The organism is Cellulomonas sp. KRMCY2 (assembly GCF_000526515.1).
In the GTDB taxonomy this organism is placed as follows: domain Bacteria; phylum Actinomycetota; class Actinomycetes; order Actinomycetales; family Cellulomonadaceae; genus Actinotalea.
The window spans coordinates 335,719-393,389 of the sequence record NZ_JAGF01000001.1 but is presented as its reverse complement, the minus strand read 5'-3'; the positions used below and the strand labels follow the sequence as shown (position 1 = coordinate 393,389).

The window sequence follows — 57,671 nt, the reverse complement described above, 5'->3', positions numbered from 1 at the left end:
GCCTGCTGACGCTGCCGGCGCCGCGGACGTCACGCAGGGTCCGACGGCGGCCGAGGTGCACGCCGCACGCAAGGAGATGAACCGGATCGACCGACGGCTCTCCAAGATCGTCCAGCGTGAGGCGACGATCCACGAGCGGATGGCCGCGGTGGCGTCCGACCACACGGCGGTGATCGCGCTCGACGCGGAGCTCCACGAGCTGGCCGTGGAGCGCGAGGCCCTCGAAGAGGCGTGGCTGGCGGCTGCCGAGGTCACCGGCTGACGGTCGCCGTCAGGCGTCGAACGGCGCGACCACGATGCGGAGCAGGTCGGCGAGGCGGTTGCGGTCCTTCTCCGGCAGACCGGCGAGCAGCTCGCGCTCGACGTGCAGGAGGTCCTCGAGTGCGCCGTCCACCCGGACCCGCCCGTCCGGGGTGAGGCGGACCAGGACGCCGCGGCGGTCGCCGGGAGCCGGCAGCCGCTCGACGAGCCCGCGTCCGGCCAGGCGGTCGATCCGGTTGGTCATCGTCCCGCTGGTCACCAGCGTCTGGGTGACCAGGGTCCCGGGGGACAGCTGGTACGGCTCGCCGGCGCGTCGCAGCGCCGACAGGACGTCGAACTCCCACACCTCGAGGTCGTACCGGCTGAACGCGCCTCGACGTGCCAGGTCGAGGTGCCGGGCGAGCCGGCTCACGCGGGACAGCACGCTCAGCGGCGCGACGTCGAGGTCGGGTCGCTCGCGGTGCCATGCCTCGACGATCCGGTCGACCTCGTCCGTCATGGGGTGTGCCCGTCCCCGCCACGCAGCGTCGGCTTGGCCTGGAGCCCGGACAGCCCGTACCAGGCGAGGTTGACGAGGTGCGCCGCGACGTCGGCCTTCTTCGGGCTGCGCGAGTCCAGCCAGTGCTGCCCGGTCAGTGCCACCATGCCGACCAGCATCTGCGCGTAGATCGGCGCCGTGGCCGGGTCGAGCCCGCGACGGGTGAACTGGTGGGCGAGCAGGTGCTCGACCTGGGCCGCGACGTCCCCGATCAGGCTCGAGAACGTGCCGGTCGCCTGGGCGACGGGTGAGTCGCGCACGAGGATGCGGAAGCCGTCCGTCGACGCCTCGATGTAGTCGAGCAGGGCGAGGGCTGTGCGCTCGAGCAGGATCTGCGGGTGACCGCCGGCCTCGAGCGCCCCGGTCAGCGCACCGGTCAGGGCCTGGATCTCACGGTCGACGACGACCGCGTAGACCCCCTCCTTGCCGCCGAAGTGCTCGTAGACCACCGGCTTGGAGACATCGGCCCGTGCGGCGATCTCCTCGACGCTCGTGCCCTCGAAGCCCTTCTCGGCGAACAGCTGGCGGGAGACGTCGAGGAGCTGCTCCCGACGTTGCGTACCGGTCATCCGCGCACGGGGCGGACGCTTGCTGGTGGAGGCCACGCGCCCATCATGCCGTGCGGCCCTGGCAGACTGTGGAACCGTCCGTCGATCACGCGCAGCAGGTCACCTGGTGGCTGCAGCAGCGAGGCGGCCGGTCCGCCCTGGTGTAACGGCAGCACGCAGGCCTTTGGAGCCTTGCAGTCCAGGTTCGAATCCTGGGGGCGGAGCCGTGGTGCCGACCGCTACGTGCCCGGGTCCCGGCCCGGCGACGGTAGAGTGACCGAGCGCCAGACACACGCGTGGCCCGTACCGTCCCTCTCCTGCCGAGCGGCGAACCGGTCCAGCAGATCTCACGGGAGTCAAGTGACCAAGGCCCGTCCCGCCGCAGTGGTCGTCCTCGCCGCAGGCGAGGGAACCCGGATGCGATCGGCTACGCCGAAGGTGCTCCACACCCTGGCCGGGCGGACGATGCTCGGCCACGCGCTCGCCGCAGCGCGTTCGCTCGACCCGATCCGGGTCACCGTCGTGGTGCGCCACGGACGTGACCTCGTCGCAGCCCATGCGCTCGAGCTGGATCCGGCAGTCCTCGTCGCGGACCAGGACGACGTGCCGGGGACCGGCCGCGCCGTGCAGTGCGCGCTCGGGGTCCTCGACGCAGCAGCGCACGCCACGGCTGCCCACCAGGACGACGGGGCCGGCCAGGGCGACGAGGCCGTCAACGCGCAGGTCGAGGGTCCGGTCGTGGTCCTCGCCGGTGACATCCCGCTGCTCGACGGCGAGACGCTCGGACAGCTGCTCGCCGCGCACGTCGCGGACGGCAACGCCGTCACCGTGCTGACGACCGAGGTCGCCGACCCGACCGGGTACGGGCGGATCCTGCGCGACCCGGACACCGGCGAGGTCACCGGTGTCGTCGAGCACCGCGACGCCGACCCAGCCCAGCGGGCGATCGTCGAGATCAACTCGTCGGTCTACGTCTTCGACGCCGCCGTCCTGCGGTCGGCGCTCGGCCGCCTCGACCGTGACAACGCCCAGGGCGAGCTGTACCTGACCGACGTCCTGGCGTTCGCCCGGGCCGACGGCGGCGCGGTCCGGGCGCTGCGGGTCGACGACCCCTTCCTCGTCGAGGGGGTCAACGACCGCGCCCAGCTCGCCGTGCTGGCTGCCGAGCTCAACCGCCGGCTGCTCGACGGCTGGATGCTCGCCGGGGTGACGGTCGTCGACCCGGCGACGACCTGGGTCGACGTCGACGTCGAGCTCGAGCCGGACGTGACGCTCCTGCCCGGTGCGCAGCTCTTCGGTGCGACGACTGTGGCACGGGGCGCGACGGTGGGGCCGGACACGACGCTGACCGACGTCGTGGTCGGCGAGGGTGCCCAGGTGGTCCGCAGCCACGGCTCGTCGTCGCGGATCGGCGCCGGGGCGCTCGTCGGGCCGTTCGCCTACCTGCGGCCGGGGACGGTGCTCGGAGCTGCCGGCAAGATCGGTGCCTTCGTCGAGACGAAGAACGCGACGATCGGGGCCCACTCGAGGGTCCCGCACCTGTCCTACGTCGGGGACGCGACCATCGGGGAGCACAGCAACATCGGCGCGGGCACGATCTTCGTGAACTACGACGGCGTGCACAAGCACCAGACCACGATCGGCTCGCACGTCCGGGTGGGCTCGGACAACTCCCTCGTCGCGCCGGTCACGATCGGTGACGGCGCCTACACGGGCGCCGGATCGGTCATCCGTCGCGACGTCGGCCCGGGCGCGCTCGGCATCAACACAGCGCCGCAGCGCACCATCGACCGCTGGGTGCTCCGCCGCCGGCCGGGCACGCCGTCCGCGGACGCCGCAGCCGTGGCGCTCGGCGAGAGCCCCGACGTCTCGACCGACCTCTCCCCGCAAGCCATCGCCGAGCTGGCCCGCGGCTCGGCCGAGCCGGGTCCGACCTCGCATCCCACCACCGAAGGGCGCTGACCACGATGACCGGGATCACCTCGAACGACGGCGAGAAGCGCCTCGTCCTTGCATCGGGTCGTGCGCATCCGGAGCTGGCCGAGAGCGTGGCACGCGAGCTCGGGGTCGAGCTGGTCCCCACGACGGTCTACGACTTCGCCAACGGAGAGATCTACGTCCGGTTCGGAGAGAGCGTGCGCGGCTCGGACGCCTTCGTCCTGCAGAGCCATACCGTGCCGATCAACCAGTGGATCATGGAGCAGCTGATCATGGTGGACGCGCTCAAGCGGGCGTCCGTCAAGACGATCACCGTCGTCCAGCCCTTCTACGGCTACTCCCGGCAGGACAAGAAGCACCGTGGCCGCGAGCCGATCTCCGCACGGCTGATGGCCGACCTGTTCAAGACGGCAGGCGCCGACCGGCTGATGAGCGTCGACCTGCACGCCGCACAGACCCAGGGGTTCTTCGACGGCCCGGTCGACCACCTCTGGGCGATGCCTCTGCTGGTCGACTACGTGCGCACGCGGGTCGACCCGACGAACGTCGTCGTCGTCTCGCCCGACGCGGGACGCATCCGCGTGGCGGAGCAGTGGGCCGCGAAGTTCGGTGGCTGCCCACTGGCCTTCATCCACAAGACGCGCGACATCCACGCGCCCAACCGCTCGGTCGCCAACCGGGTCGTCGGTGACGTCGAGGGGCGTACGTGCATCCTGACCGACGACCTGATCGACACCGGCGGGACGATCTCCGAGGCGGTCCGGGTACTGCTGGCCGCGGGTGCCAAGGACGTCATCGTCGCGGCGACCCACGGGGTGCTGTCGGACCCGGCCGCCCAACGGCTCTCGGAGTGCGGTGCGCGCGAGATCGTCGTGACCGACACGCTGCCCATCCCTGAGGAGCGTCGGTTCGAGAAGCTCACCATCCTGTCGATCGCGCCGCTGATCGCCCGCGCCATCCGCGAGGTCTTCGACGACGGCTCGGTGACCTCGCTGTTCGACGGCGCGGTCTGAGCCGGCCGACGGGCGTCCGGGCTGCGTTTCCCGGGCGAGACCGGAGCGGGTAGACTCCTGGGGTTGCCTCGGCGAGGGACGTCGGACGGCCGGTGCGGCACATGCCCACCACCACGAGTCCGTGATCGACGCGGCGGTCGTGCGTGCGCGTCCGTCCTGTGTCCCGCGCCTAGGCCGCCGCTGCACCCTCTGCGCTCGACCAGGTCCGGCCCGGCTCGACCGGACGACCTGGACAGCCATCATCGCCCGGTTCCGTTCCCAGCTTCAGGAGTTCCACCGTGTCCGAGGTCAAGCTCGCCGCCGTCGCCCGCACCGAGTTCGGCAAGGGTGCCGCGCGCCGCATCCGCCGTGCCCACCAGATCCCCGCCGTCCTGTACGGGCACGGTGCGGCCCCGCTGCACATCGCCCTGCCGGGCCACGAGACGACGCTCGCGCTGAAGCACTCGAACGCGCTCTTCTCGATCGAGCTCGACGGGTCGAGCCAGCTGGCCATCGCCAAGGACATCCAGCGCGACGCCGTCAAGGACGTCATCGAGCACATCGACCTGCTGCTCGTCTCCTTGGGCGAGAAGATCACTGTCGACGTCAACGTGCACGTCGTGGGCGAGTCCGCTCCCGGCACGATCCACGTCGTCGAGGCACAGACGGTCACCCTCGAGGCGGAGGCGACGCGCCTGCCCGAGTCGATCGAGGTCTCGGTCGAAGGCCTCGAGGCCGGCGCGCGGGTCCGCGGCAGCGACCTGATCCTCCCGGAGGGCGCCGTCTTCACCGGCGACCCCGAGTCGGTCATCGTGACGATCTCGGCCCCGCAGTCGTCCGCCGAGGACGAGGCAGCAGTCGAGGAGCAGGCAGCCGTGCAGTCGGCCGCCTCCGCTGCCTCCGCTGCAGCGGCAGAGGCCGAGGAGGCCTGAGCTCCTGCTCGGTAGACTCGTAGGTGCGTTGCGACGCCCGGCCCTGTCGGGGCCGGGCGTCGCGCGCGTGGGGGACGGGACGGATGGGATGAGCACGCCCTGGCTCGTCGTCGGACTCGGGAACCCCGGGCCGACGTACGCCGGCAACCGGCACAACCTCGGTCACATGGTGGTCGACGAGCTGGCCCGTCGCACGGGCTCGACGCTCACGGCGCACCGCAGCCGCTGCCAGGTCGCTGAGGCCCGCCTGGGGGTGCTGCCGGGGGGTGCGCCGGGTCCCCGGGTCGTCCTCGCGCGGTCGGGCGGCTACATGAACGTGTCGGGTGGCCCCGTCGCCGCACTCGCCGGCTACCTCCAGGTCCCGCCGGACCGCCTCGTCGTCGTGCACGACGAGATCGACCTGCCGTTCGCGAGCATCCGGCTCAAGGTCGGCGGCGGCGAGGGCGGGCACAACGGTCTGCGGAGCATCAGCGCGTCGTTGGGCACACGGGAGTACCTGCGGGTGCGCATCGGTGTCGGTCGCCCACCCGGACGGATGGATGCCGCGGACCACGTGCTGAGGGACTTCTCGTCCGCCGAGCGCAAGGACCTGCCGTGGTTGATCGACGCCGCCGCCGACGCCGTCGAGATGATCGTGGGCCAGGGTCTGCTCGCCGCGCAGCAGAGGTTTCACGCTCCGTCGTGAGGGACGGGCGCCCGCGCTCGTGCCCCGCATCGACCGTCGCGAATATTACGGCCCGGTAACAGAACCTGGTACGAGCGGGTGAAAACGGACACTTCGTACTGATCCGGACAGACCACCGGGTATAGCCTCAAAGCCGACGCTTCGCGTGCTGGGCGCGTATGCAGACCGGGTCTGGGGGTGTGTCGTCGTGACGCTTGCTGCAGAACACGGCCTCGACTGGACCAGCCGTATCGACCGCCGTGGCACTGCCGCCGGCCCGCGCCGATCCTGGGCATCGACCCACCCCTTCGAGCCCCGCGCGACTCCCTTCAACGACTCCGTCGGTCTGCGCTGGGCGGACGTCGCGGCAAGCTACCAGCGGGTCGCCCTGTCCATAGACGCCGCTGTCGCGGTGGCCGTCGGCACGGCGATCATGGTCCCGCTGTACGGGAACGGGCCGCACACGGCGGCGTTCGCCGCGGCCGCTGCTGCCGGCTTCGTCCTCCTGGTGGCGATAGCCCACGGCTACGAGGCCAGGACGCTGGGGGACGGTCCGACCGAGTTCCAGGCGGTGCTGCGCGCCGGCCTCACCGGCGGGATGCTCCTGATGGGCGTGAGCTACACGCTGCAGGCCGACATCTCGCGCACCCTGATCTTCGGCGGGGTCCCGGCGCTCGTGCTCCTCTCGCTCGTCGGACGCTATGCCCACCGGCAGATGCTGCACCGGCACCGCGCCAAGGGCTACTCGATGATGCGCACGATCGTGGTGGGCGAACGGCAGGACGTCGAACGCGTGGTCGACGACCTGGCACGCGCGCCGTACCACGGCTACCACGTCTCCGGCATCTGCCTGCCGAGCATCGACCGGGCCGAGCCGCTGGACGGCATCCCGGTTGTCGGTGCGCTGGCCGACGTCCCGCAGGTGGTCGTGGACCGGGCAGTGGAGGTCGTCGTGGTCGCGGGCTCGCACCTGAGCGGCGAGGGGTTGCGGCGTCTGTCCTGGGCGCTCGACCGTGCCGGCGCGCAGCTGATCGTCGTCCCGGACATCATCGAGGTGGCCAGGCCGCGGCTGACCGTGCGGCCGACCGCCGGGCTCTCGTTGCTCCAGGTGGAGGTGGGGGCCCCGCGCCGTCGCATGATCGCCAAGGCAGCGCTCGACCGTTCGGTCGGCACCGCCCTGATGCTCGTCGCCGCGCCCGTCGTGGCGCTCGCAGCGATCGCCGTCCGGCTGACGTCCCCGGGCCCCGCGTTCTACCGCCAGACGCGGATCGGCGTGGACGGCCGGACCTTCACGATGTGGAAGCTGCGCAGCATGTACGTAGACGCGGACAGCAGGCTCGCCGGCCTGCGGCCGGAGAGCGACGGCGCGGGGGTGCTGTTCAAGATGCGCGACGACCCGCGGGTCACCCGGGTGGGCAAGGTCCTGCGCCGCTACTCGATCGACGAGCTCCCGCAGCTGCTCAATGTCGTGACCGGCGACATGTCGCTCGTCGGGCCGCGCCCGCCGCTCGCCGCGGAGGTGGCGGAGTACGACGACCCCGTCCACCGGCGCCTGCGGGTCAAGCCCGGCCTGACCGGCCTCTGGCAGGTGTCGGGTCGCTCGGACCTCACCTGGGACGAGTCGGTCCGCCTCGACCTGCGATACGTCGACAACTGGTCCGTCACGATGGATCTGGTCATCCTCTGGAAGACGATCCGCGCCGTGTTCCTGGGTTCAGGTGCTTACTGACGCCCGATGGGGAACGTCGGTCTCCGGGGATCGCCCGGAGACGACCGGGCCCCGACCGGTCTTTCGGTCGGGGCCCGGCGGTGCGTCGGTCTGCTGCGGTCAGTAGCTGCGGGAGGTGGTGGCCACTGAGCCGTCGGTGAAGGTGTTGCCGGTGATGGTGGCTGCGGCCTTGGTGGTGTCCGACATCAGGATCGCGCATCGTGCGTGGACCTGGCCGGTGCCGAAGACGCTGTTGGTGATCGAGAGCCCCGGCGGTGGTCCGTAGATCTTCTCCGCGACGTTGATCGTGCACGCGCCGTTGTCGGCGGAGTTGCCCCGGAAGGTGAAGCCCACCACCGACCCGCGGTCTTGGGTGATCATCACCGCGGCGTTGGTCGACCCGGACAGGGTGCTGTTGACGACCTGGATGTTCGACCCGATGGCGACCTGGACGTTGTCGTCGTGGGACTCGATGTTCGTCCCGTCGGCCGGGTAGAACAGGTTCCCGTGCAGGTAGGCGCCGTCCACGGTGACGTTGTCGCCGATGATCTTGACCTGGTCGATCACGGTGTGGATGTCGACCCGGCGCAGGGTGAAGCCCATGCCCACGATCCCGTCGACGAACCGCGAGGGCGCCTGGGCGTAGATCTCGCTGTCCTCGATCAGCAGGTTGGTGCCCGGACCGGCATCGGACTGCACCAGTGACATCGGGGCGGTCAGGGGTGTGGCCGGGCCGCGGATGATCGAGTTGCGGATCACCACGTTCGCGGCCTTGACCCGCACGAACCCACGAATGTCCAGACCGTCGATCACCGTACCCGGCGTCGTGATCGTCAGGTTGCCGTCATGGACCGTCAACGCCCTGCCCGCCGGCACCCCGGTGTTCGCCTCGCTCGGCGGGCCAGCCGGCGCCGGCACTGCGGGGGCGGGCGCCGGCACTGCTGGGGCGGGCGGTGTGGCCTGCGTCCCTGTCGCGCCAACGTTGCGTACGACGTACTCGTCGCTGGCGACGATGCCACCGATGATCTCCTCGACGCGGTGACCGTTCTGGATGGCACTGACCCAGCCGGCGGCGCCTGACGCGTCGATCCCACGGCCGAGCAGGTGCCGGTAGTGGCCGTCGACGACCGCCGTCAGGTGCTCGGTGGAGACCAGGAAGCCCATCGCCACGGCGTAGCGGGTTGTGCCGCCCTGGAGAGCTGAGGCCCATCCGCGCACCTCGGAGTCGCCAGCGGAACGGCCCAGCACGTGGGCATAGAGCCGCCGGACCCACTCGGCAGCCGAGCCGCCCGCCTTGGAGTAGTACTCGTCGGAGGCGAGGAAGCCGGCCTCCATCTCCTGGAAGGTCGTGCCGTAGCGCATCGAGTCGACCCAGCCCCGGAGACCGCCCGCGTCCGCGCCGCGCCCGAGGTAGGTCTGGTAGGACTCCTCGATCAGGCGGCCGCGGTACTCGTCGCTGTAGGTGATCGAGTTCGCCACCGCCCCGCGGGGGGTCCCGTTCGACAGGGCGGTGGTCCAGTTCGCCAGGCCGGCGGCGTCGACCCCACGCTCGAAGAGGTCTCGGTAGACCGCGGTGACGAACGTCGCGGTGGCCGCGGCGGTCATCGTCGGCACGCGGGTGGCCGCTGCGACGGTCACCGGCGTCCACGCGGGCCGTACCTGCGCCTGTGCGGGTGACACGGCCATCGTCGATGCCATGGCCGTGGTCAGCGCGGTCGCCACCAGGATCGAGGTCCACCGGCGGTGCCGTCGGGTGCCGCCCTGGGGCGGTGCCGGTGGTGTCCGGTCGATGGTGGCGGGGCGTGCAGAGGGTGTCGTCTGGCTGAAGTCCACGAGAGCTCCGTATTTCGGTGGCCTGGCTGACCTGTCTGGTCCCTTGGCTTTGCGTCCCCGCCTCTCGACGGGTTTGCCCTTGTCGTCTACGTGCGTGTGCCTGTGGTGCGTGTCGCCCGGCGCGCGTCGCTTACACGCTCGCTCCTTCAGTCATCGGCAGAATCTTCGTCGACCTGAAGTGCATCTCGACCGGTTTGTCTGATCATGAGTAGGCGAATTCGTGCCTTACCCGGTCCGGCCCGTTTCAAATGTACGTCAACCCGGCGCGACCATTTGGGACTATTGGTCTGATGATCTGTGACTCGAGTCACAAAATAGTCGGACATTGCGTGCACAAACCGACCAAAGGGGTCTGGAGCGCCGTGGCCGCGAGGGCGGAGAGCGGACTCGTCGGACGGGGCCGGCCGGCCCGGAGCGGGCTGCCGCGTCCGGGCCGCCGGTCCCGACGACGGCCCCGTCAGGGCACGAGCACCGGGTGAAATCGGGCACAGGGTGCAATTCCGGACATTTGACCGGGATACGATCATGCCCGTCGGGAACTCGTGGGTGACCAGCAGGTGACGCCACTGGGACGGCCGGTCGACCGGCTCGGTCGGGCTGACCTCGGGGTGTCCCCGGGGGACCTGGCTCGACGATGCGCGCACCAGTGAAGAGGGGTGGCATGGGGAGGGTCGGCTCGCACACGGGCGCACGCGTCGTGTCGATCGCGATGGTCGGGACGCGCGGGGTGCCCGCGCGCTACGGCGGGTTCGAGACGGCCGTCGAGGAGGTCGGCCGCCGTCTCGCCGCACGCGGTCACGACGTCACGGTCTACTGCCGCGCGGGGAACGGCGAACCGATGACGACCCACCTGGGCATGCGTCTGGTCACGCTTCCGGCCTTGCGCCGGCGTTCCCTCGAGACCCTCAGCCACAGTGGCCTCTCGGTGATGCACCTGCTGCGTCATCGCACCGACGTCGCCCTCGTGTTCAACGCGGCCAACGCCCCCTGGCTGCCGCTCCTGCGGATGGCACGCGTCCCGGTGGCGACGCATGTCGACGGCCTCGAGTGGAAGCGTGCGAAGTGGGGCCGTGCTGGGAAGTCCTACTACCGCTGGGCGGAGTCGGCATCCGTCCGCTGGTCGGATGCCCTGATCGCCGACGCCGTCGGCATCCAGGAGTACTACGCGCGCTCGTTCGGAGTCCCGACCACGCTCCTGAGCTACGGGGCGCCGTGCATCGACCCTTCCCGGAGGGAGCGACTGGCCGAGCTGGGCCTCGAGGCCGGTGGCTACCACCTGGTGGTCGCCCGTTTCGAGCCGGAGAACCACGTGGACCTCATCGTCGACGGGTTCGTGCGGAGTGCGGCGCGCCGCCTGCTGGTCGTCGTCGGGTCCGCGCCGTACGCCGACCAGTACACGGCCCGGATCAGGGCGCGCGCGGGGGGCGATCCGCGGGTCAGGCTCGCCGGCGGCGTGTGGGACCAGGAGCTGCTCGACCAGCTGTACGCCGGGGCGCGAACCTACCTCCACGGGCACTCCGTGGGCGGGACGAACCCGTCGTTGCTGCGCGCGATCGGTGCCGGGACGGCGACGATCGCCTACGACGTCTCCTTCAACCGTGAGGTGCTGCGGACGGATGGGACGTACTTCTCCTCCGCCGACGACGTGGCGCGCCAGGTCGAGGCGTCCGAGTCGGACGACGCCGCCGTGGGTGCGCGCGGAGATGCCCTGCGGGTGCGTGCCCGTGACTACGACTGGGACGATGTGACCGATGGGTACGAACGGCTGGTGCGAGACCTCGCAGCGCATGCCGTGCCTAGGGTCCAGCCGCACCGACGCGTCCCGGCGGAGGTGACCCCGTGACCAGGAAGCCAGCGCCCGAGAGCTACCGTGAGACCGTCAGGCGGCTGGCGGGGGCGCAGAAGGGAGCGGCGCGCAGCGCACCCGCATACTCCCGGTTCGTCAACCGCCGGATCGGTCGGCTCCTGGCCGCGTGGGCCTACCGCACCGGGCTGTCCCCGAATGCCGTGACCGGTATCAGCGCGCTGTTCACCTTCACCGGGATCGCGTTGCTGGTCCTGCGGCCCCCGTCCTGGGGCCTTGGTGCAACGGTCAGCGCGTGCCTCGTCCTGGGCTACGGCTTCGACTCGGCCGACGGTCAGGTCGCCCGACTCACCGGGACCGGGAGCCCGGCGGGCGAGTGGCTCGACCACATGGTCGACGCGACGAAAGTCTCGGCTCTGCCGCTCGCGCTCACGGTCGGTCTTCACCGCTTCGACGTGGTCGACGACGTCTGGCTCCTTGTGCCGCTGGTCGGGGCCGTGGTCGGCGCGGTCCTCTTCTTCGGGATGATCCTGACCGAGCAGCTTCGCCGGGCGCGAGGCGTCGCATCCGTGGCGTCCACCGAGGGCAGGGCGCCGTGGCTCCGGTCGATCCTGGTCATCCCGACCGACTACGGGCTGCTCTGCCTGAGCTTCCTGCTGCTCGGTGCACCGACGGTCTTCTTCGGTGTCTACACGGTCATCACCGCGGCAACCGCTGGCTTCCTCGCACTGGCCGCGCTCAAGTGGTACCGCGAGATCCGAGGGTTGTCGTCGGTGCATGATCGCCGACCGGTGATCCCGCCAACCGGGTGAAAGTCGGTCGAACACGCACATTGCGGCGGTCCGTTCGGCCTCCCCGCCTGTCGGTCGCCAGGCGTCTGTCCCATAATCGAGTGCACGTGACAACGTGCGAGAGTCCGCGTCGGCGCCGTCCGTCGCCGAGAGAGGTGGCACGGAGTGGAGCTCAGCGAATACATCAGGATCGTGCGCAAGCACTGGATCGTGATCATGCTGATCGGGCTCCTCGGTCTGGGTGGCGCGTACGCGTACGCGAAGTCGTTGCCGGCCACCTACAGTGCGACGGCGAGCATCATCGTCTCCTCCATCGGTGGCGAGTCGGTGGGGGAGCGTGTTCAGGGTGCGACCTATACCGACAACCGGATCGAGTCCTACGCCCAGCTCGCGACCTCGCCGTTCGTCCTCGAGCCGGTCATCGAGGAGCTGGACCTGTCGATGACCCCGCGGACGCTCGCGCGCATGGTGACCGTGACCAGGCCGGTGAACACGTACTTCCTGGAGTTCCGGGTCACCGACGGGAACCCGCAACGGGCGGCGGAGATCGCGAACGCGGTGAGCCGCGAGCTGGCCCTGTCCGTCGCGGAGCTCGAGGGCGACGTGGCCAGCGGCCAGTCGACGGTGCAGCTCACGGTGGTGGCAACGGCGATCCCGCCGGTATTCCCGTCGGGTCCGAACACGAAGCTGTACTCGGCCACCGGGCTCGTCGCCGGTCTCGCGCTCGGGGTGCTCGTCGCGCTTACCCGGACGGTCGTCGACACCCGGATCCGAAGCGTCAAGGATCTGCGCCGAGTCACGGATGCTGCCGTCCTGACCAGTGTCCGGCACGACCGCAGGACGGCGAAGGACCCGCTCGTCATGCGCAACGACCCCCTTGGCGACCAGGCCGAGGCCTATCGGCGGCTGCGGACGAACCTGCGGTTCCTCAAGCTTGCCGGGCCCAGCCGGTCGATCATGGTCACGTCCGCCATCCCCACCGAGGGGAAGAGCACGACCGTCATCAACCTCGCGATCGCGATGGCCGAGGGGTCGTCGCGCATCCTGCTGATCGACGCCGACCTGCGCAAGCCGTCGCTCGCACGCAACCTCGGGCTGGAAGGTGCGGTCGGCCTCACGACCGTGCTGATCGGTGAGGCGGTCGTCGAGGACGTCATCCAGTCGTGGGGCGGTTCCATCGACGTGCTGCCCGCCGGTCAGATCCCGCCCAACCCCAGCGAGCTCCTCGACTCCGAGGCGATGGCGGATCTGCTCCGACGACTCGCAGCGCACTACGACACCATCCTGCTCGACGCGGCGCCGCTCCTGCCGGTCACCGACTCGGCGGCCCTCTCGCGCTTCGTCGACGGAGCGCTCCTCGTCGTGGGCTGCCAGGCCGTGCACCGGCACCAGCTCGCCGAGGCGCTCGGCCTGCTGGCGGCCGTGGACGCACGGGTCCTGGGAATCGTGCTGAACAAGGTGCCTCACAAGGAGGCCGGAACGACCTACGCCTATGGTTCGACCCCGCGTGCGACCGCGCGGGAGTGGGCTCAGGCGCGACTGCGTCGGCCGACCGGAACCGACCCGGACGAGGGCAGGTCGGCACCCGGCCCGGTCACCCCGGTGGGGACGGTCGACACGCTGTTCACCGTGTTCGACCCGGTGTCCGTCGACGTCGACGAGGTGCCGGTCGGGGTCGACCCGGCGCCTGCCGAGGCCACCCCGGCGGCGACGGCCGACCCGGTGTCCTTCGAGGTCGACACCGTGCCCATCGAGCTCGACCCGACGGTCCCTGCCGCCGGCCCTGGACCGCTCACCCCCCCGACGGAGCCCCCTACCTACCCGGAGCGGTGGGAGCTGCCCTTTCCCGCCGGGCGATGACGGACACCTCGTGGGCCCGGGGCAACCCGCGCCTCCTGATCCGACTGAGGGCGACGCCCAGCACCGTCGGTGACTCCGCGATGTGCCCATCGTGACGGCGGCCGGGCACCCCGATCGGCTCGTCGTCCTCGAGTCCTTCCCGGAACCTCGTTCGACGACGAACCCGTACCTCGTCCAGCTCATGCGCTCGCTGCCTGCGGACGTCCAGGTCATGACCTTCACCTGGCGACGTGCGCTCACCGCGTCGTACGACGTGTTCCACGTCCACTGGCCCGAGATCCTCCCGCGCGGAACGACGCGGGCGCGGACGGCGGCGCGCCGGCTGCTCACGGCGGCGCTGCTGCTCCGACTGACCGTCCGTCAGACGCCGATGGTGCGAACCCTGCACAACACCGGGCCGCACGAGCCGGGTGGCAGGCTCGAGCGCGCGCTGCTGCGCTGGTGCGACCGTCGCACGACGCTGTGGATCCGCCTCACTCCGTCGACGGTCGCCCCGTCGGACGGCCCCGTCGTGACGATCCCGCACGGTCACTACCGCGACTGGTTCGCAGACCTGCCCCTGGCGCCGGCCGAGCCCGGCCGGATCCTCTTCTTCGGCCTCGTGCGTCCCTACAAGGGGGTCGAGGACCTGCTGGACGCCTTCGCCGAGGTCCCTGACGGCATCTCCAGGCTCCGGCTCGTCGGTCGGACGACGGACGACTCCGTACGCGAGCGCGTGGAGCGCGCCGTTCTCGCCGACCCGCGGATCGGCGCGCGGCTCGAGTACGTCGGGGACGCAGAGCTCGCGGACGAGATCAGCCGCGCCGCCCTGGTGGTCCTGCCCTATCGCCGGCTGCACAACTCGGGCGCCGCGATCCTCGCCTTGTCGCTCGGTCGCCCCGTGCTCCTGCCGAGCGGGTCCACGGCCGAGGAGCTCGCCGCGGAGGTCGGACCTGGATGGGTCGAGACCTTCACGCCGCCGCTCACGGGTGCCACCCTCACCTCGGCGCTCGCGCACTCGGCAGGGCCGGACCGGGCTGCCGCTCCTGACTTGTCCGGGCGCGAGTGGCCGGCCGGCGGGTCGGCGCACGCTGCCGCCTTCCGGACTGCCGCCGCCCTCGCACGTCGCGGTGGCCGCCGATGAGCCGCCCTGACGCCCACGTCGAGGTCGTGTTCCGGGCCGATCGCGACGTGGAGTCGTGGGCGGCCCGGCACGCGCGTGGCGAGGTCCCCGGCCGGTGGCCCTACGGTCTGGACCTGCTCGCCGGCAGGTCGACGTCGTTGACCGTCCGGGGCCTCCCTGAGCCCTCCCGCGCCGCGGTCGCGGCAGGTCGACTGCGACGAGCGCTCGACCCCTCGTCGACGGCTCGACCCGCCGAGGTCGGCGTCCGCGACATCGGCGTCGCCTGGGACGAGAACCTCGCACGCCGGATGCTGTACCAGGCGCCCCGCAGGGAGATGTACTCGGGCGCCATCTGGCTCACCGATGCCCTCGCGCGCGGCGACGACCCGCGAAGGCTCCGGTCGGTGCTGGGCGTCCTACGCAGCATGCGCGGGGTGTTCGTGAACAGCGCGGCGCAGGTCCAGCCCCTCCGCGACGCCTTCGGGCCGGGCGGGCCCGACGTCTCCTACTTCACCTTCGGCGTCGACGACGTCTTCTTCCGGCCCCGTCCCTATCCCGAGCGGCCGCTGGTCATGAGCGTCGGCGTCGACCGTGACCGCGATCCGGGGACGCTGTTCGCGGCACTCGAGACCGTCCACCGCAACCGACCCGACGTCGAGATCCTCGTCCAGACCCGGTCGGACGTCGAACCTCCACCGGGCGTCACCAGGGTGCCGACGATGTCGCACGTCGAGCTGCGCGACCTGTACGAGCGGGCTGGCGCCGTCGTCATCGCCACCCGGCCCAACCTCCACATCTCCGGCCTGACGGCGAGTCTCGAGTCGATGGCCATGGCGCGGCCGGTGGTCCTCACCCGCACTCCCGGCGCCGAGGACTACATCGACGACGGCCGGACGGGGTTGTTCGCCTCCGTCGGCGATCCCGGGTCGGTCGCCGGTCGCATCCTGGATCTCCTTGCGGCACCGGACGAGGCCAGGGGCATGGGGGAGAGCGCGCGCGCAGTGGTCGAGGCGCGCCTCACCTCGGCCCACATGGTCCGCGGTCTGTCCCGTGCGCTCGGGCTCAGCGACTGACGCGTCGCGGCAGCACCCGGCGCACCAGCGCAGCTCGTAGTCGGCGCGCGTAGCGACGCAGGATCGCGAGGTCGCTCCGGCGCAGGCCCCAGAACTCGCGGACCGGGACCCCGAAGTGGCGGCGCATCAAGAGCTGCTTGAGGAGCGTCATCGTGCTGAGGCTGATGAGGGTCGCCCAGGCTGCGCCCATGGCCCCCCACCGGGGCAGGAGCAGCACGAGCAGCGCGATGTTCAGGACGCACACGATGACGAGCACGACCGAGCGCCAGCCAGGCTTCCCGCGTGCGCTCAGCCCGGCCCCTGCGATCGATCCCGGCGTGCTGATGACGACGGCCAGCAGCAGGATCGCCGCGACCGGCAGCGACGCCGAGAACTCCTCGCCGAAGAGCAGTGGCAACCACCAGAGCATCGAGGTTCCCAGGGCCACCGCGGCGATTGCAGATACGAGGGTGGAGATGCGCGCAGCTGCGGTGAGGCGGGTGTCTTCACTGCGGTTGGCGTCGGTCACGAAGGTGACGTCCCGGACCGCCCGGTGGATGACGAGCGGGAGCTCACTGAGGTTGACGGCCACGACGTAGAGGCCGAGCTGTTCGGCATTGCTCAACGGGGTCATCAGGGTCTGGTCCGCCCGGGCGATGAGCACCGTGGCGATGGTGCCGATCCACAGCCGCGAGCCGTAGCGCACGATGCTCCGGCCGGAGACCAGACCCTGCTCGTCCTGCTCGCGCGGTGGGAGCTTGCGCGGCAGGGTGATGTAGGCGAGTGCCCCCATCGCCGGCATGACGGCGAGCACGACCGTGGCCGTGAACGGCGTCAGGTGGTCGGTGAGCCAGAGCGGGATCAGCACGAGGAGCCGCAGCACGGAGGCCAGCACCTTCTCGCGTGCGACCTGGCGCCATCGCTGCATCCCCGAGGCGATCCCGCGCAGCACGCCGAGGAGCACGGTCGGCAGGACGGCGAAGGCGGAAACCACCATGAGCCCCTGGATGCCGAGGTCACCGCCGCTGAGCAGCGGGCGGGCGGCCAGCAGCGCGCCGGTGGCGAGCAGCCCGGCGAGCACGATGAGCCCGAATCCGTTGCGTGCGGCCGCGCGCACGAGTCGAGGGTGTTGGGCGACGGCATAGGTGACCGCCTCCGGGATGCCGAAGGTCGTCAGGGCGATCGCGAGGCCCAGGGGTGCCATGGCCGCGGCGACCTCGCCGCGGCCACCCACGCCGAGCGCCTGGGCGAGGACCGGCCCGCTGAGGAGCGCTGCCAGCGGCGGCACGACGTTGCCGGCGAGAACGATCGTCATGCCGCGGGAGACGGTGCCCTCGGCGCGACCTGGCGTGGCGGAGTGCGCCGAGGGGGCGGCGGGGTCAGCCCGTTGCTCCTCGGCGCTCGACGTCACACGGGCTCCTCATGGTGTGGTGATTCGCGCAGGATACGGCAGGCTCGACGGGGTCGACATGATCCGTTCGTGTGGGGCTTCGGGCCACGGCTAGACGGTACTCGGCCATGACGTTGGTGACAGGCGGGTGTTCGGGGATGCGCCCGGTCTTCTTGACGTCCACGTGCACCAGGTCACCGGGGTGGGCGTGCTCGTAGCGGCGGGCGGTGACCTTCGAGGCGCGGATGACGTCCCCGGTCAACGGGTCGCACTGCCACCGATAGGGAACCTGGGTCAGGCGCAGCAGCCCGGAGATCGTGCGGGCTGGGACCCTGGTGACCCGCGCCAGCTCATCAGGTCCGCACCGGGCCCTGGCTCGTTCGGCCAGGGCCACCGCCACCTGTTGGGGGCTGCGCGCGATGCCGCTGGACCAGCGACCACCGGCCATGGACCGTCAGGCGAGCATCAGCGTGAGACACGAGGACCTCCGGTCAGCAGAGACGTCAGACACCTCCACTACGCCGGAGGTTCTGCCCTCGCGCCAACAACCGTCAACAACCTCATGAACCACAACATCCGACCGACATTCAGTTCGGCCGCTCGACGGACTTCTGGCCCTGGTCAGACCCGGACGCCGCAGCGGGCCGCGACCAGAACGCCATGAACGTCGGGCTCCATGGGCGCCCCGCGACGACCGCGTCGTCAGGTACGAGGGCGCGGAACTCCCGCAGGCTCAGCAACCGAGTGAACTCACGTCGACCGGCGCGCCACCGGGGCGACCAGTGCTTGAACAGCACGGACGTGTGCGACTCCACCGGGAACCACCGGTTGGGCGTGGTAATGACGAACGAGCGCCCGACCCGGCACGCCTCCTCGACCATCCTGCGCTGGTCGGGCTCCTTGCCAACGTGCTCGATGACGGCGTTGGCGAGGACGAAGTCGACGTAGGAGTCGGGGAACGGCAGTTCGCGCGCGTCGCCGAGGACGAACGGCCACGGTACGTCCACCTCATGGACGTCGAGCGCGGCCACGACCTCGGTCAGGTCGGCGACTGCCCTCTCGACGATTGCCTCGTTGGGGTTGGTTCCGGCGCTGCACCCCACGAAGACGGACGTCTGCACGCCCTGATCGCGGAGGAACGTGGCGATCTTGGCCGCCTTGCGGTGGCGGTTGCGGATGCTGAAGGCTAGGACGACCCTGCGCATCATGCTCGCCACCATCCCCCTCGGGCACGACTCCGACGTCCGGGCCTGCTTCGCCGTCGCGAAACTCCCGATCGAGCGATCGTGTGAGAGCGTCACGCTGGTCGGTCGTTGCCTCGGGCGGGAGTGATCGAAGCCGCCCCAGCCGGGGCGGCTTTCGAAGGCTAGCAGGGCACGCAGCGCGACGTGTTGACCGGCCGCCGCGACGGGTTGAGCCGCGTCCGGCGGTTGTGAGTCCGAGCCCCGGGGGCTCACCGTCGCGCCGGTCCACCGGCCTCCGTCGGGGATGCCTCCGACCTCAGGGTCGGGAGAAGGCGACGACCTCGTCGAGCGGTCCCTGCCAGTCGTCGGTTCGCACGAAGCCCGCCGACGTGAGAAGCGCGTCGTCGGCCAGCCGCGCAGACTCGGGGTAGTCGTGCCGGCGCACCACCCAGACCCGATCCACGAGCTCGATCCGGTGCGCCGCGGAGGACAGGGGCCAGGAGCGGCCCGTGAGGTCACCGGACTCGGCGGGCGTCCGCTCGATGGTCAGGTCGACGAGTTCACGGAACGGGGCCGGGTAGGCCACGGCGATCCCACGTGTCGTCAGCCGCTCCTCACCGTTTCCGCTCGGGTGGCGCGGTGCGAAGTAGATGCCGTCGCCGGGCGCCGCCTGGTCGTCGATGTAGCGTGCGACCTGGCGCCAGTCCGCTCCGCTCTTGGCGTTCTCCGTCCGCTGCGACACCACGACGGGCATGGCCAGCACCACGAGCAGGACCGCGGTCGTCGTCCGTACCCAGGTGCGGCGAAGGAACAGGAGTGCAGCGGCCACGACGATCGCGACCGCGGGTGACGCGAAAGCGAGGTAGCGGGGGCTGTAGGTGCTCGAGATGAGCGCGTAGGCCGTCAGGACGACTGTGGGGATCACGATCCACGGGCACGCCCACCGCAGCAGCTCGAGGGCCGGCGCTGGGCGTGGGCGACGGCGCAACGCGCGGTAGCCCACGTAACCCACCAGTGCCAGTGTCACCGCGGCCAGCGCAACCGCGGCGGGCCGCCACGCCGAGCCCCAGGACAGCGCGGGTTGGGCGATGACGAGCGTCCGCGAGAAGATCGTCGGTGTCTCGCCGAGGAACCACTGGTTGACGACGACGTTCCGGGCGAGCCCGACGAACCCCGGAGAGTTCTCCCCGATCTGTCCCCGCTGCCCCAGCGCGACCAGGATCATGGGTGCTGTCACGGCGAGGCCTGCTCCCGCGGACACCGCCCACGAGACAAGGACGCGAGTTCGCTGCGGCCTCGACAGCCACACGGTCACCGCATGGGCAAGGACCAGCAGGGCCAGGTAGAGGTTGAGCAGGACAGCCGTGGCGACGAGTGCCGCGTACGCCGTCCACCAGGGCGTCCTGCGCCGCTCGAGCGCGATGCTCAGGACGACTGTCGCCCACACACCAGCGGCCGTTGCCAGTGCGAACGGCCTCGCCTCGATGCCCATCCAGGTGACCCGCGGCAGCAGCAGGAAGACCGCGGCGGCCCACAGGCCAAGGCGGGTCGAGACCAGTCGCGTCGCGAGAACGTACGTCCCGGCGGCGGCGACGCCGATCGCGATCGCACTGATCGACCTGAGCGCGAGCTCGCTCGTGCCGAAGGCCGCCGTCCAGGCGTGCATCACCAGGTAGTACGTGGTGTGCACCGCGTCGATGGTGCCGGCCATCCGCCAGAGGTCGCCGAGGCTGCGGGTCGAGGCCGAGATCGTGGCGGCCTCGTCGGTCCACAGCGAGGGGCCCGACGTGCCCAGTGCGACGAGCACCGCACCGACGAGGCCGACGAGCGTCGCTTTCCGCGCGAGGTGCGTCCGAGGGCTGTCGCCGGGCGTGGCCGGGGGCACGGAGGGGGACGTGTGCACCGCCTGGAGCCCCTCCCTGCCGCCGGTAGGTCGTCAGCGACAGCGTAGGGCCCGCCCCGGGAGTCATGGGTGCGTGCCCGGTCTGCGGGACTTCGGCATGGCTCGTCCGGTCTCGTCCGTCACCCGTTTGGGCTATGCTCTGCGCCCATGGCATCTCGCCCCCGACATGCACACCGCGACGCGCCGGCGTCGATCGTCCGCTTCCGCCGCCTCTGGCGAGGCGTTCGGGCGGCGGGTCCACGCTCCCTGGGCGCGCTCGGGGTGATTGCCGCGGTCGGCATCCTGCCGTCCGCGGCCGCGATCACCGCGCGGGCTCAGGGCCAAGGGTGGGATGACCAGGCGGCGAAATCCGAGGCCGTCGCGGCGTGGCTGTCGGAGCGTGGAGCCTTGGGGGACGTCCCGTCGCGCACGTTCGACCGTGCGACGCGTCCCCACCTCCCCGGACCCGTCAAGCGGGCACCCGCCCCTGACCCGGTCGTCCCGCCGACGAACCAGGTCCCGGAGCCTGCGCCGACGGCCGCCCCCTCGGTCCAGGAGACGCCGAAGCCGGCTGCCTCGTCGGCCCCGGAACCGAGCGTCCCCGCGCCGTCCGCGCCGAGTCCGGCGCCCGCCCCCGCGCCGCCCGCGCCGAGTCCGGCGCCCGCACCGCCCGCACCGCCCGCACCGCCCGCGCCGCCCGCGACCGGGTCGGTGGGCGCGGGGGCGGTGGGTGTGCCTGCCGGGAGGGCGTTGACGGTCCATGACGGCGACCTGACGATCACGACGCCGGGTACGGTGATCGACGGTCTGGACATTCGTGGGTTCGTGCGGGTCAAGGCCGCGAACGTGGTGATCCGCAACTCGATCATCCGCGGCCCGGCCACACCCCTGACCGCCCCGATGTCACTGGTGCAGTCCGATGCCGGTCCGGGCACCAACCTGCTGATCGAGGACAGCGAGATCTACGCCCAGGCGCCCTCGCGGTTCGTCGACGGGATCGTGGGCATGGGCTTCACCCTGCGCCGGGTCGACATCCACACCGTGATCGACCAGGTCAAGATCATCGGCGACAACGTCACCGTGGACGGCTCCTACCTGCACGGGAACCTGTTCTACCCGGCCGACGGGACGAACATCGAGTCCCACGACGACAACGTCCAGGTCGCCATCGGGTCGAACATCCAGGTCGTCAACAGCACCCTGTCCGGGTCGACCAACGCCGCGGTGATGATCACCCAAGACCGCGGGTCGGTGGTGGGCTTCACCTTCCGGGGCAACTCCGCCGACAACGGCGCGTGCACGATCAACGTCGCGGAGAAGATCTACGGACCACCGCCGGGGCTCTCGATCACCAACAGCGTCTTCGGCACCGGCCAGGTCCACGCACGATGCGCGATCCTGATGTCGGACACCACCAAGGCCGCAGCCACCATCACCGGCAACACCTTCACCGACGGCTCAGTGGCCACCGCCTCCCGCAGCTACTGACCGCACGGGTTCTCTGGCGGTGAGCGGGGTGAGGTCCCTGCGTTCTCGGCTGATCCATGGCCGGGGACGCAGGGCGAGGCCGACGCCGAGCGCGACCAACGTCAGGGAGCTGTACAGGGGGCCGAACAGCAGGTCCCAGACGAGGCGGACCACGAGCACGGCCATGAGCACGCTCAGGTTGCGTGCGGCCAGCCCGGTCCCCGCACGGCGAAGCATCGCCCAGGCGATGAACGTCGAGAGGGCGAGGCCGGGGATGCCGAACAGCGCCCAGGTGTCACCGATGATCGAGTGGAGCTCGACGAGCTCACCGAACATGTACCTCTCGACGTACCCGTTGTTGGGGTCGTAGCCCAGCTGGGTCATGCCCGCCTTGGCAACGAGGAGCTCCTCGGTCGTCGCGCTCGTGCCGACCCCGAGGCCCCACGGCCGGTGCGTCATGAGGGCAACGGTCGCGCCGATCTCGGGCCGGCCACCGAGGAGGATGTTGCCGGCCGCCTCGACCTGCGCCTCGCTGCGGATCTGGGTCTCCTCGCCGAGGTAGCCCTCGAGGAGAAGCGCTTGGCCCAGGCTGTAGACCGCCCACCCCAGGCCTGCGAGGATGACCACGGCCCGCCAGGCGGAGCCCTTGCGCCGACTGCCGGTGAACCACATCTGCCAGACGGCCAGCGCCGTCGCCAACAGCAGCATGGCGAAGTGCGATCGGCTGTCGTTGACCGCCGAGAACCCCGCGAGCAGCAGGGCGAGGACCACCGCGAGCCACCGCCTACGGACCATCCAGGCGAAGCCGAGCAGCAGGACGGTCAGCGGCATCGCGAGAGCCGACTTCCACGGGTTCGCCATGCCGAGACCGGTCTGTGAGATGCCGGCGACCATGCCGATCCCGAAGAGCATGGCGACGGTGCCGTCCGCGAACACCGTTCGCGCCCAGAGGATCACGCCGACCGCTGTGACGAGACCGACCGTGAGGGCCGTCCAGAACACCACGTACCGGTCGGTGATCGTGTGGTCGGTCGAGGCGAGTGCGGTGAGCCAGATGCCTGAGGCGAGGCACACCGCGGCGATGGCAGCGAACTGGCGTCCACCGGCGAACGCCCGCAGGTGGGGTAACCACACCGGCGCGAACGCAAGGCCGACCGCGGTGCCGAGAGAGACGCCGGAGAAGACCTCGATCCGCATGGCGACCAGGACGAGCAGCCCGGCGATGACGGCCCGCGTGCCGGGCCCGACCATCGGGTCCGGCACGCGGGCCGGCAGCGGAAGCGGCGGTGGGGCGGTCGGGGCGGCCCCCGTCGGTTCGACGAGCATGGTGCGCCCTCCTGACCGCCAGTCGCCTGGTTCGAGGCGGTGCGCAGGCATCAGCCGAGTGGTCCTGCCCACAGGTTGTCGTAGGAGAAGACCACGGCTGGGTTGGCTGTGACGCCGCCGGTGTAGGACTGCAACCCTAGGCCGCCGGCGGTTTGCAGCGCGGCGATGGTGTTGTCGGTCATCGTCGCGTTCCAGGTGGCCGGTTCGGTGGTGCCGACCTTCCAGACCTTGGCCCGCACCGTGGTCGGTGAGGTGCCCTCGACCTGCAGGCGGACCTGGAGCTGGTCACCGGCCGCGAACGTCAGCCCGGTGACCACGCCACCGGCGACCGGGGTGCCGTTGCCGCGGGTCACGTGCAGCTGGACGCTGCTGTCGGCGGCCAGCCGCAGCCGAGCGGCATAGGCATCGGTGCCGACCCGGCGACCCTGGACCGTCAGGAACGTGGTGGCCGACGGCACCCGGTCGGCGCTGACGGTGACCTGGACCTCGGTGTCCGTGGCGGACACCCCGGTCAGGAACGACCCTGCTGTCGCCCCGGCGTTCAGGGTGTGCCGCCCCGCGCCGCCGGTGACCGCGAACAGGCTCGCCGCCCCGGACGTCGTCCAGGGCCCACCGACGTCGGCGGTGCCCCAGCCGTTGGCGACCGTCCGGGCGAAGTCGTCCTGGGCCAGCACCCCGGCCGGCGGGTCGACGGTGACGACCTGGCCGGTGGTGGTGCCGGTGGCGCCGTCGTCGTCGGTGACCGTCAGGCTCACCGTGTAGGTGCCGGCCGTGGCGTAGGTGTGCGTGGCGGTCTGACCGGTGCCGGTGGCCCCGTCACCGAAGTCCCACGCATAGGACGCGATCGTGCCGTCCGGGTCGCTCGACGCGGAGCCGTCCACCGAGACCGCCAGACTCGCGACGCTCGACGTGAACGCCGCCACCGGAACCTGGTTGACCGGCGGGTCGACGGGACCTCCTGGGCTGCCGCCGAGTGGTCCTGCCCACAGGTTGTCGTAGGAGAAGACCACGGCTGGGTTGGCTGTGACGCCGCCGGTGTAGGACTGCAACCCTAGGCCGCCGGCGGTTTGCAGCGCGGCGATGGTGTTGTCGGTCATCGTCGCGTTCCAGGTGGCCGGTTCGGTGGTGCCGACCTTCCAGACCTTGGCCCGCACCGTGGTCGGTGAGGTGCCCTCGACCTGCAGGCGGACCTGGAGCTGGTCACCGGCCGCGAACGTCAGCCCGGTGACCACGCCACCGGCGACCGGGGTGCCGTTGCCGCGGGTCACGTGCAGCTGGACGCTGCTGTCGGCGGCCAGCCGCAGCCGAGCGGCATAGGCATCGGTGCCGACCCGGCGACCCTGGACCGTCAGGAACGTGGTGGCCGACGGCACCCGGTCGGCGCTGACGGTGACCTGGACCTCGGTGTCCGTGGCGGACACCCCGGTCAGGAACGACCCTGCTGTCGCCCCGGCGTTCAGGGTGTGCCGCCCCGCGCCGCCGGTGACCGCGAACAGGCTCGCCGCCCCGGACGTCGTCCAGGGCCCACCGACGTCGGCGGTGCCCCAGCCGTTGGCGACCGTCCGGGCGAAGTCGTCCTGGGCCAGCACCCCGGCCGGCGGGTCGACGGTGACGACCTGGCCGGTGGTGGTGCCGGTGGCGCCGTCGTCGTCGGTGACCGTCAGGCTCACCGTGTAGGTGCCGGCCGTGGCGTAGGTGTGCGTGGCGGTCTGACCGGTGCCGGTGGCCCCGTCACCGAAGTCCCACGCATAGGACGCGATCGTGCCGTCCGGGTCGCTCGACGCGGAGCCGTCCACCGAGACCGCCAGACTCGCGACGCTCGACGTGAACGCCGCCACCGGAACCTGGTTGACCGGCGGGTCGACGGTGACGACCTGGCCGGTGGTGGTGCCGGTGGCGCCGTCGTCGTCGGTGACCGTCAGGCTCACCGTGTAGGTGCCGGCCGTGGCGTAGGTGTGCGTGGCGGTCTGACCGGTGCCGGTGGCCCCGTCACCGAAGTCCCACGCATAGGACGCGATCGTGCCGTCCGGGTCGCTCGACGCGGAGCCGTCCACCGATGCGTCGAGGTAGGTGGTGGCCGCGGTGAACGATGCCGTCGGCACCAGGTTCGGCGCCGTGCCGGTCGTCGCCAGCGCGTAGTGCGCCGCGATCGTCTCGGGGGTCAGCACGGTCGGGTAGACCGCGATCTCGTCGAGCGAGCCGTTGAACGCGGTGTTCGTCGACACGTTCGGGTAGATGCTGATGCTGTCGCCGAGGCGCCAGTAGCCGGCGAAGTTCCGCGCGGTCGTCGTGTCCGTGCGCGAGTCGACCAGGACGCCATCGACGTACAGCTTCATGCCGTCCGCGCCGAGCGTGGCGACCGTGTGGTGCCACTGGCCGTTGTTGTAGGCCAGGGGCGAGCGGACCGTGCGGGCCACACCCACCCACACGCCGAACTGGATGCGCCCCGCGCTGTCCATGTACAGGACACGGTCACGCGCGGTGCTGGTCTGGGTCGAGGCCGCCCGGTTGCCGAAGTTGAGGATCGGCCCGTTCCCTCCGGTGCCCGATGCCTTGAACCAGGCCTCGATCGAGAAGGTGATGCGACCTTGCTCGAGGGTCGACGCGGCCATCCGGGACTGCGAGCTGTTCGTGGTCCGGTAGGCGGTGTCGGGGTCGCCGAGGATCGCGCCCTGGACTCCCTTGGTGATGCTCGTGCCGGTCACGGCGTCGTTCGCTGCGGCCGTGTCGCGCACCGAGGTGCCGGCGGCGTCACCCAGACGCCAGTAGTAGCTGGCGCCCGAGGCCATGACCGCGTTCGCGTAGTCGCTCTGCGTCCCGGTCCCGTCCGCCACGACCTGGACGGTCGAGGAGTTCGCATAGTTCCCATACGGGTCGAGCGCGCGGACCTGGTAGGTGTAGGTCTGGCCCGGGGTCAGCCCGGTGTCGGTGAAGCCCATCCAGGCCCGGTCCCAGTCCTCGTTCCGGAAGGACCCGGTCCACACCGGGTTGGTCGTGTCGCCGTTCCGGAACACCCGGTAGGTGAGGTCGGCGTTGTCGAAGTCGGCGTTCGAGCGCCACGACACCCGCACCGCGCCGGTGCCGGCCGCCCGTGCGGACACCGGGAAGCTCGCACCGGAGTACCGCGGACCCTCGTCGTTCGGCGCGAGCGCGCTGACGGCAAACCGGACGAGGCCCTGCTGGGCGACGTTGTTGACGGTCGGGAACTCGCCCCCCATGACGATGTAGCGCTCGTCACCGGTCACCGACCACGGCCCCTGGGTCTGCCCGGTGAACGTGCCGACGTCCAGGCGCGGGCGCCAGTTGAGGACGGACGGTCCGGGCTGGCCAGCGAAGTTGGTGTAGCCGAGGTGCTCGCGCTGCACGGTCTGGGTGACGGCCTTGGTGACGGCGTTGGCCCGGTAGAAGGTCCAGTCCGGCTCGGTCTGCGCGTGGGAGCGCACGTTTCCGCAGTAGTGGTGGTGGCTGGCCGAGTAGATGACGTCGCCCTGAGGGAACACGTCGTAGGTGTCGCCGTGGCAGTCGAGCACCCACGCGATCTCGCCGGTGTCCCAGTCGGCCGCGAAGATGCCCTCGAGCGTGCCGGCTGTTCGGCCGAAGGTGTACCCGGTGCCGTACATGTAGTCCTCGTCGCCCGAGAGGGCGAGGAGAGCGCCGTTGTCCCCACCGGCGTACCAGATGATCGCGTTGGCCGGGAACGGGAGCTTGGCACCGGTCGTGGCGTCGAGCCGGGCCATGCCTCGGGAGCTGTCCGTGGTGCCGTTCACCGACGTGAAGTTGCCGCCGGCGATCACGGTGGCCCCGTCGGGCGACACGGCGAGCGCATTCACCCGACCGTCGTCCACCGTCGGCGCCCACGGCAGCAGTGCGCCGGTGGCGGCGTCGAACGCCGCGAGCTCTGCGCGTGGCTGGTTCCCCGCACTCGAGAAGATGCCGCCGACGTAGACCGTGGTGTCGGTCGCGGCGATCGCGCGCACCTGGGAGTTCGTGCCCGCGTTGAACGAGGTGATGAGCGCTCCGGTGGCTGTGTCGTAGGCCGCGATGCGGTTCCTCGTCACCCCGGAGATCGACGTGAAGCTGCCGCCGACGTACACGCGCGAGCCGTCGGGCGACGCCGTCACGGCGAGCACCTGACCGTTGGGGTTCGGCGCCCAGCCCGAGTTGAGGACGCCGGTCGTCACATCGAAGGACAGCAGGTTGTTCCGGGTCACCGTGTTGACACCTGCGGGCGATCCCGCGGGCCGAGCACTGGCGAACTGGCCACCGGCGTAGACGGTGTTGCCGACCAGCGCCTCATTCCACACCACGCCGTCGATCTGGACCGTCGGCAGGGGGTCGGCGCTCACGGTCGCCGGGACGCCTGCGATCGGGAGCGTGTCCGCCACAGCGGGGGCCGGTGGCTCGACGGCCATCAGCCCCGTGGCGAGCAGGAGGCCGGCGACGGCGAGGGTGGCCGTGCGGGACAAGCGCGCGGACGCGAACGACATGGCTCCACCTGGGGGCTCGGTGTACGGATGGGCAGACACCCTCCGGTGTCGACGCTAAGCCGTGTCCGCCGTCCATACCAGTGCCTAACGGGTGAAAATGGCCCGAAACTGCCGAATGTGCCAAAAGCGGACAGTCACGTCCCGCGCCGCCGCGCCGCGATCAGACCGCTGTCGGGCGGCGCCGCAGCTCGCCCAGTCCGTCCAGCGTCCCGCGCGCTGCGGCGAGCACGGGCGCGGGAGACCGAAGCAGCTGTCGACGACCGCCACGCAGGACCACCTCCCACGCCGCGCCGGCCGCGGTCAGCGCCCAGCGCCGGCGACCGGCTCGATCCAGGTGCTTGGCCGCGAAGAGCAGACGGCCCCGGCAGACGTACCGGTAGTAGACCAGCGACTTGGTGCGGGGGTCGGTGCTCTCCTGGGTGCCGCCGACGTCGTGCGTCGCGACCAGGTCGTCGCGCACGACGAACCGGGCGCCGGCCGCACGCAGCCGCCAGGACAGGTCGACGTCCTCCCAGTACAGGAAGTAGTCCTCGTCGAAGCAGCCCGCCCGCTCGAAGAGCGCGGCATCGAGCGCCAGGCAAGCGGTGGAGATCCACGGCACCGTGCCGCGGACCTCGCCCGTCGGGCGGGCGCGTCCGGTGGCCAGGTCGAGGGAGCCGCCGCGGAACCAGACGCGCCCGTCCGGCCGCAGGATGACGGGCGAAACGACGACGGTCGGGTCGGCCCGGACGGAGGCCACGAGCTCCGCCACCGTCGCGGTCTCGACCGTCTGGTCGGGCTGGAGCAGCACGACCACGTCGCAGCCGAGGGTCCGGGCTCGGCGGACGCCCGCATTGACCCCGGCGCCGAACCCTCCGTTGCGCTCGGGCAGCACGAGCTGCCAGCCGTGGGTAGCCGCCAGCTCGGACACGGCCTCCCGTTCGGCGGTTGTCGACGGGTTGTCCACCACGACGACCGTCGCGTCGGTGCCGGCGGCAGTGGCGACCAGGTGGTCGCCGAGCATGTCGTGGGAACCGTAGTTCACGACGACCAGGGCCGTCCGTGCGTCCATCGGTCACCTCCGATCGTCGTTGGCGTGGCTCGTAGGATACCGATCGGTCCGCGGGGCCCGGCCGGAACGCGGGGCCCCGCGGCCGATAGCATCCGGGCAGGACGTCGTCGGACGGGAGGGGCACCGGTGGGCGAGCAGGGCGAGAGACCGACCGTGAGGCGCCCGGTCGCGCTCGTGGCGCACCCGTTCGCCGACCGCTACGGTTCCGACCGGATGGTTCTCGAGAGCATCCGGGCGCTCGTCGATGCCGGGTGGCGGGTGGCGGTGACCGTGCCGGAGGGCGGGCCACTGGTGGCGATGGTCGAGGAGATCGGTGCGCGGGTCGTGCTGTGTCCGACGCCACGGCTCAGCAAGGCGCTCCTGACCCCCCGGGGTCTCGTCGAGCTCGTCGGCCAGACGCTCCGAGGCACCCGCGACGGGTGGGCCCTGCTGCGGTCGCTGCATCCCGATGTGGTCTACGTGAACACCCTCACGATCCCGTGGTGGATCGTGCTGGCCCGCCTGCGTCGGGTGCCGGTGCTCTGCCATGTGCACGAGGCCGAGCGTTCGGCGCCCTGGTTGGTGCGGACCGCGCTCACGCTTCCGTTGCTGCTGGCGACGGTCGCCGTGGCCAACAGCAGGTTTGCCGTCGGAGTCGTTGCCGAGTCGTTCCCGCGGACGGCCCGGCGCATCCGCATCGTCGACAACGGCGTGGTCGGCCCGCCCGGACGGACACGCGCCCGATCGGCCCTGACGGCTCCGGTCACGCTCCTGTACGTCGGGCGGCTGTCCGCGCGGAAGGGGGTCGACGTCGCCGTCACCGCTGTCGGGCTGCTCCGTGACCGGGGCGTCGACGTCGAGCTCGACGTCGTCGGCGCCGTCTTCCCGGGGTACGAGTGGTATCAGGATGAGCTCGAGCGTCTCGTGGTCCGGCTCGACCTCGGCGACCACGTGCGCATGCACGGCTTCCAGGACCCGGCGTGGCCGTTCTTCGACTCCGCGGACGTGGTCCTCGTGCCCTCCCGCACGGATGAGCCGTTCGGGAACACCGCGGTCGAGGCCGTGCTCAGCGCCCGTCCCGTCGTGGCCAGCGGGTCGGGCGGGCTGGTCGAGGCCACCTCCGGGTATCGGTCCGCCAGGATCGTGCCACCCGGTGACGCGGGTGCGCTCGCCGCGGCTGTCGACGAGGTCGTCGCGTCGTGGGCGACGGTGCGTGCCGAGGCGTGGGAAGACGCGGGACGCGCCGAGGCACGGCACGCACCGGAGCTGTACCGCGCGCGGATCATCGAGATCGTCACCGGCGTCGCCGGTGTCCGGGGGAGGTAGTCGATGCCCGTGTCATCCATCCGCGTGGCCCACACGGCACCCAGCGGCGGCTGCCCGTGACCGCCGGGCCGCCGTCCGCGCGGCGGGTGGTCGTCGCGATGCTGACCTACCGGCGCCCGGACGACCTGCGGCGCGCCGTCCCGGCCTTCCTGGCCCAGGTCGAGGCGGTCGACGGGAACGCCGGCATGCTCGTCGTGGACAACGACCCGGACGGCTCGGCCGCGGAGATCGTCACCGGGTTCGGCAGTGACCTGGTCCGCTACGCCCACGAGCCTGTCCCCGGGATCGCGGCGGCCCGCAACCGTGCCCTCGACGAGTCGTCGGACGTCGACCTGCTCGTCTTCGTCGACGACGACGAGCACCCCACGGCGGGGTGGCTCGAGGCGATGCTCGCCACCTACGAGCGCCACCGGGCGGCATGCGTCGCGGGTCCTGTCGTGTCCGAGTTCGCCGCGGACCCGGAGCCGTGGATCACGGCGGGTCGGTTCTTCGAGCGCCGCCGCATGCCCACCGGCACCGAGATCACTGTCGCGGCCACGAACAACCTGCTCATCGACATGGCTCAGCTCCGGCGGCACGGCGTGCGGTTCGACGAGGTGTTCGGGCTGAGCGGTGGGTCCGACACGTTGCTCACCCGGGCGCTGGTGCGCCGTGGGGCACATCTGGTCTGGTGCGACGAAGCCATCGTCTACGACCGCGTCCCGACGTCCCGGCTGACCCGTCAGTGGGTGCTGCATCGCGCGCGCCGCAGCGGGAACAGCGCGAGCCGGGTGGCGCTGGTGCTCGCAGGATCGATCCCGGCCCGCGCAGGGGTGAGGGTCAGCTACGTCGCCCGGGGGATGGCGCGCATCGCCGCAGGCTCGGTACGGCGATGCGTCGGGCTGGTCACACGATCGGCGACACAGGACGCGCGGGGCCGACGCAGCACCGAGCGGGGGATCGGCATGATGACCGGCGCACTGGGTCATGTGGTCTACGAGTACAAGCGGGACTGAGCTCGGTTGCTGTGCCGTAGGGTCTGAGCGCGTGCGACCGGGTATGCCCTGTGCCGTCCGGCGGAACGCACGTCTGTCGTCCGAGCAGGAGGTTGGGCATGCGTGAAGGTCGCCGTCGGTGGCTGCTCTGGGCCGCCGTGCTGCTCGGAGCCGTCGTCGCTGTGGGTGCAGCGATCTGGGCGTCGACCCCTGACGCGTCGCCGGGAGCAGCGGCGCCGACTGACTCTGCGTCGGGGCGGACAGCCTCATCCGATCCCTCGCCCTCGCCGTCGCCCTCGCCATCGCCGTCGCAGACGCCCGTCCTGCCGCCGTCGAGCACCGACGCCCCGACGGAGCCGGTGCCCGAGACGACGATGCCTCCGGTCGCGCTCGACGAGACGGCGTCGTTCGGCACCGGCGTGACCGCCCGGCTGACGGCCGTCGAATCCGTCGACGGCGAGGCCGACGGACCGGGGGAGGTGGCCGGCCCGGCCGTCCGCATCACGGTCGAGATCACCAACGACACGGCTGAGGCACTGGACCTCCACAAGGTCGTCGTCGACGTCGCCGCGGGCGCGGACCTCGCTCCCGGCGAGCCGTTGAGCGGTCCCGGCGTCCGGTGGCTCGACGGCACGCTCGAGCCGGGTGGCGTCGCGACGGGCGTGTACGTCTTCGCCGTCCCCGCCGATCGGCGCGATCTGGTGCACGTCAAGGTCAGCTACGACCCGGTCCAGCCGACTGTCCTGTTCGAGGGACCGGCGACGCCGGCCTGAGCACGGCTCTGCGGCCGAGATGCACCGCGAACGGGTGAAAACTGTCCGAACCGGACAAATCCTCCCGGGATCCGGATACAGTCGTGCTCACGATCCGCTGGCGGAGCGTCCCGTGACCCGTTGTCGCGCGAGCCCGGCGAGCGCCGCCGTGAGAGGGGTTGACCGTGGACGCTGTGTGGCGTGGGAGTGGTCCCGGCCGGACGCCCGAGGTCAGCATCATCGTGCCGACCTTCAACGAGGCTCCGAACGTCCCCGAGCTCGTCCGCCAGATCGGCGACGCGGTGGCCGGGCTCGACGCCGAGGTGGTCTTCGTCGACGACTCGACCGATGACACGGCCGACGTGGTGCGCGCTGTGGCCGGGTCGTCGGTGGTCCCGGTCCGGCTGATCCATCGCGAGCACCCCGTGGGCGGGCTCAGCGGCGCGGTGCAGGAAGGGTTCCGGTCGAGTGTGGCGACCTGGTGCCTCGTCATGGACGGTGACCTCCAGCACCCGCCGGAGATGATCCCCGTGCTGCTCGGCAGGGCCAAGGACTCCGGCGCCGACGTCGTGGTGGCGTCCCGATACATGGGCGAGGGGAGCAGCAGCGGGCTGGCGAACGCTGCTCGGCGCGCGGTCTCCAGTGCGTCGACCGCGCTGACCCGGGCGATGTTCCCGATCCGACTGGCCGACTGCTCGGACCCGATGACCGGGTTCTTCGTGGTTCGTCGGGAGGCGGTCGACCTGACCCTCCTGCAGCCGCGCGGCTTCAAGATCCTGCTGGAGATCCTCGCCCGTCACCGCCTCACGGTCAGCGAGGTGCCCTTCGTCTTCGGACGCCGGTTCGCCGGCGAGTCGAAGGCATCGGTCCTCCAGGGTCTGCACTTCATGCGGCAGCTGGCGGCCCTGCGGTTCGGGCGGATGTCCCGGTTCGCCATCATCGGTGGGTTCGGCGCACTGGTGAACCTCGGCATCGTCGCGGCGCTGACGGGTCTCGGGATGGGGTACCTGGTAGCGGCGGCGATCGCAGCCGAGGCCACCATCCTGATGAACTTCTTCCTGCAGGAGCGGTTCGTGTTCGGCGACCTGCGTCACGAGGGCCGCGGACCGCTGGTGCGGTTCGCCCAGTCCTTCGGCTTCAACAACATCGAGGCCGTGGTGCGCCTGCCGGTCCTGGCGCTCCTGGTCTCCAGTGCGCACATCGCCGCCGTCCCGGCGACCGCGGTGACCCTCCTCGCGGCCTTCCTCCTGCGGTTCGTCTTCCACGCCCGCGTGGTCTACCGTCCGCGGCGCTCCACCCGGCGGCAGCGGACGACGATCGGTTCCGAGCCGGTGCTCAAGGAGTTCAGCTGACGCGACCCGGCGACGTCTGACCGGGTGAACTCCGGCACAACATCTGGCAAATCGGACAACAGGCCCATATCGTTCGAATACGGCAGCGGTGACCGCGAGTCGGCGGGGCCACCCACCGTGCGGACACTGCGCGAACTCGGACGGGGGTAGTTCACGTGACACGACGGATCGGTTACGCGCCGGGGGTGTACGACCTGTTCCATGTCGGCCATCTGAACATCTTGCGTCACGCCAGGAGCCAGTGCGACTTCCTGATCGCCGGTGTCGTGTCCGACGAGATGGCCGAGCGCGTCAAGGGACGCCGACCGGTGATCCCGTTGTCCGAGCGTCTTGAGATCGTGCGGTCGATCAGCTTCGTCGACGAGGCCCGGGCCGAGGTCCTGCCGGAGAAGCTCGCCACCTGGCAGCAGGTCCAGTTCGACATCATCTTCAAGGGCGACGACTGGCGGGGCACACCCAAGGGCGACAAGCTCGAGCGGGACTTCGCCGCCGTCGGGGTCGAGGTCGTCTACCTCCCGTACACCGTGCACACCTCGAGCACGATCCTGCGCCGGGTCCTCGAGCGCATCGACGAGGACGGCGCACCGGCGATCGGCTCCGGCCCGGTGGCGGCTGCCGCAGCTCGTTCCTGACGCGGACGCGGCCCTCAGCAGCACTGCCGTCGTAGGCTGAGCGCTGCACCGGGCTCCCGCGGGTTCTCGGCGCACAGCGCTGTCCAGCGCGCCTCGTCGCTGCTGTGAACCTGGAGCCAATGAACCTCGCCGGCCTGCTGCCCGTCCTGCTGACCGACTCTGCCGCGGCGCAGGTCGTCGAGCTCGCACACGCCGCTGCAACCCCTGCACGGGAGGCGACCCTCGACGTCGTCGCCCCCGCCGGCATCCGCCCGCCGCTCGTCGCCGGAGTCGTCCAGGCGCTCGACCGGGCACGTCGCGAGGCACAGCTCGCGCGCGGGCCGGCGGACCAGGCCTGCGTGGTGGTGGTCACGGCGACCGGACGTGACGCCGACGAGCTGGCGGCGGCCCTGCGCTGCTACCTGCCCGCCGACGACGTCGCCGTCCTGCCGTCCTGGGAGACGCTGCCGCACGAGCGGCTCTCGCCCCGCAGCGACACGGTGGCCCGGCGCCTGGCGGTGTTCCGCCGACTCGCGCACCCCTCGACCGAGGCCGGTCAGGCCGGTCCGGTGCGCGCTCTGGTCGTCCCCGTGCGTGCCCTGCTCCAGCCGGTCGTCGAGGGCCTCGGCGAGCTCGTGCCGGTGGCCCTGCAGACCGGTGACCAGGTCGACCTGGACGACATCGCCGAACGGCTCGTCGCCGCGGCGTACTCGCGCGTCGACATGGTCGAGCGCCGCGGTGAGTTCGCTGTCCGCGGCGGCATCCTCGACGTGTTCCCGCCCATCGACGACCACCCGCTGCGGATCGAGCTGTGGGGCGACACGGTCGAGGAGATCCGCTGGTTCGCGGTGGCCGACCAGCGCAGCCTCGAGGTCGCGGTCGAGGGCCTGTGGGCGCCGCCGTGCCGCGAGATCCTCCTGACGGACGCGGTGCGCGCGCGGGCCGCGGGGCTGGTCGAGCAGCTGCCCGGTGCCGCCGAGATGCTCGAGCGGCTCGCCGCCGGCATCGCCGTCGAGGGCATGGAGTCGCTCGCACCGGCGCTGGTCGACCGCATGGTGCCGATGCTCGACCTCGTCCCGGCCGGTGCGCTCGTCATGGTCGCCGACCCCGAGCGGGTCCGCCGCCGTGCGCACGACCTCGCCGCGACGACCCAGGAGTTCCTCGACGCGGCCTGGACCGCGGCCGCCGCAGGTGGCAGCACACCGATCGACCTGCGCTCCGCCTCCTTCGCGAGCTACTCCGAGACGCGCGAGCTCGCGGTGTCCCGCGGCCTCGGCTGGTGGACCCTGAGCGGCTTCGCCCTCGACCCCGCAGCCGCAGCCGACCCCGGCGTGCCGGACCCAGGACCCCGCGGAGCCGGCGACGGGCCCGACAGCTCCGAGGTGGCGGGCGGCGCGGGGGCGAGCCTCGTGGTCGCGGCGCGGGACGTCCGGGGGTACCGCGGGGACGTCCCGAAGGCCGTGTCCGACCTGCGTGACCTGCAGCGTGCGGGCTGGCGCCTGGTCCTGACGACCGAGGGCCACGGACCCGCACAGCGGATGGTCGAGCAGCTCGCGGGGTTCGACGTCCCGGCGAGATTGGTCGCCGAGATCGCCGAGGTGCCCGACGCCGGCGTGGTGCACGTGGTCCCGGCGGCTGCCGGCCCGGGCTTCGTCGCGACCGACCTCCAGCTCGCGGTGTTCAGCGAGGCGGACCTGACCGGCCGCGCGGGGACCTCGACCAAGGACATGCGTTCGATGCCGTCGCGGCGGCGCAACTCCGTCGACCCGCTGCAGCTGCGTGCCGGTGACTTCGTGGTGCACGAGCAGCACGGCGTCGGGCGGTTCGCCGAGCTCGTGCGGCGCACCATCGGCAGCGGTGCGTCGTCCGGCACCCGGGAGTACCTCGTCATCGAGTACGCCCCGTCCAAGCGCGGTCAGCCCGGCGACCGCCTGTACGTGCCGACCGACCAGCTGGACCAGGTCACGAAGTACACCGGCGGGGAGTCGCCGAGCCTGAACCGGATGGGTGGCTCCGACTGGGCCAAGATGAAGGGTCGGGCCCGCAAGGCGATCCGGGAGATCGCGGGCGAGCTCATCCGGCTGTACTCCGCGCGGATGGCGACCCAGGGTCACGCCTTCGCACCGGACACCCCGTGGCAGGCGGAGCTCGAGGACGCCTTCGCCTACGTCGAGACGCCGGACCAGCTCGCCACGATCGACGAGGTCAAGGCCGACATGGAGAAGTCCGTGCCGATGGACCGGCTGGTCTGCGGCGACGTCGGCTACGGCAAGACCGAGATCGCCGTGCGGGCCGCGTTCAAGGCCGTGCAGGACGGCAAGCAGGTCGCGGTGCTCGTCCCCACGACCCTCCTGGTCCAGCAGCACCTCGACACGTTCGCCGAGCGGTATGCGCCGTACCCGGTGACGGTCAAGGGCCTGTCCCGGTTCCAGAGCCCGGCCGAGTCGCGGGAGGTCGTCGACGGGCTGCGTGACGGCAGCGTCGACGTCGTGATCGGCACCCACCGGCTGATCACCGGGCAGGTGCACTTCAAGGACCTCGGGCTGGTCGTCATCGACGAGGAGCAGCGCTTCGGCGTCGAGCACAAGGAGACGCTCAAGCAGCTCCGCACGAACGTCGACGTGCTGGCGATGAGCGCGACGCCGATCCCGCGAACCCTCGAGATGGCCGTGACCGGGATCCGCGAGATGTCGACCCTCGCCACGCCGCCGGAGGAGCGGCACCCGGTCCTGACGTTCGTGGGGCCCTACGACGAGAAGCAGGTGACCGCCGCGATCCGGCGCGAGCTGCTCCGCGAGGGTCAGGTCTTCTACGTGCACAACAAGGTCGACTCGATCGAGCGGGCGGCGTCGCGGCTCGCCGAGCTCGTCCCGGAGGCCCGCATCGCCACGGCCCACGGCAAGATGGGTGAGCACCTGCTCGAGCGCGTGATCGTCGACTTCTGGGAGAAGCGGTTCGACGTGCTGGTCTGCACGACGATCGTCGAGACCGGGCTGGACATCTCCAACGCGAACACCCTGATCCTCGAGCGCGCGGACCTGCTCGGCCTCTCGCAGCTGCACCAGCTGCGCGGTCGGGTCGGCCGCGGACGCGAGCGCGCCTACTCGTACTTCATGTACCCGCCGGACCGGCCGCTGACCGAGACCGCGCACGACCGGCTGACGACCATGGCAGCCAACACCGACCTGGGCTCCGGCATGCAGATCGCGCTCAAGGACCTGGAGATCCGCGGCGCGGGCAACCTCCTGGGTGGTGAGCAGTCCGGTCACATCGCCGGTGTCGGCTTCGACCTGTACATCCGGATGGTCGGCGAGGCCGTCGCCGCCTTCCGTGGCGAGCCGGACGAACGGCCGGCCGACGTCACGCTCGAGCTCCCGGTCGACGCGCACGTCCCGCACGAGTACATCGAGCACGAGCGGCTGCGTCTCGAGGCGTACCGCAAGATCGCCGACGCGACGACGCCCGGGGCGCTGACCGAGGTGCACGCCGAGCTCGTCGACCGGTACGGCGCGGTGCCCGAGCAGGTCGAGTGCCTGTTCGAGGTGGCCGGCCTGCGCAACCTCGCCCGCGAGGTGGGGCTGACCGACGTCACCGCCCAGGGCCGGTTCGTGCGCTTCGCGCCGGTCGACCTGGCGGAGTCCGCCCAGCTGCGGCTGACCCGGCTGTACCCGGGCACCGTGCTCAAGCCGGCGATCCGGACCGTCCTGGTCCCGTACCCGACGACGGCCCGGGTCGGTGGCCGCCCGCTCGCCGGCCGGGAGGTCCTGGCGTGGGTGCGCGAGCTCATCGCGGCCGTCCTGACCGGAAGCATCGCGGCGGCCGCGGGCGCCGCCGCGGCCCGTGACGGTGCGTGACGGCCGTCGCCTACGATGGGCCGCGCGGGCGCCGCGGGCGCCACGGACGGTCGGGGAGGTCGAGCCGGTGAGGTCGAAGGTGCGCACGTCAGTCGTGGTCGCCGCGGTGGTGGCCGGCGCCACCCTGCTCGGGGGCTGCTCGCCGAACCCTGGCGCCGCAGCGGTCGTCGGTGACCGGACGATCACCCGCTCGGCGATCGAGCAGACCGTCGCGGACCTCGCCGTCCTCGACCCGGCCGTCGAGGCACGCGCCGTCCTGGTCCGGGCCATCCTCGCGCCCTACCTGATCGATGCCGCGGCCGAGAACGGCGTCGGCGTCTCGCCGGACGAGATCCGGGTCGCGCTGGACGACGTCGCCGCGACCAACGGTGTGACGCAGGTCCCGGACTGGAGCGAGGGGACGATCGACGACGTCCGCTCCCGCACGGCGCTGACCGACCTGCAGGCCCTGCCGGACGCCGACGAGATCCTCAACGGTGTGGCGGAGGAGATCCTGGCGACGGACATCGACATCAACCCGCGCTACGGCGAGCTGACCGCCGGGACGCTCCAGGTCGCCGACGCCGTGCTGCCGTGGATCGTCCCCGCCGCACCGCCTGCGGGATGACGTCGGGCGAGCGGGGAGCGGCGGCCCTCGCGGACCTGGTCGCGGTGATGGACCGCCTGCGCTCGCCCGGTGGGTGCCCGTGGGATGCCGAGCAGACCCACGCGACCCTCGTCCCGTACGCGATCGAGGAGGTCTTCGAGCTCGCGGAGGCCGTCGAGTCGGGTGACCTCGAGGCGTTGCGCGAGGAGCTCGGGGACGTGCTGCTGCAGGTGGTCTTCCATGCCCGGGTGGCCGCCGAGCACCCGACCGAGCCGTTCGACATCGGCGACGTCGCCGCAGGCATCGCGGCCAAGCTGCGCCGTCGCCACCCGCACGTGTTCGCCGACGCCCAGGTCCGCGACGCCGCGCACGTCTCCCGGCGGTGGGACGAGATCAAGCAGGACGAGAAGCAGCGGGACTCGGTGCTGGACGGCATCCCGCTCGCCCTGCCGGCGCTGGCGCGTGCGCAGAAGGTGCTGAGCCGGGCGGGGCGCGCAGCCGAGCCGGTCGCGGTGCCGCAGGGCGGTGACGTCGGCGCCCGACTGCTCGCGCTGGTGGCCGAGGCGCAGACGAACGGCGTCGACGCCGAGGGCGCCCTGCGGACGGCCGTCCGTGAGTACGAGCAGCGGGTGCGCGACGCCGAGGCAGGACCGCACGGACGGCGTCCTGAGTCGAACGTCCCGAGGACGAGCCGCCGGGACGGCTACCTTCAATGAGTCGCAGCGTCATTTCGCGCCGGCAGACGAGGAGAGCTCGATGAGGATCGGCGTCCCCCGGGAGTCCCGGCCCGGCGAGCGGCTGGTCGCGGCGACGCCCAAGACCGTCGCCCAGCTGTACAAGCTCGGGTATGAGGTGGTCATCGAGGCCGGTGCCGGCGTGGCAGCGAGCTTCCCCGACGTGGCGTACGCGGAGGCCGGCGCGACGGTCGTCGACGCGCAGCAGGTCTGGGAGAGCGACGTCGTCACGACTGTCAACCCGCCTGCCGATGCCCAGATCGCCGCGCTGCGGCCCGGCTCGATGCTCGTGTCGATGCTGGCCCCTGCGACCCACCCGGAGCTGCTGGCGACGCTTGCGGAGCGCTCGGTCAGCGCCCTGGCGCTCGACGCCGTCCCACGCATCTCCCGCGCCCAGTCCATCGACGTGCTCAGCACCCTGTCGAACGTGGCCGGCTACCGCGCCGTGATCGAGGCGGCCGAGGCGTACGGCGGGATGTTCACCGGCCAGGTGACCGCCGCGGGCAAGACGACGCCCGCGAACGTGTTCGTGATCGGTGCCGGTGTCGCAGGGCTTGCCGCGATCGGCGCCGGGGTGAGCCTCGGGGCACAGGTGCGCGCGTTCGATGTGCGGCCGGAGGTCGGCGAGCAGATCGAGTCGATGGGCGCCCAGTTCGTCGTGGCCGCCGCCGCCCAGCAGGAGGTCAGCGCCGACGGCTACGCCAGCGCGCTGACGGCCGAGCAGGAGCGTCTGACCGCCCGGATGTACGCCGAGGAGACCGCCAAGGCCGACGTCGTGGTCACCACCGCGCTCGTGCGTGGTCAGGCACCGACGACCGTGACCGCGGCGATGGTCGCGGCCATGAAGCCGGGCAGTGTGATCGTCGACCTCGCCGCCTCGGGTGGCGGCAACTGCGAGCTCACCGTCCCGGGCGAGAAGGTCGTGACCGACAACGGCGTCGTCATCATCGGCTACACCGACCTGACCAGCCGGATGCCGCGGCACACGTCGCAGCTGTTCGGCACGAACATCGTCCACCTGATGGAGCTGCTCACGCCGGAGCGCAACGGCGAGCTCGTCCTCGACCTGGACGACCCGGTCCAGCGTGGCATGACGATCACGTCAGCGGGTGACGTCCTCTGGCCGCCACCCCCCGTCCAGGTGTCGGCCGCGCCGGCGCCGGTGGCGACCGAGCCGGTCGTCGACAAGGCCGAGGTGGCACGGGTCGCCCAGGCGGCGGCATCCCGCCGCCGGACCCGCCAGGTGGTGACGTACGGGCTGGCCGCGGTGCTCACCCTGCTCGCCCTGACGTACTCCCCGACGGCGTTCCAGGGCCACTTCACCGTGTTCGCCCTGGCGGTCGTCGTGGGCTACTACGTGATCTCCAACGTGAGCCACTCGCTGCACACGCCGCTGATGGCCCAGACCAATGCGATCTCGGGGATCATCCTCGTCGGCGCCCTGCTCCAGATCGGCTCGGACAACCTGGTGGTCTCCACGATCGCGTTCGTCGCGGCGTCGGTGGCCAGCATCAACATCTTCGGTGGATTCCTGGTCGCGTACCGGATGATCCGGATGTTCCGGAAGGACGCATGACGTGCTGACCTCTTTCGTGCAGGGCGTGTACCTGCTCGCCGCTGTCCTGTTCATCCTGAGCCTCGCGGGGCTGTCCAACCAGGCGGCTGCGCGCCGGGGCAACGTCCTCGGCATGGCCGGCATGGTGCTGGCCCTGGTGGCGACGATCGTGCTCGCCCTGGACCGTAGCCAGCGGCCGACCCTGGTGACGATGCTGCTGATCGCCCTCGCCTTCGCCATCGGTGCGACGGCCGGGATCTGGCGCGCCCGCAAGGTCGAGATGACGCAGATGCCCGAGATGATCGCGATCCTGCACAGCTTCGTCGGGCTCGCCGCCGTGCTCGTCGGGTTCAACTCCTACCTCACCGAGCCGGCCGCGGTCGTGCACCAGGTCGAGGTCTACCTCGGCGTCCTGATCGGGGCGGTCACGCTCACCGGTTCGGTCGTCGCCTACCTCAAGCTGTCCGCCAAGATCAGCTCGGCGCCGCTGATGCTGCCGGGGCGCAACCTGCTCAACCTCGGCGCCCTGATCGCCTCGACCGGCCTGCTCGTGTGGTTCATCGGCGACAACGCGCTCGTGCCCCTGGTCGCGATGACGGTGGTCGCCCTGCTGCTGGGCTGGCACCTCGTGGCCTCGATCGGCGGCGGCGACATGCCCGTCGTCATCTCGATGCTGAACTCGTACTCCGGCTGGGCGGCCGCGGCTGCCGGCTTCATGCTGAGCAACGACCTGCTCATCGTCACCGGCGCCCTCGTCGGGTCCTCCGGTGCGATCCTGTCCTACATCATGTGCAAGGCGATGAACCGCTCGTTCATCAGCGTCATCCTCGGTGGTTTCGGGGTGGACACGGGCACCGTGGTCGCCGCGGACGTCGTGTACGGCGAGCACCACGAGACCACTGCGCCCGAGGTCGCCGAGATGCTCGTGCACGCCCGGTCCGTCGTCATCACCCCCGGCTACGGCATGGCCGTGGCCAAGGCTCAGTACCCGGTGGCCGATCTCGTCTCGCGGCTCCGTGCTGCCGGGGTCAACGTCCGGTTCGGCGTGCACCCGGTCGCGGGTCGTCTGCCGGGTCACATGAACGTCCTGCTGGCCGAGGCCCGGGTGCCGTACGACATCGTGCTCGAGATGGACGAGATCAACGACGACCTCGCGAACACCGACGTCGTGCTCGTCATCGGGGCCAACGACACGGTCAACCCGGCCGCCCTGGACGACCCGAGCTCGCCCATCGCCGGGATGCCGGTCCTCGAGGTCTGGAAGGCACGGCAGGTCATCGTGTTCAAGCGGTCGATGGCCACCGGGTATGCCGGCGTCCAGAACCCGCTGTTCTTCAAGGACAACACCGCGATGCTCTTCGGGGACGCCAAGGTCCAGGTCGACGCCATCCTCGCCGCCATGACGGCACAGCTCGCCTCTGCCGGGAGCCCCGTCGGCTGACCGGAACCACGCGTCGGCACCCTCCGGGTATGTCCAACGTCCTGCCGCGTGCGCGGGTCCGCGACTAGGGTTGGTCACGGCCGGTTGACGAGGACCGGCGGCCGGGCACACCGGCCGCTGCCGATCGCAGAGGCGACAGGGCAGCGACCGCCCGGGTTCATCCAACCGTTCGCCCGAAGGAGCTTCCCGTGGCCACAATCGAGGCCGTAGGCGCCCGCGAGATCCTTGACTCGCGCGGCAATCCCACTGTGGAGGTCGAGGTCGCCCTCGACGACGGCACGATCGCCCGCGCCGGAGTGCCCTCGGGCGCATCGACCGGCGCGTTCGAGGCCGTAGAGCGCCGTGACGGCGACAAGGGCCGGTTCCTCGGCAAGGGTGTCCAGGACGCCGTCAACGCCGTCATGGACGAGATCGCCCCCGAGCTCATCGGCTTCGAGGCCACCGAGCAGCGTCTGGTCGACCAGGCACTGATCGACCTCGACGGCACCCCGAACAAGGGCAAGCTCGGCGCCAACGCCATCCTCGGCGTCTCGCTCGCCGTGGCCAAGGCCGCCGCCGACTCGGCCGACCTGCCGCTGTTCCGCTACATCGGTGGCCCGAACGCCCACGTGCTGCCGGTGCCCATGATGAACATCCTCAACGGTGGGTCGCACGCCGACTCCAACGTCGACATCCAGGAGTTCATGGTCGCGCCGATCGGCCCGTCCACGTACCGCGAGGCCCTGCGCACGGGCGTCGAGGTCTACCACTCCCTCAAGGCCGTGCTGAAGAGCAAGGGCCTCGGCACGGGTCTCGGCGACGAGGGCGGCTTCGCGCCGAACCTGCCGAGCAACCGCGACGCACTCGACCTGATCATGCTCGCGATCGAGAAGGCCGGCTTCACCCCCGGCAAGGACGTCGGGCTCGCGCTCGACGTCGCGGCGACCGAGTTCTTCAAGGACGGTGCGTACCAGTTCGAGGGCAAGGCGACGTCGTCCGACGAGATGATCGAGTACTACACGAAGCTCGTCGCCGACTACCCGCTGGTCTCGATCGAGGACCCGCTGTCCGAGGACGAGTGGGCCGGTTGGTCGCAGCTCATGGTGGCCGTGGGCGACCGCGTCCAGATCGTCGGTGACGACCTGTTCGTGACGAACCCGGAGCGTCTGGCCAAGGGCATCGAGCTCAAGTCCGCGAACTCGCTGCTGGTCAAGCTCAACCAGATCGGCACCCTGACCGAGACGCTCGACGCCGTGTCGATGGCGCAGCGCGCCGGCTTCACCGCGATGGTCTCGCACCGCTCTGGTGAGACCGAGGACGTCACGATCGCCGACCTGGCCGTGGCCGTCAACGGCGGCCAGATCAAGACCGGTGCGCCTGCCCGTGGCGAGCGCATCAACAAGTACAACCAGCTGCTCCGGATCGAAGAGGAGCTGGACGACGCTGCCCGCTACGCCGGGGCGAGCGCCTTCCCGCGCCACCGCTGACCCAGCACGTCCGCAGGGCCCGGTCGATCACTCGACCGGGCCTTGCGCCGTCCCTGCCGCCGGGGCAACGCGCCGGGGCGTCGGCTGCGGCACGGGCTCACCTCGGCGGGGCACAATCAAGGCATGTCCCGTCGGCCTGCTCCTCCCCGTGCCCGGGGCGGGTCCGGCGCTGCCACCGCGACGGCGACTGCAGCCCGACGAGGAACCGCGCGGACCTCAGGCCCGACGGCCGGTGCGCGCCCGGGGAGCACCCGCCCGGCCCCGCGCGCCTCGGCCGCGAAGCAGCCGGTGGCCGGCACCGAGGACACCGAACCCGCGCCCCGACATCTTGCCCGGCTGATCTCGGTGCGGGCGCTCGTCCTGTCCGTCGTGCTCCTGGTCGGCTTCACGATGCTGTTCCCGACCATCCGGGCCTACCTGGGGCAGCGGGCCGAGCTGGACGCCCTCGCGTCCGACGTGGTGGTCGCCGAGCAGACGGAGCGGGACCTGCAGGTAGAGCTCGACCGCTGGAGCGACCCCGCCTTCGTGCAGGCGCAGGCCCGGGCGCGGTTGTCGTACGTCCTGCCGGGGGAGACCTCGTATCGCGTCATCGACCCTGAGTTCGTCGTCGAGACCCCGACTGTCGAGGGTGCGACGCCGGGTCCGGTGGCCGGTCCCACGCTGCCGATGGGTGGTGCGGTGACGCCCTGGTACACCACCGTGTGGGAGTCGGTCCGGATCGCCGGTGAGTCGGCGATGCCCGAACCGGACGCGACGGAGCGGCAGTGACCGGTGCCGACGTGGGCGGTGCCGACGCGGGCGGTGCAGGTGTGCGCGACAACACCCGGTCCGACGTCTCGGCACAGGACCTCGCGACCCTCGAGCAGCAGCTCGGCCGACCGGCGCGCGGCGTCGTCGCGGTCGCGGCGCGGTGCGTGTGCGGGCGTCCGACGGTGGTTCGTACGCTGCCCCGGCTGCCGGACGGCACCCCCTTCCCGACCACCTTCTACCTGACCCACCCGCGGGCCGTGGCGGCGGTCTCGACCCTCGAGGCGTCCGGCGTGATGAAGGAGATGACCGAACGCCTCGGCCAGGACGAGGATCTCGCCGCCGCCTACCGGGCCGCCCACGAGCACTACCTGGCCCAGCGCGCCGAGCTCGGCGAGGTCCCGGAGATCGCGGGCATCTCGGCCGGGGGCATGCCGACGAGGGTCAAGTGCCTGCACGTCCTGGTCGGTCACGCGCTCGCTGCCGGGCCGGGAGTGAACCCGCTCGGCGACGAGGCGCTGGAGATGGTCCGAGAGACCTGGCGGCCGGACGTGTGCACCTGCTGAGAGTCGTCCGGCGCGGTGTCCGTGCCATGGCAGGCTTGCAGCCATGAGACGCGTGGCCGCCATCGACTGTGGGACCAACTCCATCCGGCTCCTGGTCGCCGACATCGACCTGGCGTCCGGGACGCTGACCGACGTCGACCGTCGGATGGAGGTGGTGCGGCTGGGCCAGGGTGTCGACCGGACCGGTCGGATCGCCCCGGAGGCCCTCGAGCGGACCCTCGACGCCACCCGGCGCTATGCCGCCGCCTGCACCGAGCTGGGTGTCGAGCACGTGCGCTTCGTGGCGACGTCGGCCTCACGCGACGCGGAGAACCGGCAGGAGTTCATCGACGGTGTGCGCGCCGCGATCGGTGTCGAGCCCGAGGTCGTCGGTGGTCAGGAGGAGGCGCTGCTCTCGTTCCGGGGCGCGACCGGAGTCCTGGGCGGCAAGCACCCCGGCCCGTTCCTCGTGGTCGACCTCGGGGGCGGTTCGACCGAGATCGTGCTGGGCACGACGTCGCCCGTGGCGGCGTACTCGATGGACGTGGGCTGCGTGCGGATCACCGAACGACACCTGCACAGCGACCCGCCCACCGCGCAGGAGATCGCTGCCGCGAGCGCCGACGTCGTGGCGGCCCTCGACGCCGCCGGCAAGGTCATCCCCTTCGGCCGGACGGCGACGCTGGTGGGTCTGGCAGGGTCCGTCACCACTGTCACCGCGCACGCGCTCGACCTGGAACGGTACGACCCGGCCCGGATCGACGGCTCGGTGCTGCCGATCGACCGCGTGCTGGCCTCGTGCCGCACGTTGCTGGCCATGACCAGGGTTCGGCGCGCCGTCGTGCCGTTCATGCACCACGGACGGGTCGACGTCATCGGGGCCGGTGCGCTGGTGTGGTCGGACATCGTCTCGCGGGTCCGGGCCGAGGTCGGGATTGCCGGTGGTCGGCTCAACACTGTCGTCACCTCGGAGCACGACATCCTCGACGGGATCGCCTGGAGCGCCGCCGAGCGCTCCTGAGACCCCGGCGCAGCGAGACGCAGGACGAGAACCGGACCAAGGATTGCGCGACACGCGGTAGTGCACGCTGGCCGGTAGCGCGTATCGGAGAGTAGTGTGCGGAACGCGGGAGCGGGCCGGAGGGGCCCGCCTCCCGCACCACGCCAGTGCGAGCCCGGAGGTACGGATGGACACGACCCAGCTGCTCAAGGGGGTGCTCGACGTCGCGGTGCTGGCCGTCGTCGCCCACGAGGACGGTTACGGCTACGACGTCGTCCGCCGGCTACGCACGGGCGGGCTGGAGGCGGTGGGCGAGGCATCGGTCTACGGCACGCTGCGCCGCCTCTACACCTCCGGCGCCCTGACCACGTACGTCGTCCCGTCGGACGAGGGCCCGCACCGCAAGTACTACGGCATCAACGCCCAGGGTCGGGCGATGCTCGAGACCCAGCGCAAGGACTGGCACGCCTTCTCGACCGCCCTGACCACCCTGCTCGAGCCCGAAGGGGAGCTGTGATGACTGCCGCCGTCCTGCTGGACCACGTGAGCGCGTACGCCGCGGCCGTACGGTCCCACCTCCGCGACCTGTCACCGGAGCAGATCGACGATCTCACTGACGGCCTCGAGGCCGACCTCGCCGAGGCCCTCGAGGACCCTCGCGGTGCCGTCGCGACCGGGGAGACCCCCCTCGGGGGCGCCGGTGGGGCGGACGCGGCGGGCCACTCGGAGTCCACGGTGATCGACCTGACCCGACGCTTCGGACCGGCTGCCGACTACGCCGCCGAGCTCCGCGCAGCTGCCGGGCTCGAGATCGCCCCGCTGCCCGCATCCCGTCGTCGACCGTTGCGGGACGGGTTCCACGAGGCGTCGGCACTGGCCCGTGCGAGGCTCCGGGCGGCCGCCGTGCCGGTCACCATGTCCCGGTACTGGCCGGGCACCAGGGACGTCGTCGTCTCGCTGCGGCCCGTGTGGTGGGTGCTCAGGGGCTGGGTCTGGTTCGTCACCGTCCAGTGGGCCTACCGGCTGGTCATCGGCGGCTACGGCGCGAACCCGTTCATGGCGCGCAGCGCCATGGCGGTGTTGGTCCTCGGCCTCCTGGTGCTGCTGTCCGTCCACTGGGGCCGTGGCGCGCTCACGGGCCCTGCGTGGTCCCGGGCCTGGCTGCGGGGGGCCGGGTTCGTCGCAGCCGTGATCGCCGCACCACTGGTCATCGGTGCGGACAACAGCCTGCGGTACCCCTCCCAGTCCGTCCCCGCTGCCGAGTACTACCAGGAGGACGGCGTCTACGTCGGCGGTGAGAGGGTCACGAACCTGTTCGTGTACGACGCCGAGGGCAAGCCGCTCTCGTCGGTACAGATCTTCGACGAGGCCGGTCGGCCGGTTCAGACGACCCACGGCGACATCTGGGCGGACTGGTACCTCGCCGGTTCCGACGAGCAGTGGGCATTCCTCCCGGCGACCGACCCCTACGGTCAGGACCGCTGGAACGTCTATCCCCTGACCGGCGCGCCCTCGGTCGAGTGGGAGTGGCAGTGGGACGAGGGGTCGGACCAGGACGTGAGGTCCCTGTCTCCGGGCCGGGTTCCACGGACCACACCGGCTCCGTTCGCGGTTGCACCCTCGGTCGCCCAGCCCGGTGTGGAGGCTGTGGCTCCCGAGGCCGCGGACCTGCCCGCCGGTCCCGGAGCCGGCGCGCCTGTCGGCGCGGCCTCGCAGGACGGGGGCGGCAGCGAGGTGGCTGGTGACCCCGCCACCGAGGCCGGCCCCGATGCCGACGTCGGGTAGGAGTCGGGACGGGCTCGGCGGACGCGTCGGACGGCGCGGCGGACGGTGACGACCCCGAGCGCACCGGTGATGATCGGGGGATGAGCACGCCCGCACCCAGGCCGCTGCCGCACCCGCGGACGGGGCAGCCCTTCGCCTCGCCGGTTCCGCCCGGCACGGGCTGGCCGGGGGACACCGCGGGGCCATCCACCCCGGTCGCCCGGACACCGCGCGAGGTCGAGCGTCGCGCAGCCGAGGCGAGCGACCTCGCCGCGCTCGACACCTGCTCGACGGTGTGTCGCGCCTGCCCACGGCTGGTCGCCTGGCGCGAGGACGTGGCGGTGACCAAGCGCCGTGCATTCCGCGACCAGCCGTACTGGGGACGCCCGGCCGCAGGTTTCGGGGACCCCGCTGCCGGTGTGCTCGTCGTCGGGCTCGCGCCCGCAGCGCACGGCGCCAACCGCACCGGCCGTCTGTTCACCGGTGACCGGTCGGGCGACTGGCTCTTCGCCGCCCTGCACCGAGCCGGCCTCGCGTCGCAGGCCACGAGCGTCGACGCCGCCGACGGACTGCAGCTGACGGGCGCGCGGATGGCGGCGGCCGTGCGGTGCGCCCCACCGGACAACACGCCGTCGCCGGCCGAGCGGGACACCTGCCGGCCGTGGCTGCAGCGGGAGGTCGAGCTGACTGCGCCGACCGTGCGGGTCGTGCTGGCGCTGGGCGCCTTCGGGTGGCAGGCGTCGCTCTCGGTCGTGCGTGCGCTCGGGTGGTCGGTGCCGCGCCCGGCCCCGCGCTTCGGCCACGGCGCCGTCGCAGCCCTGACCCGGCCCGACGGCGTCGTCGTGCACCTGGTCGGCTGCTATCACGTCTCCCAGCAGAACACCCAGACCGGCCGCCTGACCGAGCCGATGCTCGACGCCGTGGTGTCCACCTGCCTCGACCTCGCCGGGTGTGCTGCGGATCATGTCCGGTCCGTGGCCGGATGCTTGTGAGGGTTTTCACAGGCGCTTACCGTGGCAAACATGAGTGAGATGCAGGCTCCCGCGGGCCAGGTCCGGGCCGCGCGTCCGCGCAAGGTCCCGCGCATCGTCATCCTCGGCGGTGGGTACGTCGGCTTCTACACGGCGCTGCGCCTGCGCCGACGGCTCGGCAGGCGGGAGGTGGCGATCGCCGTCGTCGACCCGCGGTCCTACATGACCTACCAGCCGTTCCTGCCGGAGGCCGCGGCCGGCTCGCTCGAGCCACGGCACGTCGTGGTCTCCCACCGGCGCGAGCTCAAGGGTGTCGACGTCCTCACCGGACGCGTCACGCAGATCCGGCACGCCGACCGGACCGTGCGGATCGCGCCGGTCGAGGGAGCCGAGTACGAGATCACCTACGACCACCTCGTCGTCGCGCTCGGCTCGGTCGCCCGGACGCTGCCGATCCCCGGGCTGGCCGAGCGGGCCATCGGGTTCAAGCAGGTCGAGGAGGCGATCGCCCTGCGCAACCACGTGCTCAACCGGCTGGACGTCGCCGCGTCCACCTGGGACCCGGAGCTGCGCCGCTCGATGCTCACGTTCACCTTCGTCGGGGCGGGCTTCGCCGGCATCGAGGCGATCGCCGAGGTCGAGGACATGGCCCGCGCCGCCGTGCGGTACTACGACGGGCTCAGCCCCGAGGACCTGCGGTTCGTGATGATCGAGGGATCGACCCGGATCCTGCCGGAGCTCGGTGCCCAGATGGGCGGCTACGCCCTGGACCAGCTCCGCAAGCGCCGGATCGAGGTGCACCTGTCGACGTTCCTCAGCTCGTGCGTGGACGGGCACGTGGTCACCTCGACCGGCCTGGAGTACGACTCCGCGACCATCGTGTGGACGGCGGGCGTTCGCGCCAACCCGGTCCTCGGCAGCTCCGACCTCCCGCTCGACGAGCTGGGCCGGGTGCTGGCGCTGCCGACCCTGCAGGTCGCGCAGGCGGACGGCACCGTCGTGGACGGCGCGTGGACGGCGGGGGACTGCGCCGCAGTGCCCGACCTGGCCAACCCCGGCGCCTTCTGCTCGCCCAGCGCCCAGCACGCCGTCCGGCAGGCCCGGCACCTCGGGGACAACCTCGCCAGGGCACTGCGGAGCGCCGAGCCCACCGAGTACCGGCACAAGCACGTCGGGACAGTTGCCTCCCTCGGACTCGGCAAGGGGGTCGCCCAGGTCTACGGCATCAAGCTGCGCGGCTGGCCGGCCTGGTTCATGCACCGCACGTACCACATGGCCCAGATGCCGACCTTCAACCGCAAGGTGCGCATCGTGCTGGACTGGACCTTGGCCCTCTTCTTCCATCGCGAGCTGGTCGCGCTCGGGCGGCTGCACGATCCCCGGGCCGACTTCCGCGACGCGTCCGCTCCCCGGCCGCCGACGGCCGGTGCCGCGGCCCGTACCGGCCCTGACGAGCCCCTGGCAGGATGAGCAGGCCCTCGTAGCCCAACTGGCAGAGGCAACCGGCTTAAACCCGGTCCAGTGCGGGTTCGAGTCCCGCCGGGGGCACCGGCCACGTGCTCCGCCGGCCACGTGCTCCGCCGGCCACTCGCTCCGCCGACGATGTGCCCGAGGTGGAACGTCCGGTCGGGGTGGTGCGTTGCATAGGATGACAACCGGCCAGCGACATCCGCGCCCATCCCTCGACCACCGAGGGACCGGCCGCCGCGACCAGGAGGCATTGTGAGCAACCCCGTCTTCAGCAGCAGCCCTGTCTTCGGCGAGCCCAAGCGTGGCCGCACGACGACGATCCAGCCGAGCCCGTACGGCATGCCCCAGGCCGGCTCCGCCGCGATGTCCGGCATCGCGACCGGCAGCCTCGAGCAGATGTACGGCGCGCCCGCCGCGACCACCCGCGAGACCGGCCGCCTGACGTACGACGACGTCATCGTCAAGACCGCCGGCCTGTTCGCCATCCTGGTGACGACCGGCGCCCTGACCTGGGCGCTCGCACCGCAGCTGTTCTTCGTCGGCATGATCGTCGGGCTGGTGCTCGGCCTGGTCAACTCGTTCAAGAGGAACCCGAGCCCGTTCCTGATCATGGCGTACGCCGCTGCCGAGGGCGTCTTCCTCGGTGGCATCAGCGCGTTCTACGACGCGCAGTGGCCGGGCATCGTGGTGCAGGCGGTCCTGGCGACCGTCGCGACCTTCGCCGCCTGCCTCGTGCTCTTCCGATCCGGCAAGGTCCGGGTGACGCCCAAGCTGACCCGCTGGATGATGGTCGCGATGGGCGGCTACCTGCTCTTCTCGCTGCTCAACCTCGGCCTGACCTGGTTCGGCGTGCTGGACGGCTGGGGGATGCGCAGCGGCCCGCTCGGCATCGTCATCGGTCTGGTCGCGGTCGGCCTCGCTGCCTTCATGCTGATCATGGACTTCGACTCGATCAAGCGTGGCGTGGAGCAGGGTGCGCCCGCCAAGTTCGCCTGGTCGGCGGCCTTCGGCCTGGTCGTGACGCTGGTCTGGATGTACCTGGAGTTCCTGCGGCTCCTGGCGATCCTGCGCGGCGACAGCTGAACGGCGCAGCGGGGGGCCCGGTGAGCAGCAAGCTGGCCGACGACGACCGCGAGCTCCCCGACCTCGCGGACGTCCAGGCGTCCGGCTTCCGGGTGTTCCTCTCGGGCCTCGCGATCGCCGCAGCGGTGATGCTCGTCGCCGAGATGTTCATGGCGCTGATCCTGCGGATCCCCGAGCTGCTGCTCGTCGCCGCCCCGATCACGGTGGCCTTCCTGCTCACCGCCGGTGCCGCTGTGGGCTGGCTCGCCGGCCGCATCTCGCGGCGGATGGACCAGCGCAAGGCATCCTTGACGTTCTTCGTCCTGGGGTTCCTCGCGGGCGGCCTGTGGGGCCTGCCGATCTTCACGGTGCTGATCGACGCGGCGGCCCAGGATGCCGGGACGCAGCCACCCACCACCACCGCCGTCTTCGGGGCGCTGTACATGGCTTCGACGACCGGTCTCGGCGGGCTCGCCGGTCGGTACTTCGGCCCGTGGGCCTCGACCAAGCCGCGCCTCGTGGCGATGGCGGCCGGCGTCGTGCTGGTCGTCACCGCGATCGGCGTGTTCGTCCTCTCGGGGGACCTGTCGTGAAGTACGCCGAACACATCTCCGAGCTCGTCGGCAACACCCCGCTGGTCCGACTCAACGCGGTCACCGCCGGGCTGTCCGCGACGATCCTGGCGAAGGTCGAGTACCTGAGCCCGGGCGGCTCGGTCAAGGACCGCATCGCGCTCAAGATGATCGAGGCGGCCGAGGCGTCGGGTGAGCTCAGGGCCGGTGGCACGATCGTCGAGCCGACCAGTGGGAACACCGGTGTCGGCCTCGCGCTGGTCGGCCAGCGCAAGGGCTACTCGTGCATCTTCGTGTGCCCCGACAAGGTCTCCCAGGACAAGCGCGACGTGCTGACCGCCTACGGTGCGCGGGTCGTGGTCACCCCGACCGCCGTCGCGCCGGAGCACCCCGAGTCGTACTACTCGGTCTCCGACCGCCTGGTCGCCGAGATCGAGGGCGCCTGGAAGCCGAACCAGTACGAGAACCCCAACGGACCGGCGAGCCACTACGAGACGACCGGCCCGGAGATCTGGGCCGACACCGACGGCCGGGTCACGCACTTCGTGGCAGGCGTCGGCACCGGCGGGACGATCACCGGCACCGGCCGCTTCCTCAAGGACGCCAGCGCCGACCGTTCGCCCGACGCCGGGGGACGCGTGCGGGTGGTCGGCGCCGACCCGGCCGGGTCGATCTACTCCGGCGGCGACGGGCGCCCGTACCTCGTGGAGGGCGTCGGCGAGGACTTCTGGCCCGGCGCGTTCGACCCGACGGTGCCGGACGAGATCATCGCGATCACGGATGCGGACTCCTTCGAGATGACCCGACGGCTCGCCCGTGAGGAGGGTCTGCTGGTCGGCGGCTCGTGCGGCATGGCGGTCGTCGCAGCCCTGCGGCTGGCGCGGCGCCTGCAGGACGAGGATCCCGGGTCCGCGGCACGAGCCGTGATCGTGGTGCTCCTGCCCGACGGCGGTCGTGGGTACCTCTCGAAGATCTTCTCCGACCGCTGGATGCGGTCCTACGGGTTCCTGCACGCCGAGAGCGGCGCCGTGGTCGGCGACGTGCTGCGTGCCAAGTCCGGCACGATGCCCGACCTGGTCCACGTGCACCCGACCGACACCGTGCGCGACGCGATCGAGATCCTGCACGACTTCGGCGTCTCGCAGATGCCCGTCGTGAACGCCGAGCCCCCCGTGAAGTCCGGCGAGGTGACCGGCTCGGTCGGCGAGCGCGAGCTCCTGGACGCCGTCTTCAGCGGCCGCGCCCAGCTCGCCGACCGGGTGGACAAGCACATGGGCCCGAGGCTGCCACTGCTCGGGGTGGGCGAGAGCGTCGAGGCGGCCCGCGTCGCACTGCAGTCCGCCGACGCGGTCATGGTCGTGCAGGACGGCGACCCGATCGGTGTGCTCACCCGGCAGGACCTGCTGGGCTACCTCGCCCGCTGACCGCTCCGCACGACGCCGCGACGTCCAGCCGTGACGTGATGAGATGCAGTGACGGGACGAACCGACCGAGGAGAGCTGCCGTGCCCCTGTTCGACCTGCCCGTCGAGGAGCTGCGGACCTACCGGCCCGACCTGCCCGAGCCCGCGGACTTCGACGCGTTCTGGGACCGGACGCTGGCCGAGGCGCGGACCTACCCGCTCGACGTCCAGGCCGTCACGGTGGACTCGGGGCTGCGCCTGGTCGAGGTGCAGGACGTCACCTTCGCCGGCTTCGGCGGTCAGCCGGTCAAGGCGTGGCTCACGCGGCCGGCCGGTGACGACCGCGACCTGCCGGTCGTCGTGGAGTACCAGGGCTACGGCGGTGGCCGGGGCTCGCGCACGAGCGGCTGGGCTGGGCGGTGGCCGGCTATGCGCACCTGTTCATGGACACCCGTGGCCAGGGCAGCACCTGGGGCTCGGGTGGCGTCACGCCCGACCAGGCCGGTGGCGGCCCGCAGGTGCCCGGGGTGATGACCCGCGGCATCCTCGATCCCGAGGGCCACTACTTCCGGCGGCTGTTCACCGACGCGGTGCGGGCCGTGGAAGCTGCCCGCGCCCTGCCGGGGGTCGACCCGAGCCGGGTCGCGATCTGCGGGGCGAGCCAGGGCGGCGGCATCACGCTCGCCGTCGCGGGTCTCGTACCGGACCTGGTCGCGGTGATGCCGGACGTCCCGTTCCTGTGCCACTTCCGCCGGGCCACGGAGATCACCGCGAGCGACCCGTACGGGGAGATCGTGCGATACCTGTCCGTGCACCGTGACCAGGTCCAGACCGTCTTCCGCACGTTGTCCTACCTCGACGGGGTGAGCTTCGCCCGACGGGCGAACGCCGACGCCCTCTTCTCGGTCGGTCTGATGGACCCGATCTGCCCGCCGTCGACGGTGTACGCGGCGTACAACAGCTACGGCAGTCGCGCCGCGGCGACGGATCGCGTACCGGTGACCGAGATCGTCGAGTACCCGTTCAACGAGCACGAGGGCGGTCAGGGCCACCAGCTGGGCCGGCAGATCCGGTGGCTCGCCGACCGGTTCTAGGCGTCCTGGGCCGCCTGTCACCGACCTGACGGCCGAGTACACCTCGGCACCCGCTGACGGTACGCCGCCGGTGTTCGCAGTCGGCGTACCGGCTCATGCGGCGGCACCGGGCCGGATCGGGCACGATGGTCCGCGGTGCCACGACCGTGCGCACCACTGCCGTGCGCACCACTGCCGTGCGCACCACGGCCTGAACCCGATGAGAGGCGATCCATGCCCGAGAACCTGCCCACCGCGTCCGGCGTCTTCGGCGACAAGCCGGTGCTGACCTTCCCCGACACGCCCGCCCCGACGGGTCTCGGCGTCCAGGTGCTGTCCCGCGGTGAGGGCGAGCTCGTCGTGTCCGGTGACGACATCGAGGTCAACTACTACGGACAGGTGTGGGGCGGTCGGATGTTCGACAACTCCTACGACCGCGGTTCGTCGATCTCGTTCCCGATCGGCGTCGGTGCCGTGATCGGTGGCTGGGACGAGGGTCTGGTCGGCCAGCAGGTCGGCTCCCGCGTGCTGCTCTCGATCCCCCCGCACCTCGGCTACGGCGACCGGGGCATGCCGCAGGCCGGCATCGGCGGCGCCGACACCCTGGTGTTCGTCGTGGACATCAAGGGCACCAGCACGCGCTGACCCGACGGGGGTGCCCGGCGTCCGTGAGGGTGTCGGGCGCCGTCGGACGCACGTCAGGGTGTCGGGCGCCTGCCGCCGGCCCGCTCCATCCGGCTGCCGGTTGATCGCCCCTCGCTGTCGGCGGGCAGGGCTGGCAGTGCGAGGGTGGCGGCGAGACCCAGGACCAGGACGCCGGCGGCCAGGCCGGTGGCCCACTTGCTCGCGTGGATCATGGCGTCGGCCGCCGCCTGACCCGCAGCCTCGGTGGCGGGATCGGCCAGCAGGAGCGGGATCCCGGCGCCCGCGGACTGGTGCACGATCGTCACGGCCTGGTCACGCTGGGCAGCGGCGGTGCCAGCCTCGTCCAGGCGGTCGCCCGTCGAGGTGGTCAGGACCGTGATCAGCACGGTGCCGAGGACGGCGACCCCCAGGGCCGAGCCCAGCTGACGCACGGTCGTCTGGAACCCCGACGCCTGGCCGCTCTCGGCGACCGGCACCCCGACCAGGATCACGCTGGTCAGCTGGGCGGTCGCGAGACCGACGCCGAGACCGTAGACGAACAGCCACGCGGCGATCGCCCAGCTCGAGATGCTGCTGCTCAGGGTGACTGCCAGCCCGCCGACAGCCAGCGCCTCGAGGCTCAGCCCCAGGCGGACGACCCCGCGCTGACCGAGCTTCGCCGCGAGCTGCGGTGTCGCGGCGGAGATCAGAAACGTGCCGAGGGCGAGCGCCAGCACGATGACCCCGGTGCCCAGCGCGGTGTAGCCGAGGGCGCCCTGCAGCAGCAGCGGCAGGGTGAACAGCAGGCCGAACTCGCCCATCGCGACCACCAGGGCTGCGACCACCCCGAACCTGAAGCTCTTGATGCGCAGCAGGCCGAGGTCGATCAGGACGACCTTCCCGGCCGCGGCCCGCCGTCGTTCGACGACCACGAAGGTCGCGAGCAGGATCACGCCGAGCACGAGGGACACCGGCACGGGGGACAGGTCACCGGAGTCCTGCAGCCACCAGCCGTAGGCCTGCCCCTCGATCAACGCGAAGACGATGCCGCCGATGCCGAGCGCGCTGAGTGGCACGCCGAGCATGTCGGTGCCCTTGGGCAGGTCGGGGTCGCGGGTCTCGACCAGGTGCTTGCGGATGCCGACAAGGGTGAGCAGGCCGCACGGGATGTTCAGCCAGAAGGCCCAGCGCCAGCTGACGTCCGTCGCGAGCCAACCGCCGACCAGCGGACCGACCGCCGCCATTCCGCCGATCGTCGACCCCCAGATGGCGAACGCGATGCTCCGCTCCTTGCCGGTGAACATCGCATTGAGGGTCGACAGGGTGCTGGGCAGGACGAGCGCCGCGCCCATGCCCTGCAGGAAGCGGGCGCCGATCAGGACTGCCGGGCTCCACGCCGCGCCGGCCAGGATGCTGGCGACCATGAAGGCCGTCAGGCCGACCGAGTAGGCGCGGCGGCGGCCGTAGACGTCGCCGAGGCGTCCCGAGGTGAGCATCAGGGAGGCGAAGACGAGGGAGTAGACGGCGTTCATCCACTGTGCGCCGGAGGCGTCGAGGCCGAGGTCCTCGATGACGACCGGGAGTGCGACGTTGACGACCGTCGCGTCCATCACGACGAGGGCCACACCCATCGACAGGGTGGCCATCGCCCACCACCGACCCGGGGTTGCTGGTGCGTTCTCGGTGCTCATGGTGTCCTCGCTCGAAGCCCCGCCGGACGCGATCGGGATGGTGGTCCCAGGGCGACGCGACGGTAACATACCGACACCCCTGTCGGGAAACCTCGCGGCCATTCCGGGCCGCCGCCGGACCCGCTGATCGGTGAGCGTGCGATCCGTGGCGCGACGGCCTCGAGGAGCCCCCGTCGGCCGCCCACCAGAGCGTCCCGCGGAGCCCGTGCACCGCGGCGACGTGACGGTGGAACAACGGCACGTTGACGGTCCGTGCCTACCGTGCGGTCCCGTGGAGACCGACGACCCGGCCGTGGAGAGCGACGAGGCGCAACGCTCAGGGGTGCTGGTCCTGCGCGCGTGGCTGCACGACTGGACCCTCGTCGCCCGGATCCAGTCCTCGTCCTCGCGCGACGAGCACCATCGGTCCGAGGTGGCCGTGGGCAGCGCGCAGATCACCGACCTCGTGCGGCGCTGGCTCACCGACCTTGCCGGGACGTGACCCTTGCGGGACGCGACCCTCGCCGAGCGTGACGCCGAGCGTTGCCTGGTCCGAGCTGCCCGTCCTGCGCCACACCGTGCCGACGTCCTAGCCCCCGACGAGTCCGGTCTCGTAGCAGAGCACGACCGCCTGGACGCGGTCGCGCACGCCGAGCTTCGCCAGGATCCGCCCGACGTGCGTCTTGACCGTCGCCTCGGAGAGGAACAGCCGCTCGGCGATCTCCGCGTTCGACAGTCCCTCGGCCATGCACCGCAGCACCTCGAGCTCACGTGGGGTGAGCTCGGCGAGCCGGGGGTCGATGCCGCCGGCGGGCGTCCGGCCGGTGGCCGGCAGACTGCCGGCGAACATCTCGAGCATCCGACGCGTCACCCGGGGTGAGACCACGGCGTCACCGGAGGCGATCGAGCGGATGGCGGTGACGAGCTCGGCCGGCCGGGCGTCCTTGAGCAGGAAGCCACTGGCCCCGGCCCGCAGCGCGGCGAAGGCGTACTCGTCGAGGTCGAAGGTCGTCAGGATCAGGACCCGGGTACCGGGGTGGGCGGCCACGATCTGCCCGGTGGCCTCGATCCCGTTCATCCCCGGCATCCGCACGTCCATCAGGACCACCTCCGGCCGCAGCGCGGCGACCTGGGTGATCGCGCTCCGGCCGTCGCCTGCCTCGCCGACCACCTCGAGGTCCGGCTCGGCCTCCAGGACGAGCCGGAAGCCCATCCGCAGCAGGGCCTGGTCGTCCACCAGGAGCACTGTCGTCATGTCTCATCCTCGGGCCACGGGAGCACGGCGTGCACCCTCCAGCCGGCGCCCGCCGGTCCTGCCTCGACTGCGCCGC

At 71.5% G+C, this 57,671-nt stretch carries 47 protein-coding genes, 2 tRNA genes, 2 pseudogenes and 1 riboswitch (2 of these 52 only partly in view); of the genes and pseudogenes, 38 read left to right on the top strand and 13 right to left on the bottom strand.

Annotation, left to right across the window (positions count from 1 at the left end):
* Nucleotides 1–262, top strand: the end of a protein-coding gene (locus K415_RS0102000) for an ABC-F family ATP-binding cassette domain-containing protein (protein ID WP_024285439.1). Its footprint begins 1,652 nt before the window's first position; 262 of the gene's 1,914 nt are visible here — the last part of the coding sequence; its start codon lies off the left edge, out of view; its stop codon occupies nt 260–262.
* Between the two features lie 9 nt (nt 263–271).
* Here the strand turns inward: K415_RS0102000 and K415_RS0101995 are convergent, their stop codons facing one another.
* Nucleotides 272–760 carry a MarR family winged helix-turn-helix transcriptional regulator gene (locus K415_RS0101995; protein ID WP_024285438.1) on the bottom strand — a complete coding sequence of 163 codons (489 nt, stop codon included), beginning with the start codon at nt 758–760 and terminating at the stop codon, nt 272–274.
* Nucleotides 757–1,368, bottom strand: coding sequence for a TetR/AcrR family transcriptional regulator (locus K415_RS0101990; protein ID WP_024285437.1), 612 nt, complete (start codon nt 1,366–1,368; stop codon nt 757–759). Before K415_RS0101990 ends, K415_RS0101995 begins: the two co-directional genes overlap by 4 nt.
* A 131-nt stretch (nt 1,369–1,499) precedes the next feature.
* On the opposite strand from K415_RS0101990, the gene K415_RS0101980 reads away from it, so the two are divergent.
* The 6 genes from K415_RS0101980 to K415_RS0101955 all read left to right on the top strand — a co-directional run bounded on the left by K415_RS0101980 (nt 1,500) and on the right by K415_RS0101955 (nt 7,602).
* A tRNA-Gln gene (locus tag K415_RS0101980) sits at nt 1,500–1,571 on the top strand.
* Nucleotides 1,572–1,764: 193 nt separating this feature from the next.
* On the top strand, nt 1,765–3,309 hold the full coding sequence (glmU, locus tag K415_RS0101975) for a bifunctional UDP-N-acetylglucosamine diphosphorylase/glucosamine-1-phosphate N-acetyltransferase GlmU (protein ID WP_231494797.1): 1,545 nt from the start codon (nt 1,765–1,767) through the stop codon (nt 3,307–3,309).
* Between the two features lie 5 nt (nt 3,310–3,314).
* Entirely contained in the window at nt 3,315–4,298 is a 984-nt protein-coding gene (locus K415_RS0101970) for a ribose-phosphate diphosphokinase (protein ID WP_024285435.1), read from the top strand.
* A gap of 278 nt (nt 4,299–4,576) precedes the next feature.
* Nucleotides 4,577–5,209 (top strand): 50S ribosomal protein L25/general stress protein Ctc, encoded by a 633-nt coding sequence (locus tag K415_RS0101965; protein ID WP_024285434.1) that lies wholly within the window; start codon nt 4,577–4,579, stop codon nt 5,207–5,209.
* A gap of 88 nt (nt 5,210–5,297) precedes the next feature.
* Nucleotides 5,298–5,894: an aminoacyl-tRNA hydrolase gene (pth, locus tag K415_RS0101960; protein ID WP_024285433.1), complete on the top strand. Its 597-nt coding sequence runs from the start codon at nt 5,298–5,300 to the stop codon at nt 5,892–5,894.
* 187 nt (nt 5,895–6,081) lie between these two features.
* Entirely contained in the window at nt 6,082–7,602 is a 1,521-nt protein-coding gene (locus K415_RS0101955; RefSeq protein ID WP_024285432.1) for a sugar transferase, read from the top strand.
* Between the two features lie 99 nt (nt 7,603–7,701).
* Here K415_RS0101955 and K415_RS22435 read toward each other — a convergent pair whose 3' ends face one another.
* Nucleotides 7,702–9,414, bottom strand: coding sequence for a DUF4214 domain-containing protein (locus tag K415_RS22435; protein WP_024285431.1), 1,713 nt, complete (start codon nt 9,412–9,414; stop codon nt 7,702–7,704).
* 13 nt (nt 9,415–9,427) lie between these two features.
* Nucleotides 9,428–9,502, bottom strand: a riboswitch (cyclic di-GMP riboswitch).
* A gap of 573 nt (nt 9,503–10,075) precedes the next feature.
* On the opposite strand from K415_RS22435, the gene K415_RS0101945 reads away from it, so the two are divergent.
* From K415_RS0101945 to K415_RS22430, 5 genes are all read left to right on the top strand, one after another.
* Nucleotides 10,076–11,257 carry a DUF1972 domain-containing protein gene (locus tag K415_RS0101945; protein WP_024285430.1) on the top strand — a complete coding sequence of 394 codons (1,182 nt, stop codon included), beginning with the start codon at nt 10,076–10,078 and terminating at the stop codon, nt 11,255–11,257.
* On the top strand, nt 11,254–12,030 hold the full coding sequence (locus K415_RS0101940; RefSeq protein ID WP_024285429.1) for a CDP-alcohol phosphatidyltransferase family protein: 777 nt from the start codon (nt 11,254–11,256) through the stop codon (nt 12,028–12,030). Before K415_RS0101945 ends, K415_RS0101940 begins: the two co-directional genes overlap by 4 nt.
* Before the next feature lie 144 nt (nt 12,031–12,174).
* Complete coding sequence (locus K415_RS0101935) at nt 12,175–13,869, top strand: polysaccharide biosynthesis tyrosine autokinase (RefSeq protein WP_024285428.1); 1,695 nt, start codon at nt 12,175–12,177, stop codon at nt 13,867–13,869.
* An 82-nt stretch (nt 13,870–13,951) separates the two neighbouring features.
* Complete coding sequence (locus K415_RS0101930; protein WP_024285427.1) at nt 13,952–14,992, top strand: glycosyltransferase; 1,041 nt, start codon at nt 13,952–13,954, stop codon at nt 14,990–14,992.
* Nucleotides 14,989–16,044, top strand: a complete 1,056-nt coding sequence (locus tag K415_RS22430; protein WP_029662960.1) for a glycosyltransferase family 4 protein — start codon at nt 14,989–14,991, stop codon at nt 16,042–16,044. The genes K415_RS0101930 and K415_RS22430 overlap by 4 nt, the downstream gene beginning before the upstream one ends.
* Here the strand turns inward: K415_RS22430 and K415_RS0101920 are convergent.
* The 4 genes and pseudogenes from K415_RS0101920 to K415_RS0101900 all read right to left on the bottom strand — a co-directional run bounded on the left by K415_RS0101920 (nt 16,034) and on the right by K415_RS0101900 (nt 20,500).
* The gene (locus K415_RS0101920) at nt 16,034–17,434 is read right to left on the bottom strand and encodes an oligosaccharide flippase family protein (RefSeq protein WP_024285425.1); all 1,401 of its coding nucleotides are present in this window, start codon (nt 17,432–17,434) and stop codon (nt 16,034–16,036) included. The two genes, K415_RS22430 and K415_RS0101920, sit on opposite strands and share 11 nt — an antisense overlap.
* 133 nt (nt 17,435–17,567) lie before the next feature.
* Nucleotides 17,568–17,801 (bottom strand): annotated as a pseudogene (locus tag K415_RS24470) (IS481 family transposase); the annotation flags it as partial.
* Between the two features lie 199 nt (nt 17,802–18,000).
* Nucleotides 18,001–18,621 carry a methyltransferase domain-containing protein gene (locus K415_RS22420; RefSeq protein WP_197024632.1) on the bottom strand — a complete coding sequence of 207 codons (621 nt, stop codon included), beginning with the start codon at nt 18,619–18,621 and terminating at the stop codon, nt 18,001–18,003.
* A gap of 292 nt (nt 18,622–18,913) precedes the next feature.
* On the bottom strand, nt 18,914–20,500 hold the full coding sequence (locus tag K415_RS0101900) for a glycosyltransferase family 39 protein (RefSeq protein ID WP_024285422.1): 1,587 nt from the start codon (nt 20,498–20,500) through the stop codon (nt 18,914–18,916).
* 729 nt (nt 20,501–21,229) lie between these two features.
* On the opposite strand from K415_RS0101900, the gene K415_RS0101890 reads away from it, so the two are divergent.
* Entirely contained in the window at nt 21,230–21,967 is a 738-nt protein-coding gene (locus tag K415_RS0101890) for a hypothetical protein (RefSeq protein WP_155859326.1), read from the top strand.
* On the opposite strand, the gene K415_RS0101885 is transcribed toward K415_RS0101890, so the two are convergent.
* From K415_RS0101885 to K415_RS0101875, 3 genes are all read right to left on the bottom strand, one after another.
* A complete protein-coding gene (locus K415_RS0101885) occupies nt 21,938–23,272 on the bottom strand; it encodes a hypothetical protein (RefSeq protein WP_024285419.1) in 1,335 nt (444 codons plus the stop codon). The two genes, K415_RS0101890 and K415_RS0101885, sit on opposite strands and share 30 nt — an antisense overlap.
* Nucleotides 23,273–23,322: 50 nt before the next feature.
* Nucleotides 23,323–27,759, bottom strand: a complete 4,437-nt coding sequence (locus tag K415_RS0101880; RefSeq protein ID WP_024285418.1) for a PKD domain-containing protein — start codon at nt 27,757–27,759, stop codon at nt 23,323–23,325.
* Nucleotides 27,760–27,919: 160 nt separating this feature from the next.
* A complete protein-coding gene (locus tag K415_RS0101875) occupies nt 27,920–28,810 on the bottom strand; it encodes a glycosyltransferase family 2 protein (protein ID WP_024285417.1) in 891 nt (296 codons plus the stop codon).
* 153 nt (nt 28,811–28,963) lie between these two features.
* On the opposite strand from K415_RS0101875, the gene K415_RS0101870 reads away from it, so the two are divergent.
* The 24 genes and pseudogenes from K415_RS0101870 (at nt 28,964) to K415_RS0101750 (ending at nt 54,691) form a co-directional block, all read left to right on the top strand.
* Entirely contained in the window at nt 28,964–30,115 is a 1,152-nt protein-coding gene (locus tag K415_RS0101870) for a glycosyltransferase family 4 protein (RefSeq protein WP_029662956.1), read from the top strand.
* Nucleotides 30,116–30,171: 56 nt separating this feature from the next.
* Nucleotides 30,172–31,110: a glycosyltransferase gene (locus K415_RS0101865; protein WP_029662955.1), complete on the top strand. Its 939-nt coding sequence runs from the start codon at nt 30,172–30,174 to the stop codon at nt 31,108–31,110.
* Between the two features lie 338 nt (nt 31,111–31,448).
* Complete coding sequence (locus tag K415_RS23760; RefSeq protein ID WP_155859325.1) at nt 31,449–31,862, top strand: hypothetical protein; 414 nt, start codon at nt 31,449–31,451, stop codon at nt 31,860–31,862.
* Between the two features lie 164 nt (nt 31,863–32,026).
* Nucleotides 32,027–33,193 (top strand): glycosyltransferase family 2 protein, encoded by a 1,167-nt coding sequence (locus tag K415_RS0101855; RefSeq protein ID WP_024285413.1) that lies wholly within the window; start codon nt 32,027–32,029, stop codon nt 33,191–33,193.
* 155 nt (nt 33,194–33,348) lie between these two features.
* Nucleotides 33,349–33,825 (top strand): adenylyltransferase/cytidyltransferase family protein, encoded by a 477-nt coding sequence (locus K415_RS0101850; RefSeq protein ID WP_024285412.1) that lies wholly within the window; start codon nt 33,349–33,351, stop codon nt 33,823–33,825.
* Between the two features lie 119 nt (nt 33,826–33,944).
* Nucleotides 33,945–37,658, top strand: coding sequence for a transcription-repair coupling factor (gene mfd, locus K415_RS0101845; RefSeq protein ID WP_024285411.1), 3,714 nt, complete (start codon nt 33,945–33,947; stop codon nt 37,656–37,658).
* Between the two features lie 67 nt (nt 37,659–37,725).
* Complete coding sequence (locus tag K415_RS0101840; RefSeq protein ID WP_024285410.1) at nt 37,726–38,265, top strand: hypothetical protein; 540 nt, start codon at nt 37,726–37,728, stop codon at nt 38,263–38,265.
* A complete protein-coding gene (locus K415_RS0101835; RefSeq protein ID WP_024285409.1) occupies nt 38,262–38,960 on the top strand; it encodes a YabN family protein in 699 nt (232 codons plus the stop codon). Before K415_RS0101840 ends, K415_RS0101835 begins: the two co-directional genes overlap by 4 nt.
* 40 nt (nt 38,961–39,000) lie before the next feature.
* Nucleotides 39,001–40,554, top strand: coding sequence for a Re/Si-specific NAD(P)(+) transhydrogenase subunit alpha (locus K415_RS0101830; RefSeq protein WP_024285408.1), 1,554 nt, complete (start codon nt 39,001–39,003; stop codon nt 40,552–40,554).
* Between the two features lies 1 nt (nt 40,555).
* Nucleotides 40,556–41,974 carry a Re/Si-specific NAD(P)(+) transhydrogenase subunit beta gene (pntB, locus tag K415_RS0101825; protein WP_024285407.1) on the top strand — a complete coding sequence of 473 codons (1,419 nt, stop codon included), beginning with the start codon at nt 40,556–40,558 and terminating at the stop codon, nt 41,972–41,974.
* 188 nt (nt 41,975–42,162) lie between these two features.
* On the top strand, nt 42,163–43,440 hold the full coding sequence (gene eno / locus K415_RS0101820; RefSeq protein ID WP_024285406.1) for a phosphopyruvate hydratase: 1,278 nt from the start codon (nt 42,163–42,165) through the stop codon (nt 43,438–43,440).
* 288 nt (nt 43,441–43,728) lie between these two features.
* On the top strand, nt 43,729–44,208 hold the full coding sequence (locus K415_RS0101815) for a septum formation initiator family protein (protein WP_024285405.1): 480 nt from the start codon (nt 43,729–43,731) through the stop codon (nt 44,206–44,208).
* Nucleotides 44,209–44,249: 41 nt separating this feature from the next.
* Nucleotides 44,250–44,753 (top strand): DUF501 domain-containing protein, encoded by a 504-nt coding sequence (locus tag K415_RS0101810; RefSeq protein ID WP_029662950.1) that lies wholly within the window; start codon nt 44,250–44,252, stop codon nt 44,751–44,753.
* Nucleotides 44,754–44,796: 43 nt separating this feature from the next.
* Nucleotides 44,797–45,753, top strand: a complete 957-nt coding sequence (locus K415_RS0101805) for a Ppx/GppA phosphatase family protein (RefSeq protein ID WP_024285403.1) — start codon at nt 44,797–44,799, stop codon at nt 45,751–45,753.
* A 166-nt stretch (nt 45,754–45,919) separates the two neighbouring features.
* A complete protein-coding gene (locus K415_RS0101800; RefSeq protein ID WP_024285402.1) occupies nt 45,920–46,249 on the top strand; it encodes a PadR family transcriptional regulator in 330 nt (109 codons plus the stop codon).
* A complete protein-coding gene (locus K415_RS0101795; protein ID WP_024285401.1) occupies nt 46,249–47,517 on the top strand; it encodes a hypothetical protein in 1,269 nt (422 codons plus the stop codon). The genes K415_RS0101800 and K415_RS0101795 overlap by 1 nt, the downstream gene beginning before the upstream one ends.
* An 80-nt stretch (nt 47,518–47,597) precedes the next feature.
* Nucleotides 47,598–48,488, top strand: coding sequence for a uracil-DNA glycosylase (locus K415_RS0101790; protein WP_024285400.1), 891 nt, complete (start codon nt 47,598–47,600; stop codon nt 48,486–48,488).
* Nucleotides 48,489–48,518: 30 nt separating this feature from the next.
* Nucleotides 48,519–49,937: an NAD(P)/FAD-dependent oxidoreductase gene (locus tag K415_RS0101785; RefSeq protein ID WP_051480369.1), complete on the top strand. Its 1,419-nt coding sequence runs from the start codon at nt 48,519–48,521 to the stop codon at nt 49,935–49,937.
* 4 nt (nt 49,938–49,941) lie between these two features.
* Nucleotides 49,942–50,015: transfer RNA gene (locus K415_RS0101780), tRNA-Leu, on the top strand.
* Between the two features lie 174 nt (nt 50,016–50,189).
* On the top strand, nt 50,190–51,020 hold the full coding sequence (locus tag K415_RS0101775) for a Bax inhibitor-1/YccA family protein (protein WP_024285398.1): 831 nt from the start codon (nt 50,190–50,192) through the stop codon (nt 51,018–51,020).
* Between the two features lie 20 nt (nt 51,021–51,040).
* On the top strand, nt 51,041–51,592 hold the full coding sequence (locus K415_RS0101770) for a hypothetical protein (RefSeq protein ID WP_024285397.1): 552 nt from the start codon (nt 51,041–51,043) through the stop codon (nt 51,590–51,592).
* Nucleotides 51,589–52,995: a cystathionine beta-synthase gene (locus tag K415_RS0101765; protein ID WP_024285396.1), complete on the top strand. Its 1,407-nt coding sequence runs from the start codon at nt 51,589–51,591 to the stop codon at nt 52,993–52,995. Before K415_RS0101770 ends, K415_RS0101765 begins: the two co-directional genes overlap by 4 nt.
* A gap of 80 nt (nt 52,996–53,075) precedes the next feature.
* Nucleotides 53,076–54,067, top strand: a pseudogene (locus K415_RS21275) (acetylxylan esterase).
* A 213-nt stretch (nt 54,068–54,280) separates the two neighbouring features.
* Nucleotides 54,281–54,691: an FKBP-type peptidyl-prolyl cis-trans isomerase gene (locus K415_RS0101750; protein WP_024285395.1), complete on the top strand. Its 411-nt coding sequence runs from the start codon at nt 54,281–54,283 to the stop codon at nt 54,689–54,691.
* 53 nt (nt 54,692–54,744) lie between these two features.
* On the opposite strand, the gene K415_RS0101745 is transcribed toward K415_RS0101750, so the two are convergent.
* Nucleotides 54,745–56,361: an MFS transporter gene (locus K415_RS0101745; RefSeq protein WP_024285394.1), complete on the bottom strand. Its 1,617-nt coding sequence runs from the start codon at nt 56,359–56,361 to the stop codon at nt 54,745–54,747.
* Between the two features lie 271 nt (nt 56,362–56,632).
* On the opposite strand from K415_RS0101745, the gene K415_RS0101740 reads away from it, so the two are divergent.
* Entirely contained in the window at nt 56,633–56,842 is a 210-nt protein-coding gene (locus K415_RS0101740) for a hypothetical protein (protein ID WP_024285393.1), read from the top strand.
* An 87-nt stretch (nt 56,843–56,929) separates the two neighbouring features.
* Here the strand turns inward: K415_RS0101740 and K415_RS0101735 are convergent, their stop codons facing one another.
* A complete protein-coding gene (locus tag K415_RS0101735) occupies nt 56,930–57,595 on the bottom strand; it encodes a response regulator transcription factor (RefSeq protein ID WP_024285392.1) in 666 nt (221 codons plus the stop codon).
* Nucleotides 57,592–57,671, bottom strand: partial view of a sensor histidine kinase gene (locus K415_RS0101730; protein ID WP_024285391.1) — the 3' end only. It continues 1,321 nt past the right edge of the window; the window shows 80 of its 1,401 coding nt (coding positions 1,322–1,401); its start codon lies off the right edge, out of view — the gene reads right to left on this strand; the stop codon is at nt 57,592–57,594. Before K415_RS0101730 ends, K415_RS0101735 begins: the two co-directional genes overlap by 4 nt.

What these genes read in the sequence shown, in the direction of transcription:
- pth (WP_024285433.1), top strand. Translation starts at nt 5,298, where the DNA reads ATGAGCACGCCCTGGCTCGTCGTCGGACTCGGGAACCCCGGGCCGACG.
- K415_RS0101795 (WP_024285401.1), top strand. Translation starts at nt 46,249, where the DNA reads ATGACTGCCGCCGTCCTGCTGGACCACGTGAGCGCGTACGCCGCGGCC.
- K415_RS0101885 (WP_024285419.1), bottom strand. Translation starts at nt 23,272, where the DNA reads ATGCTCGTCGAACCGACGGGGGCCGCCCCGACCGCCCCACCGCCGCTT.
- K415_RS0101800 (WP_024285402.1), top strand. Translation starts at nt 45,920, where the DNA reads ATGGACACGACCCAGCTGCTCAAGGGGGTGCTCGACGTCGCGGTGCTG.
- K415_RS0101805 (WP_024285403.1), top strand. Translation starts at nt 44,797, where the DNA reads ATGAGACGCGTGGCCGCCATCGACTGTGGGACCAACTCCATCCGGCTC.
- K415_RS0101785 (WP_051480369.1), top strand. Translation starts at nt 48,519, where the DNA reads ATGAGTGAGATGCAGGCTCCCGCGGGCCAGGTCCGGGCCGCGCGTCCG.
- glmU (WP_231494797.1), top strand. Translation starts at nt 1,765, where the DNA reads ATGCGATCGGCTACGCCGAAGGTGCTCCACACCCTGGCCGGGCGGACG.
- K415_RS0101990 (WP_024285437.1), bottom strand. Translation starts at nt 1,368, where the DNA reads ATGACCGGTACGCAACGTCGGGAGCAGCTCCTCGACGTCTCCCGCCAG.
- K415_RS0101875 (WP_024285417.1), bottom strand. Translation starts at nt 28,810, where the DNA reads ATGGACGCACGGACGGCCCTGGTCGTCGTGAACTACGGTTCCCACGAC.
- K415_RS0101745 (WP_024285394.1), bottom strand. Translation starts at nt 56,361, where the DNA reads ATGAGCACCGAGAACGCACCAGCAACCCCGGGTCGGTGGTGGGCGATG.
- K415_RS0101735 (WP_024285392.1), bottom strand. Translation starts at nt 57,595, where the DNA reads ATGACGACAGTGCTCCTGGTGGACGACCAGGCCCTGCTGCGGATGGGC.
- K415_RS0101750 (WP_024285395.1), top strand. Translation starts at nt 54,281, where the DNA reads ATGCCCGAGAACCTGCCCACCGCGTCCGGCGTCTTCGGCGACAAGCCG.
- K415_RS0101945 (WP_024285430.1), top strand. Translation starts at nt 10,076, where the DNA reads ATGGGGAGGGTCGGCTCGCACACGGGCGCACGCGTCGTGTCGATCGCG.
- K415_RS22420 (WP_197024632.1), bottom strand. Translation starts at nt 18,621, where the DNA reads ATGATGCGCAGGGTCGTCCTAGCCTTCAGCATCCGCAACCGCCACCGC.
- K415_RS0101830 (WP_024285408.1), top strand. Translation starts at nt 39,001, where the DNA reads ATGAGGATCGGCGTCCCCCGGGAGTCCCGGCCCGGCGAGCGGCTGGTC.
- K415_RS0101880 (WP_024285418.1), bottom strand. Translation starts at nt 27,759, where the DNA reads ATGTCGTTCGCGTCCGCGCGCTTGTCCCGCACGGCCACCCTCGCCGTC.
- K415_RS0101995 (WP_024285438.1), bottom strand. Translation starts at nt 760, where the DNA reads ATGACGGACGAGGTCGACCGGATCGTCGAGGCATGGCACCGCGAGCGA.
- K415_RS22430 (WP_029662960.1), top strand. Translation starts at nt 14,989, where the DNA reads ATGAGCCGCCCTGACGCCCACGTCGAGGTCGTGTTCCGGGCCGATCGC.
- K415_RS0101970 (WP_024285435.1), top strand. Translation starts at nt 3,315, where the DNA reads ATGACCGGGATCACCTCGAACGACGGCGAGAAGCGCCTCGTCCTTGCA.
- mfd (WP_024285411.1), top strand. Translation starts at nt 33,945, where the DNA reads ATGAACCTCGCCGGCCTGCTGCCCGTCCTGCTGACCGACTCTGCCGCG.
- K415_RS0101835 (WP_024285409.1), top strand. Translation starts at nt 38,262, where the DNA reads ATGACGTCGGGCGAGCGGGGAGCGGCGGCCCTCGCGGACCTGGTCGCG.
- K415_RS0101790 (WP_024285400.1), top strand. Translation starts at nt 47,598, where the DNA reads ATGAGCACGCCCGCACCCAGGCCGCTGCCGCACCCGCGGACGGGGCAG.